59 protein-coding genes (1 of these 59 only partly in view) are annotated in these 57516 nt (G+C 43.5%); 20 read left to right on the top strand and 39 right to left on the bottom strand.

Annotated features, from left to right (window positions below):
- From WG904_RS14525 to WG904_RS14470, 12 genes are all read right to left on the bottom strand, one after another.
- A protein-coding gene (locus tag WG904_RS14525) for a RagB/SusD family nutrient uptake outer membrane protein (RefSeq protein WP_339580057.1) crosses the window boundary here: on the bottom strand, nucleotides 1-174 show its 5' end (the start). It extends 1353 nt beyond the left edge of the window; the window shows 174 of its 1527 coding nt (coding positions 1-174); the start codon lies at nucleotides 172-174; the stop codon falls past the left edge of the window.
- Between the two features lie 8 nt (nucleotides 175-182).
- Nucleotides 183-3413, bottom strand: a complete 3231-nt coding sequence (locus WG904_RS14520) for a SusC/RagA family TonB-linked outer membrane protein (RefSeq protein WP_339580056.1) — start codon at nucleotides 3411-3413, stop codon at nucleotides 183-185.
- 27 nt (nucleotides 3414-3440) lie between these two features.
- Nucleotides 3441-5372, bottom strand: a complete 1932-nt coding sequence (locus tag WG904_RS14515; protein ID WP_339580055.1) for a fasciclin domain-containing protein — start codon at nucleotides 5370-5372, stop codon at nucleotides 3441-3443.
- A 347-nt stretch (nucleotides 5373-5719) separates the two neighbouring features.
- The gene (locus tag WG904_RS14510; RefSeq protein WP_339580054.1) at nucleotides 5720-6682 is read right to left on the bottom strand and encodes an NHL repeat-containing protein; all 963 of its coding nucleotides are present in this window, start codon (nucleotides 6680-6682) and stop codon (nucleotides 5720-5722) included.
- On the bottom strand, nucleotides 6675-7907 hold the full coding sequence (locus tag WG904_RS14505) for an MFS transporter (protein ID WP_339580053.1): 1233 nt from the start codon (nucleotides 7905-7907) through the stop codon (nucleotides 6675-6677). Before WG904_RS14505 ends, WG904_RS14510 begins: the two co-directional genes overlap by 8 nt.
- Before the next feature lie 22 nt (nucleotides 7908-7929).
- Nucleotides 7930-9051: a Kelch repeat-containing protein gene (locus WG904_RS14500; RefSeq protein WP_339580052.1), complete on the bottom strand. Its 1122-nt coding sequence runs from the start codon at nucleotides 9049-9051 to the stop codon at nucleotides 7930-7932.
- An 80-nt stretch (nucleotides 9052-9131) separates the two neighbouring features.
- A complete protein-coding gene (locus WG904_RS14495) occupies nucleotides 9132-10064 on the bottom strand; it encodes a dihydrodipicolinate synthase family protein (protein ID WP_339580051.1) in 933 nt (310 codons plus the stop codon).
- Nucleotides 10065-10070: 6 nt separating this feature from the next.
- The gene (locus WG904_RS14490) at nucleotides 10071-10850 is read right to left on the bottom strand and encodes a phytanoyl-CoA dioxygenase family protein (RefSeq protein WP_339580050.1); all 780 of its coding nucleotides are present in this window, start codon (nucleotides 10848-10850) and stop codon (nucleotides 10071-10073) included.
- 153 nt (nucleotides 10851-11003) lie between these two features.
- A complete protein-coding gene (locus tag WG904_RS14485; RefSeq protein ID WP_339580049.1) occupies nucleotides 11004-11720 on the bottom strand; it encodes a FadR/GntR family transcriptional regulator in 717 nt (238 codons plus the stop codon).
- 127 nt (nucleotides 11721-11847) lie between these two features.
- A complete protein-coding gene (locus WG904_RS14480) occupies nucleotides 11848-13293 on the bottom strand; it encodes a sulfatase (protein ID WP_339580048.1) in 1446 nt (481 codons plus the stop codon).
- Between the two features lie 40 nt (nucleotides 13294-13333).
- Nucleotides 13334-14491: a sialidase family protein gene (locus WG904_RS14475; protein WP_339580047.1), complete on the bottom strand. Its 1158-nt coding sequence runs from the start codon at nucleotides 14489-14491 to the stop codon at nucleotides 13334-13336.
- Between the two features lie 118 nt (nucleotides 14492-14609).
- The gene (locus WG904_RS14470; protein WP_339580046.1) at nucleotides 14610-15791 is read right to left on the bottom strand and encodes a sialidase family protein; all 1182 of its coding nucleotides are present in this window, start codon (nucleotides 15789-15791) and stop codon (nucleotides 14610-14612) included.
- Between the two features lie 104 nt (nucleotides 15792-15895).
- Between WG904_RS14470 and WG904_RS14465 the strand changes: the two genes are divergently transcribed.
- Together WG904_RS14465 and WG904_RS14460 are read left to right on the top strand one after the other, a co-directional pair.
- Entirely contained in the window at nucleotides 15896-17167 is a 1272-nt protein-coding gene (locus WG904_RS14465) for a sialidase family protein (protein ID WP_339580045.1), read from the top strand.
- 39 nt (nucleotides 17168-17206) lie between these two features.
- Nucleotides 17207-18844: an exo-alpha-sialidase gene (locus WG904_RS14460; protein ID WP_339580044.1), complete on the top strand. Its 1638-nt coding sequence runs from the start codon at nucleotides 17207-17209 to the stop codon at nucleotides 18842-18844.
- Nucleotides 18845-18901: 57 nt separating this feature from the next.
- Here the strand turns inward: WG904_RS14460 and WG904_RS14455 are convergent, their stop codons facing one another.
- Nucleotides 18902-19846, bottom strand: coding sequence for a dihydrodipicolinate synthase family protein (locus tag WG904_RS14455; RefSeq protein ID WP_339580043.1), 945 nt, complete (start codon nucleotides 19844-19846; stop codon nucleotides 18902-18904).
- Between the two features lie 382 nt (nucleotides 19847-20228).
- On the opposite strand from WG904_RS14455, the gene WG904_RS14450 reads away from it, so the two are divergent.
- Entirely contained in the window at nucleotides 20229-21140 is a 912-nt protein-coding gene (locus tag WG904_RS14450) for an alpha/beta hydrolase (RefSeq protein ID WP_339580042.1), read from the top strand.
- A gap of 95 nt (nucleotides 21141-21235) precedes the next feature.
- Here WG904_RS14450 and WG904_RS14445 read toward each other — a convergent pair whose 3' ends face one another.
- The 6 genes from WG904_RS14445 to WG904_RS14420 form a co-directional block, all read right to left on the bottom strand.
- Nucleotides 21236-22630 (bottom strand): sialate O-acetylesterase, encoded by a 1395-nt coding sequence (locus WG904_RS14445; RefSeq protein ID WP_339580041.1) that lies wholly within the window; start codon nucleotides 22628-22630, stop codon nucleotides 21236-21238.
- Nucleotides 22631-22757: 127 nt separating this feature from the next.
- On the bottom strand, nucleotides 22758-23915 hold the full coding sequence (locus WG904_RS14440) for a sialidase family protein (protein ID WP_339580040.1): 1158 nt from the start codon (nucleotides 23913-23915) through the stop codon (nucleotides 22758-22760).
- Between the two features lie 484 nt (nucleotides 23916-24399).
- On the bottom strand, nucleotides 24400-24576 hold the full coding sequence (locus WG904_RS14435; protein ID WP_339580039.1) for a DUF3606 domain-containing protein: 177 nt from the start codon (nucleotides 24574-24576) through the stop codon (nucleotides 24400-24402).
- 72 nt (nucleotides 24577-24648) lie between these two features.
- Nucleotides 24649-25425 (bottom strand): DNA-formamidopyrimidine glycosylase family protein, encoded by a 777-nt coding sequence (locus WG904_RS14430; RefSeq protein WP_339580038.1) that lies wholly within the window; start codon nucleotides 25423-25425, stop codon nucleotides 24649-24651.
- 19 nt (nucleotides 25426-25444) lie between these two features.
- Nucleotides 25445-25792, bottom strand: a complete 348-nt coding sequence (locus WG904_RS14425; RefSeq protein ID WP_339580037.1) for a DUF3606 domain-containing protein — start codon at nucleotides 25790-25792, stop codon at nucleotides 25445-25447.
- Nucleotides 25793-25867: 75 nt separating this feature from the next.
- Nucleotides 25868-26326, bottom strand: coding sequence for a PA2169 family four-helix-bundle protein (locus WG904_RS14420; RefSeq protein WP_339580036.1), 459 nt, complete (start codon nucleotides 26324-26326; stop codon nucleotides 25868-25870).
- Between the two features lie 206 nt (nucleotides 26327-26532).
- On the opposite strand from WG904_RS14420, the gene WG904_RS14415 reads away from it, so the two are divergent.
- Both WG904_RS14415 and WG904_RS14410 read left to right on the top strand, forming a co-directional pair.
- The gene (locus WG904_RS14415) at nucleotides 26533-26982 is read left to right on the top strand and encodes a tetratricopeptide repeat protein (protein WP_339580035.1); all 450 of its coding nucleotides are present in this window, start codon (nucleotides 26533-26535) and stop codon (nucleotides 26980-26982) included.
- A gap of 32 nt (nucleotides 26983-27014) precedes the next feature.
- The gene (locus WG904_RS14410) at nucleotides 27015-27233 is read left to right on the top strand and encodes an SGNH/GDSL hydrolase family protein (protein WP_339580034.1); all 219 of its coding nucleotides are present in this window, start codon (nucleotides 27015-27017) and stop codon (nucleotides 27231-27233) included.
- 69 nt (nucleotides 27234-27302) lie between these two features.
- Here WG904_RS14410 and WG904_RS14405 read toward each other — a convergent pair whose 3' ends face one another.
- The 7 genes from WG904_RS14405 to WG904_RS14375 all read right to left on the bottom strand — a co-directional run bounded on the left by WG904_RS14405 (nucleotide 27303) and on the right by WG904_RS14375 (nucleotide 31462).
- Nucleotides 27303-28049, bottom strand: coding sequence for a hypothetical protein (locus WG904_RS14405; protein WP_339580033.1), 747 nt, complete (start codon nucleotides 28047-28049; stop codon nucleotides 27303-27305).
- A gap of 299 nt (nucleotides 28050-28348) precedes the next feature.
- On the bottom strand, nucleotides 28349-28804 hold the full coding sequence (locus WG904_RS14400; RefSeq protein WP_339580032.1) for an NUDIX hydrolase: 456 nt from the start codon (nucleotides 28802-28804) through the stop codon (nucleotides 28349-28351).
- A gap of 207 nt (nucleotides 28805-29011) precedes the next feature.
- Nucleotides 29012-29542, bottom strand: a complete 531-nt coding sequence (locus tag WG904_RS14395) for a cupin domain-containing protein (RefSeq protein ID WP_339580031.1) — start codon at nucleotides 29540-29542, stop codon at nucleotides 29012-29014.
- 21 nt (nucleotides 29543-29563) lie between these two features.
- Nucleotides 29564-29767, bottom strand: a complete 204-nt coding sequence (locus WG904_RS14390; protein WP_339580030.1) for a DUF2188 domain-containing protein — start codon at nucleotides 29765-29767, stop codon at nucleotides 29564-29566.
- A gap of 43 nt (nucleotides 29768-29810) precedes the next feature.
- The gene (locus WG904_RS14385) at nucleotides 29811-30512 is read right to left on the bottom strand and encodes a type 1 glutamine amidotransferase domain-containing protein (RefSeq protein ID WP_339580029.1); all 702 of its coding nucleotides are present in this window, start codon (nucleotides 30510-30512) and stop codon (nucleotides 29811-29813) included.
- 12 nt (nucleotides 30513-30524) lie between these two features.
- Complete coding sequence (locus tag WG904_RS14380; protein WP_339580028.1) at nucleotides 30525-30671, bottom strand: hypothetical protein; 147 nt, start codon at nucleotides 30669-30671, stop codon at nucleotides 30525-30527.
- A gap of 188 nt (nucleotides 30672-30859) precedes the next feature.
- A complete protein-coding gene (locus WG904_RS14375; RefSeq protein ID WP_339580027.1) occupies nucleotides 30860-31462 on the bottom strand; it encodes a CGNR zinc finger domain-containing protein in 603 nt (200 codons plus the stop codon).
- Between the two features lie 114 nt (nucleotides 31463-31576).
- Here WG904_RS14375 and WG904_RS14370 point away from each other — a divergent pair, with 114 nt between their 5' ends.
- A complete protein-coding gene (locus tag WG904_RS14370) occupies nucleotides 31577-32479 on the top strand; it encodes an EamA family transporter (RefSeq protein ID WP_339580026.1) in 903 nt (300 codons plus the stop codon).
- 21 nt (nucleotides 32480-32500) lie between these two features.
- Here WG904_RS14370 and WG904_RS14365 read toward each other — a convergent pair whose 3' ends face one another.
- Nucleotides 32501-32824, bottom strand: coding sequence for a cupin domain-containing protein (locus WG904_RS14365; RefSeq protein WP_339580025.1), 324 nt, complete (start codon nucleotides 32822-32824; stop codon nucleotides 32501-32503).
- 246 nt (nucleotides 32825-33070) lie between these two features.
- Between WG904_RS14365 and WG904_RS14360 the strand changes: the two genes are divergently transcribed.
- Together WG904_RS14360 and WG904_RS14355 are read left to right on the top strand one after the other, a co-directional pair.
- Complete coding sequence (locus tag WG904_RS14360; protein WP_339580024.1) at nucleotides 33071-34024, top strand: SDR family NAD(P)-dependent oxidoreductase; 954 nt, start codon at nucleotides 33071-33073, stop codon at nucleotides 34022-34024.
- Nucleotides 34025-34035: 11 nt separating this feature from the next.
- Complete coding sequence (locus WG904_RS14355; RefSeq protein ID WP_339580023.1) at nucleotides 34036-34833, top strand: helix-turn-helix domain-containing protein; 798 nt, start codon at nucleotides 34036-34038, stop codon at nucleotides 34831-34833.
- Between the two features lie 16 nt (nucleotides 34834-34849).
- Here WG904_RS14355 and WG904_RS14350 read toward each other — a convergent pair whose 3' ends face one another.
- Nucleotides 34850-36433 carry an ABC-F family ATP-binding cassette domain-containing protein gene (locus tag WG904_RS14350; RefSeq protein WP_339580022.1) on the bottom strand — a complete coding sequence of 528 codons (1584 nt, stop codon included), beginning with the start codon at nucleotides 36431-36433 and terminating at the stop codon, nucleotides 34850-34852.
- A gap of 18 nt (nucleotides 36434-36451) precedes the next feature.
- On the opposite strand from WG904_RS14350, the gene WG904_RS14345 reads away from it, so the two are divergent.
- The 7 genes from WG904_RS14345 to WG904_RS14320 all read left to right on the top strand — a co-directional run bounded on the left by WG904_RS14345 (nucleotide 36452) and on the right by WG904_RS14320 (nucleotide 43722).
- Complete coding sequence (locus WG904_RS14345) at nucleotides 36452-36619, top strand: hypothetical protein (protein ID WP_339580021.1); 168 nt, start codon at nucleotides 36452-36454, stop codon at nucleotides 36617-36619.
- Between the two features lie 324 nt (nucleotides 36620-36943).
- On the top strand, nucleotides 36944-37129 hold the full coding sequence (locus tag WG904_RS14340) for a YtxH domain-containing protein (RefSeq protein WP_339580020.1): 186 nt from the start codon (nucleotides 36944-36946) through the stop codon (nucleotides 37127-37129).
- A 61-nt stretch (nucleotides 37130-37190) separates the two neighbouring features.
- A complete protein-coding gene (locus WG904_RS14335; RefSeq protein ID WP_339580019.1) occupies nucleotides 37191-37649 on the top strand; it encodes a helix-turn-helix domain-containing protein in 459 nt (152 codons plus the stop codon).
- 14 nt (nucleotides 37650-37663) lie between these two features.
- Nucleotides 37664-38023 (top strand): DUF1810 family protein, encoded by a 360-nt coding sequence (locus WG904_RS19655; protein ID WP_431844434.1) that lies wholly within the window; start codon nucleotides 37664-37666, stop codon nucleotides 38021-38023.
- A 188-nt stretch (nucleotides 38024-38211) separates the two neighbouring features.
- Nucleotides 38212-38973 carry an ImuA family protein gene (locus WG904_RS14330; RefSeq protein WP_339580018.1) on the top strand — a complete coding sequence of 254 codons (762 nt, stop codon included), beginning with the start codon at nucleotides 38212-38214 and terminating at the stop codon, nucleotides 38971-38973.
- Nucleotides 38970-40466, top strand: coding sequence for a Y-family DNA polymerase (locus WG904_RS14325; RefSeq protein ID WP_339580017.1), 1497 nt, complete (start codon nucleotides 38970-38972; stop codon nucleotides 40464-40466). Before WG904_RS14330 ends, WG904_RS14325 begins: the two co-directional genes overlap by 4 nt.
- Nucleotide 40467: 1 nt before the next feature.
- Nucleotides 40468-43722, top strand: coding sequence for an error-prone DNA polymerase (locus WG904_RS14320; RefSeq protein WP_339580016.1), 3255 nt, complete (start codon nucleotides 40468-40470; stop codon nucleotides 43720-43722).
- 112 nt (nucleotides 43723-43834) lie between these two features.
- Here the strand turns inward: WG904_RS14320 and WG904_RS14315 are convergent, their stop codons facing one another.
- Together WG904_RS14315 and WG904_RS14310 are read right to left on the bottom strand one after the other, a co-directional pair.
- Nucleotides 43835-44416: a nucleotidyl transferase AbiEii/AbiGii toxin family protein gene (locus tag WG904_RS14315; RefSeq protein ID WP_339580509.1), complete on the bottom strand. Its 582-nt coding sequence runs from the start codon at nucleotides 44414-44416 to the stop codon at nucleotides 43835-43837.
- A 56-nt stretch (nucleotides 44417-44472) separates the two neighbouring features.
- The gene (locus WG904_RS14310; RefSeq protein ID WP_339580015.1) at nucleotides 44473-44973 is read right to left on the bottom strand and encodes a helix-turn-helix transcriptional regulator; all 501 of its coding nucleotides are present in this window, start codon (nucleotides 44971-44973) and stop codon (nucleotides 44473-44475) included.
- Between the two features lie 670 nt (nucleotides 44974-45643).
- Here WG904_RS14310 and WG904_RS14305 point away from each other — a divergent pair.
- Both WG904_RS14305 and WG904_RS14300 read left to right on the top strand, forming a co-directional pair.
- On the top strand, nucleotides 45644-45892 hold the full coding sequence (locus tag WG904_RS14305) for a DUF6088 family protein (protein ID WP_339580014.1): 249 nt from the start codon (nucleotides 45644-45646) through the stop codon (nucleotides 45890-45892).
- 20 nt (nucleotides 45893-45912) lie between these two features.
- Complete coding sequence (locus WG904_RS14300; RefSeq protein WP_339580013.1) at nucleotides 45913-46224, top strand: hypothetical protein; 312 nt, start codon at nucleotides 45913-45915, stop codon at nucleotides 46222-46224.
- Between the two features lie 61 nt (nucleotides 46225-46285).
- Here WG904_RS14300 and WG904_RS14295 read toward each other — a convergent pair whose 3' ends face one another.
- From WG904_RS14295 to WG904_RS14265, 7 genes are all read right to left on the bottom strand, one after another.
- On the bottom strand, nucleotides 46286-47245 hold the full coding sequence (locus WG904_RS14295) for an HNH endonuclease (protein WP_339580012.1): 960 nt from the start codon (nucleotides 47243-47245) through the stop codon (nucleotides 46286-46288).
- A gap of 288 nt (nucleotides 47246-47533) precedes the next feature.
- Nucleotides 47534-47866 (bottom strand): hypothetical protein, encoded by a 333-nt coding sequence (locus WG904_RS14290; RefSeq protein ID WP_339580011.1) that lies wholly within the window; start codon nucleotides 47864-47866, stop codon nucleotides 47534-47536.
- A gap of 10 nt (nucleotides 47867-47876) precedes the next feature.
- Complete coding sequence (locus tag WG904_RS14285; protein ID WP_339580010.1) at nucleotides 47877-48743, bottom strand: hypothetical protein; 867 nt, start codon at nucleotides 48741-48743, stop codon at nucleotides 47877-47879.
- Between the two features lie 24 nt (nucleotides 48744-48767).
- Entirely contained in the window at nucleotides 48768-48998 is a 231-nt protein-coding gene (locus WG904_RS14280; RefSeq protein ID WP_339580009.1) for a hypothetical protein, read from the bottom strand.
- 43 nt (nucleotides 48999-49041) lie between these two features.
- Complete coding sequence (locus WG904_RS14275) at nucleotides 49042-50106, bottom strand: DUF932 domain-containing protein (protein WP_339580008.1); 1065 nt, start codon at nucleotides 50104-50106, stop codon at nucleotides 49042-49044.
- A gap of 35 nt (nucleotides 50107-50141) precedes the next feature.
- Nucleotides 50142-50504 carry a single-stranded DNA-binding protein gene (locus tag WG904_RS14270; protein ID WP_339580007.1) on the bottom strand — a complete coding sequence of 121 codons (363 nt, stop codon included), beginning with the start codon at nucleotides 50502-50504 and terminating at the stop codon, nucleotides 50142-50144.
- A 337-nt stretch (nucleotides 50505-50841) separates the two neighbouring features.
- Nucleotides 50842-51252: a UPF0758 domain-containing protein gene (locus WG904_RS14265; RefSeq protein ID WP_339580006.1), complete on the bottom strand. Its 411-nt coding sequence runs from the start codon at nucleotides 51250-51252 to the stop codon at nucleotides 50842-50844.
- Between the two features lie 291 nt (nucleotides 51253-51543).
- Here WG904_RS14265 and WG904_RS14260 point away from each other — a divergent pair, with 291 nt between their 5' ends.
- Nucleotides 51544-51972: a hypothetical protein gene (locus WG904_RS14260; RefSeq protein WP_339580005.1), complete on the top strand. Its 429-nt coding sequence runs from the start codon at nucleotides 51544-51546 to the stop codon at nucleotides 51970-51972.
- Between the two features lie 258 nt (nucleotides 51973-52230).
- On the opposite strand, the gene WG904_RS14255 is transcribed toward WG904_RS14260, so the two are convergent.
- A complete protein-coding gene (locus WG904_RS14255; protein ID WP_339580004.1) occupies nucleotides 52231-53109 on the bottom strand; it encodes an LLM class flavin-dependent oxidoreductase in 879 nt (292 codons plus the stop codon).
- 485 nt (nucleotides 53110-53594) lie between these two features.
- Here WG904_RS14255 and WG904_RS14250 point away from each other — a divergent pair, with 485 nt between their 5' ends.
- Together WG904_RS14250 and uvrA are read left to right on the top strand one after the other, a co-directional pair.
- The gene (locus tag WG904_RS14250; RefSeq protein WP_339580003.1) at nucleotides 53595-53888 is read left to right on the top strand and encodes a putative quinol monooxygenase; all 294 of its coding nucleotides are present in this window, start codon (nucleotides 53595-53597) and stop codon (nucleotides 53886-53888) included.
- Nucleotides 53889-54010: 122 nt separating this feature from the next.
- Nucleotides 54011-56548: an excinuclease ABC subunit UvrA gene (gene uvrA, locus WG904_RS14245; protein ID WP_339580002.1), complete on the top strand. Its 2538-nt coding sequence runs from the start codon at nucleotides 54011-54013 to the stop codon at nucleotides 56546-56548.
- A 52-nt stretch (nucleotides 56549-56600) separates the two neighbouring features.
- Here the strand turns inward: uvrA and xth are convergent, their stop codons facing one another.
- Nucleotides 56601-57371 (bottom strand): exodeoxyribonuclease III, encoded by a 771-nt coding sequence (xth, locus tag WG904_RS14240; protein ID WP_339580001.1) that lies wholly within the window; start codon nucleotides 57369-57371, stop codon nucleotides 56601-56603.
- Nucleotides 57372-57516: the final 145 nt, after the last annotated feature.

Below are 57516 nucleotides of genomic sequence, written 5' to 3'. Positions count from 1 at the left end.
ATTTAGCGATGTATACAACCCAATTAACGAAGAATGTACCTGTTCCCTATTCTGCCAAAATTGATCCTTGACTAAATTATCTGGTGCTTGCACATCCAAAAACTTACTACAGCCCGATGCAATCAGCAACAGACCTATAGATGCATACTTTATTTTATTAAATATCTTCATCATCAATCAAATTAAAGTGCTACTCGTAATCCGAGTGTGTATTGTCTTGTTGGTGCTGTAGTATTGTTATCGATACCAAACATATTTACCGTGCCTGTAATTGGCACCTCAGGGTCAACGCCGAGGTACTTTGTCCACGTATATAGATTGTATCCAGTAATGAAAGCACTCATATTTCTTACATGTATTCTGCTGGTCAATTTTTTACCGAAATTATAGGAAAGCGATACGGTTTTTAGGCGAACGTAAGACGCATCTTCAACCCATCTTGTTGAGGCATCGTAGTTCCATTCTGCAAGACGTTGTGCTCTTGGAATTTCACTAATATCACCCTGTTTGCGCCAACGGCTAGTTATGGATTGTGCTTGATTTCTAGAATCCGACATTTTTTCAACATTCTTGCGACTGAGATTAATCACATCATTTCCAAATTGATATTGTAAATTAACCTGAAGTTCAAAATTTCTAAAACCGAAACTATTGTTCAATCCGCCGAAGGCTACGGGATTGGCGTCACCAATCTGAGCTTTATCCAGCTCATTGATAATACCATCACCGTTTAAATCTGCGTAAATCATATCACCTCCACGAAATTGATGCCCAGTGTTCGATCCATAACGCATGTATTTAGGTGTCAGTCCATCAGCCTCATAAATGATACTGCCTTTTTCATCTTTCAATATGGCATCACCATCAGTTGGATATACTCCTAATGCTTTAAATCCGTAAAATCCGCCAATAACATCTCCAGCCTGAAGTTTTGACGAAAAACCTTCCCTTGTAGATACAAATGAATTTTCATCTAAATTGTCGGGTAGCGATAATAATTTATTTTTATTAGTTGCAATATTAAAAAATGACTTCCAACGCAACGCTCTTTCACTGCCTTTTAAAATAGTACCAGTTATACCGAACTCAAATCCGCTATTACGCACAGCACCAAAATTGAGGTATTGTGTTTGGAAACCCGAAGTAGACGATAGTGCTTCTTTTAACAAAAGATCGGTAGTTGTTCTTGTATAATAATCAACCTGTCCCGATAACCTAAAATCAAACAAGCTCCAGTCCATTCCGAAATTATATTCAGCTGTGCTTTCCTGCTTGATGTTATCGTAGGCAAATTTAGAAGGATAGGTGTAAGTATCCCCTAAATAACCTGTACCAGTAGAGTAGGCAACATCGTAAAGATTTGTAATGTTTGGTAAGTTTCCAGTTACCCCGTATGCAAAACGTGGTTTAACGCTATTAATCCATTTCACGTTGGTAAGGAAACTTTCTTTCGACATTTCCCATGCAGCACCTATTGCCGGAAATACCTTATAGAGATTATCTCTTCCGTATCTTGAATCTCCCTCCATTTTCCCGGTTACCGTTAGAAAATACCTGTCTTTTATGGCATAATGCGCTTGCAGGAAAGTTCCGAAATTTCTGCGGTCACCAAACCCTCCTGACGCGCTCGCTATTACTGCCGAAGCATCTGAAGAACGAAGCTTTGGAGAAGCGCCGTTGTTGTAGCTCATTATAGTCGAATTATCCGAATCGCTAGTAATATTTAAAACACCAGTTAACGTTAACCTATGGTTAGTTTTATTTAAGGCAGACCATATTAGCCTATTGTTATTATTAATCATCAGCTGGTAACCTTCAGCCTGCAAGCCAGCGTTGTATAAAACTTCACCAGGCAGAGCTGCAGTAGCATATCCTGGTAGAAAATATTCATCGCTCGATTCCCTGAAATCTACCCCTATCTGCGAACGGAAGTCAAGATTTTTTAGAATATTATAACTCAAAACTGTTGATGCCATAAAACGGTTTGACTTGGTGAGATAAGTAGAATAATCGATTACAGCAAGCGGATTATACCTGGCTGTATAAGACACAGGGTCGCTACGATCTACAAAATAATTTAGTCCATTTTGTGAGTAGACAGGATAGTAAGAACTAATTTCCCTAGCGTATAAAATTGGTGAAATTTCATTATCGTTGAAATCTATGGCGCCACTTTGATTAATTGGATGTTCTTGCCCTCTTTTATCGGTAACCGAATTGATATAAGATAAATCTGCAGATACTTTCAATTTATCTGAAACCTTATAATCCAAATTAAATCTATTGTTGAACCTATCATAGCCCGTACCTTTGGTGGTTCCATATTGGGTGGTATAACCTACTCCCCAATAATAAACAATACGTTCCCCACCGCCGCTAAGGGCAGTATTATATTGTTGATAATACCCGTCTCTGGTAATTACATCCATCCAATTAGTATTATTGTTATATTGCCAAGCATCGTTACGGGTAAGATCGCCGCGCAACTGAGGTAAATAGCTTCCATCGTCTGAACCAGCGCCATAACTTTCTATAGAAAATATGCGATTTTCATTGCCCGACATCATGGGAATAGTTTTAGGAACCTCAGTCACAGTAAGCTTAGAGGTAAAAGAAAATTCTGGTTTTCCTCGTTTCCCTCTTTTCGTGCGCACAACAATAACCCCATTCGCCCCTTTCGATCCATAAAGGGCAGTTGCTGATGCATCTTTTAAAATATCAATCGATTCGATATCTGATGGATCAATGTCACCAATAGGACTAAAACCAAAATCTGTTATACTTGATACTTTATAATCATTTCCGATCACTTCAGTACCATCTACAACCCAAAGCGGATCATTGATACCAGAGATACTTGATATACCTCGAATACGTACAGATGCTGCGGCGCCTGGGTTCCCGCTAGCAGCAACAATTTGCAATCCAGGAGCAGCACCCTGGATTAACTGTTCAACTGAGGTAACGGGCATATTTTTTAATTCAGCAAGATTTACTGATGTGATTGCACTGCTGCTTTCCTTTTTGTCAATGGTAATAAATCCCATATCGGCCTTCGCAACACGTTGACCAACAATTTTCACTTCTTCCATCTCCGCATATCCACTTTCGAGTACAACCTCAAAGGTAGTCTTTGTTCCAAGCTCAAACTCTTGCTTTTTATAGCCTACGTAAGAGAAAACAATTTTTTGTGCATCTGGCGTTTTCTTCAAACGAAATTTACCGGCTCCATCGGTAGTAACACCATTGAGTACTAAATTATTACGGTTAACGAGCATAACCGTTACGCCTTGAAAAACGGTCTTTTTAGATTCATCGTAAACCACCCCGCTTATAATACCGGTTTCTTGTGAATAGGCATGAAGGCCCAAACCACAGAACAAACCGGCGAGAAAAAAAATATTTCGTAGCATTTTATGCATAAGTAAATTGGTATAACTCTAAAAAACTTGATTAATTTTGTGCACTACTCCGTTTGATCCTTGTAGATTAGCGGCCGTTGGTCTTACCGATTTTCCTGCAGTATTGGTAATGGTAAAGTTTTCCCACGAACCTGTTATCTTAAGAAAATTTCCTGCTTTGTCTGGCACATCCCCCTGAAAAACACCATCTGTAAACACATACCGATTTGGAATAATATATTTACTCACAAAAGTCTTGGCCTCATCAGCAGTCATACCAGGCACAGAAATATTCGCAGCCTGAATGGCTGTATTGGTTGGCGCAAAAAGCGTATACGTGAAAAAGCCAGTTAAATTCAGCTCTCCAGTAAGTCCTGATTTAACCAGTGCATCTTTAAATAGCGAGAACTGTGAATCTTTTGTTACTAAGGCATAAACAGTTCTATCCAAATCAAGTTTATTCATTGGAGTGAGGAAACCATCAATTTCAAATATTGCTCCGTTGGCACGCTCCCAAGTGGGTTGTGTTTTTAACAGCGATACGGATTTGCCTGTATAATCCGTAAACTTTCCATTTTCGAAGAGTATATATCCGAACTCAGTCGGATAATACCTTCTTCTAAGACCACCGTCTTTTCTAACATCTATATTAAGGATTCCAGTGCGGCATTGTTGCATTCTCAACAAAAGAGCATCTGCGTCCATATCTTCTACTAAAGGAAATCCCCAAGATGCATCTGGTTGCAATAATATAGTTTTATCACTATGCTGATAGAGCAATCCATCACTCAATCCATCTTCCAATGCCGTTTTTTCAAACATTACATTCCACTGTCCATAGTACCGCTTTTTCATGTAAACGCCTCCCTCTACACTGTTAAGCTTAGGCGGTTCAATAAACTTGTTCACCTTATAAATTATCCCATTACTTGCTGGCACTGAGCCGACTATAATTGGTCCAATCTTCGTAATTATCTGCGGATAGGTTGTAGTGCGCAGTTCAGGATTATTTCGAACGATGTCGCTTTTATACCAGGTGTCTGCAAGGAGGGTGGCCCTAAGAATTTCTGTTTTTATATTTTTAGGCAGCGAGTCAATTGTATTATACAAATCCGGCAAATAAGGTTCGAAGTACTTCATAACCGCTTCATTTGTGGGCGCAAAAAAAGTAGACAAAACACCTTCATTGGCAACATTTCGGCTTAATGAATAGGATTTATAGAGTGTAGTATCTACCCTGCCAAATTCATCTTTCGGCCCCAGCACATAGGTTTCGAGAGACTTCAGCCAAGAATTAAAAATAGAAATTTCGGGATCGGCGGCAATAGCCAAATCCATTCGTGGCCGGATCGGTAGTTGGGATTCAAGTACGTGAATTACGCCGTTACTAGCATCAATATCATATTTCGTGTCAGAAATTTTAGCGGTTTCAACCATAAAACCTCCACCGGTTTGATTAAAAAGAGTCTTAAAGTCGTCTTGTTGCGAGGCAAAAAAAGATGGGGTAAATATTCGTATAGATTTAGCGGGTATCGAATTCTCAGCTCGAGTGGTATAATAGGTTGCCTTTGTTGGATTAAGACCACTTATTGCATCTTTATACCTTTTTTCTATATCGTATTTATAATACATCCCATTTATGAAATGACTATTTAAATACTCGCGAAGTACGGGTTCCGGAACTACATCAATCGAAGCATATCCCTTATTTTTGAAAAACTCAATTACCTGATCGTTCTTTTGCACTAAACACGTGTAGATTGCACCTTCGCCCAACGTCTTCCGCAGCCCAAGCTTATCAATGAGTTTTACAAACTCTTTAAATTCTGGATCTTCATCTAAGACTTGGACGATGTTCTTATCAATACGATTTGATGGATTATAATGTTCGTCAAAATCCTTTGAACACGACATACTTAATAAAGTCATCAAGACATATAGTGCTACGACATAGCGATTGCTTTTTTTCATCCCGTTTATAACTTTGCTGGAACAATCACAGAACTTTCTAAATTGAAAGAAAACAAGACGTTCATGCAGCATTAATTAAATAATGTTTACAGTTTATTTTGGTTTTGTAATATCATCCTTATGTAGAACATATTCACATAATCAAATATATAGGATGTTATATAATAATCCAAATTATATTTAAATTAAATATCGATTATCTAATGTTAATCAAAAATGAATTTTATAAAAAGCTGGCTAGATAGGTATAGAAAATGCTAAAACTTCTTTTATCTGTATGTTAGAAGTTTTCGCTCCCTGCAACTTAAATACAATTGGCTGTGAGAATAATTAGTAGAAATGTCTATTTAAATTCTAGTAAGTTTAACAGGATAGCTATGGTTTGAATTCCATTGGGGAACATACATATTATCGTCTTCATCTAAACATATATCATGAGGATGAACAAAAACATTGGGCAATTGTTGCTGTTTTTTAAGTGAACCATTTATATAGGTAGGATGAGTGGCACCTGGCGAAGACACCACGCAGTTATTTTCATCCAAAATTGTGATAAATCCCGATGCGTTGTTTTGATTATCCCCAGATCTGAAAACTGCGGCATAAATATTTTGCTTATGAACAACCGGTCTGCACACAAATGAGCCAGGTATGTTTATGGTTTCCAAATAGTTTCCGTCTAATGAAAATCGTTTAAAAGCGCATTCATTTCTCGAAGTAACCAGTAGTGTATTCTGAGTTACTTTTCTGTTATCTAAAGCTATTCCATGGGCACAATCAAGATTAGCGAGCGCAGTGCCGCGCCCTCCAAAATGCCGAATATACTCTCCTTTTGAGTTATATTGGATAACAAATTGATGTCCATAACCGTCAGTAACATAAATATCGCCATTTGGCATAACCAAAGTTTCTGTCGGTTTAAATTCGGCAGCATTTGAATAGTTTTCTATGTTGGTTGGATAGCCAATCTCCATAACCACAACACCATTGAGTGTAGTTTTAAAAACCGAATTCCTAACGGTATCTGTAATGTAAAGAAATTCTTCTCCATTCTCATCGTGTAGAGTGAGTCCGTGCCCTCCTGGGTATTCATTTCCCCAACACCCTGTAATATGGCCATCCTTATTAAAAATAATTATATTATTTTCGGTTTCATTGCCCAACATGTAGATAAGACCAGCTGAACTTAGTACCATTTCATGACAATCCTTCAGCCTAAGTTTTCGATCTCCTGCTTTAACCCAATTTTTGTCGAGCTGATAGCGATATTCGCCACATCCAATAACCATGTCTTCTGCACGGTTAGGCATCTTTTTTGATTTTTATAGCGAATAACGATAAAGTTGCAATCAGCATTAACAATGCAGAAACTTGATATACGATAGAGAGATCAACTTTTGCATCTTTGAGGGCCCCGCCAACATAAACCATTGCTCCACCAATAATTGTACTGATAAAATTAAGGAAACCATAACCCGTTGCGATGTACCTATTATCTGCAATCTGACGTAAAACCGGCATCAAATTGGCATCGTTTATTCCCCTTGCTATTCCGAAAATGAACATTGCTAAAATTGCCAATGCAAATACGGTTGTTGACGACATTAGAAAGAGGAATGGGGCGCCTACGCTAAAGCCAATTATGATCATATAAATTCTGCTTTTTTTGTTTTTTGCAAACCAGCGATCGGCGAATATTCCTCCGATAATTACCCCTACAAACGAGCCAATTTGGATATATCCTGTGGCAGAAATACCAGCTTCGCCAAGATCGAGATGGAAGTGTTCTTTTAGGAAAGTGGGCAACCATCCGTAAATAAGCCAGTTGGCCATTCCCAACACACTGAAATAAAACAGGAGCACTAAGAAAGATCGTTCTTTGAAAAGCATTTTCATAGATCCTAAAAGTGATAAAGATGGTGTTTGATCAACATTTATTTCATCTTCTCCAATCTCTCTTTTCACATCTTTTAAGTAGTAGACCAGTAAAAACGAATAAATGATACCAAATATCCCGAATACGTGGAAACCAGATCTCCAACCATAAAATTCGGCGATGTATCCGCCTAAGCCACCCATTGCCAAACCGGCGTAGAGACCACTCATATGTAAACCAGTAGCTAAGGATCTCGTTTTCCCCTTATGGTAATCGGTAATTAAGGCCAATGCCGCTGGAATATAACAGGCCTCACTAATTCCCATAAAAAAACGAGAATAAAGCATTTCTTCAAATGAAGTGGTAAAACCTGTCCATAACGTAACTGCCGACCACACCATTACGCTAAACACAATTACTTTTTTTCGACTAATTTTATCTGCTAGATAGCCTCCAAACGGACTTAACAATCCATAAGACCATAAAAAAACCGAGGTTAGAAGTCCAAACTGAGCATCGGTAAGACTAAATTCTGACACAATAGGATCACGCATAGAGGTGATCATAATGCGATCAAAATAATTAAGAAAGGCCACCACCCAAAGTAGTGCTACAAGACCCCAAGCATAATATGATTTAGAAGACGTTGTTTTAATCATAACTATAAGTTATTTAATAAGATTAGTTTTTAATTGGTGTAGCAACAGTTACCCTAGGTGTTCTAATTGCAGGCCTTACTTCTCCTGAGGGAAAAATAAGACTGCCATTCCAAATCACCAGTGTGGAGGTAACTGCTGGCCAAGTACTCGCATTTGGATTTGCCCCGGCATCAGCTTTAATATTAATATGAATCTTCCCAGCCACAGACCATTCGTTCTTTAATACATCAAAAGCTAAAATCTGATCTGAGAAACCAGGATGTTTTTCTTTTAAATCTGCTGCCACTTTAGCTAACTTACCATCGTCACCTCCAAAAATATAAAGCTTATTTTTTGAGGTGTATGCAGGACCAGGTGCGGCTACGACCGGGGTTGGGAGATCTTTTAATTTTTTCCATCCTTTGTCAGGATCATACATAAAAGCATCTTTAAGATAAATTCGCTCTAGTGCTCCATCTTTATTTTTAATTAAGTTGGTTCCGCTAAACAGATAAAAAGATTCGGCATTGTTTCCTGCAACCGCCAACATTCTCGGAGGTCCCGGCCAAGTGTTTAGCGCTTTCCATTCGGCTTGGTTTCCACCCTTTAGATCTAAGGTCCAAAAACAGTTGGATGTTTCTTGAGAATCTGCCTTGGCTAATCCGCCTGCAATATAAATTTTATCCTTAATCAATGTTCCAGAAGCGTTTGCTAAAGAATGGGGCAGTGATTTCATTTCTTCCATTTCAATTTTTCCATTTTTATATTCGATAGCAAATACCTTGGCAACATGGCCCAGCTCGTTGCTTCCACCGATACAAATCAGCTTTCCGTTATAAGTAATCGAAACGCCATAACCCAGTGGTTCAGGTAATGTCCCGGCGAGTTTCCATGCGCCAACTGCTTTATCAAATACAAAGATTTTGTCGCTCCAAACTTTTTTTGACCCTGTCCAAGGAGCCCCGCCATCTGGGAAATTTGCTCCGCCACCAACAATTAAGGCATCACCAGAAACGCCACCAAATGAGCCTGCAAATCCAAACTTATCTGGAAGAGAGGGAAGTTCGCTCCATTTAAAAAGTTTATTTTGTGTTGACGTTTGTGCATTAGTAAGCGAAGTTATAGACGTAAGCATAATCAGAAGTAAAATTTTTAAATATTGCATTTGTTTTATTTTCATTGCGTTAAATGGACTAAAATACCAAACTGTCCCAGCGAATATCGCATTCTTTTTTTGGTATCGAATTATTGCATAAAAAAGCTAGGTATAAGTTCTTTCGCTCTTTTTCTAGCCTCTAAAACTTCTGCTTCCGGAATCCATTTATAGGGCCATCTTAATCTAGTGGGAAGTTCACACCACCCACCAACAGCAGCTAAAAATTTATCTAAAGCAGGATTTGAATAGCCTAATCGTTGATATGGAGCTATGCATTGCTTAAAAAATTCAAGTATATTATTTTCTATTCTTATGGCCTCCTCTATGTCGGTGTGCATCATATTCCATAAACGCTGAGCCTCACCTGGGTTGATACAAGCTATGTTAGAATACGCTCCGGCCGCAATGCCAGCCTTTACACCTTTAGCCAAAAAATGTCCTGGTACAAATACAGATAAATGCGCTGCAAATTCTTTCATTTTTTCCACCCACAGGTCATTTTTGCTTAACACTTTTATGCCAATAAGACTAGGCACTTCTGTTTTAAATTTTTGGTAATCTTCGGGCTCGAGTTCCAATTTTGCATGTGGCGGATTATACAATACCAATGGAATTCCCTTGGCATTAGCTTCAATTCGCTGTAAAAAAGAGAGTTGTTCTTCCTCCTGTGGTACCACCCAGTCTGGCAAAATAACCTGAAACGCATCTGGATTTAAATGTACAGCACGTTGTATCCTTTCCAGCGAAATAATGGGAGAAGGATGGCTACATCCAATTTGGAAACGCATGGATACTTTCGAACATTTTTCGGCTAATAATTCATTAATCTGGTCGAATTCCGCTTCAGTTTGGTTATGGAATTCTCCAGCCGTTCCATTAGAATAAATTCCATCTACTTCAAAAGCAATCAGTTTATCAATTTCATCTCCCAATAAATCAAAATCAATCGATTCGTCCTTTTTTATTGGCAATAATAAAGTTGCCCAGTTTCCTTTTAAATTTTTGGCGGTAAGTTTTTCCATAAATTACTAGAGGTCAGATTCAAATGCTTCTACTTCAGAAAATTTAGTTTTACCTTTTACTAGCTTTCCTAGCCGTGGTTTACGACCATTGTAAACTTCAACAGCATCGGCATCGGCATACCTTAAGAACAGAATTCTTCGATCTCTATTGGTAGAATAATTACCATCAGATTTATGTAACATCCAACAATTGAATATTAACACATCTCCTGCATTCATTTCCATAGGTACAGCTAAACTATCATCAGCTTCAACTATAATTTCAGCGCCACTTCCTTTTTGGACCTCATTTTGCTCCACACGAATTTGTCCGTTTTTTTGACTTTCGGGAATCAACCACAAACAACCATTACCCTTATCTGTATCATCTAAGGCAGTTAAGGTAGTTAACGCATTATAAGGTTCCAGTTCGCCGTATCCATTATCTTGATGCCAGCCAAATGGCTTTGTATTACCGCTCATCTTAAAAGTAAGCTGTGATGTTGCACCTTTAATATTTGGGCCAATAAGTTGTGAAGCAATATCTACCAATGGACCATTGAAATAATAGCTTTTAATTGTCGGCGCCTTGTGATGAATATTAACCAACAATGAATTTTGAAGCCAGCTTTTATTGGGATCGAAAGTTTCTTTCTCCTTTCTCCATGCTTCCATCGACTCTGATTGCAAGTGCGCCAAGCCATTTGGGCTTAGAATGGCTCTTATTACTAGATAGCCATTCTCTTGAAAAAAAAGAATTTCGCTATCGGTTAGCCTCTTGTAATTAAAAAGGGTTTCCAAGTTCATATCATTTATATTTGTGTTGCCTATCTTAAATGTGCCTTAACTATTTAGGCAATTATTAAAACCATCCTTATCGGCTGCTAACAAATATAAATAAATAGTTATGTACTACATAAAAAAAATTAACTTTTTTTAAAGAATTACCTGTAATATGGCTTAAATATTATTTTTAATATGCTCAAGACGTTCGAAATGCGGCTTCAGGTGCTCGTACATTCCTTTTTTAAACTCTTCCTTATTACCAGATTTTAATATATTAACCAAATCCTGGTGTGTAACGCTTCCTGAGATAAATTCGTTTTCCTTTTCGTTCTGCAGTACATAGCCAAAAACTGGAAGTAGTATATTTTGGAAACGCTTCAAGGTATCGTTACCTGCCATTTCATACAATTTTCCGTGAAAAGCAACCTCGTTCACGATCCTGAATATTTCCTTGTTGTTCTTTTTTTCGTGTGCTACGATTTTTTCTAATTCAAGAATGCTTTTTTCGTTCAGGTTCAAGAAAAGCACCTCTGCAAGGCCCATCTCTAAAATAAGCCTAAGTTCAAAAAGATCTTGTAGCGCATCTGGACTAATGATTAACGGATCCATAACACGTTCAAAACCGCCAAGCACATCAGGACTAGATAAGATCATTCCCCGTTTCTTTTTGGTTTCGATAATACCGAGCATGCGCAATCTGCTTAATGCTTCTCGTAATACGTTTCGGCTTACCCCTAATGCCTCGGCCAACTCCTGTTCTTTTGGTAAGGCGTCTCCAGGAACAAATGATTTTCTTTTGAAATAATCCCTAAGCTTCATTTCAACAATGTCAGCCATTGTGTCGGACGGGATTTTTGAGATATGCAGACTTAAATCATCGGTTATTGCCATATTACGTATTTTTGTATATCAAATATAGTAGTTTATGTACTACAAGTTTATTTTAAAAAAACCTTTTTTAAAAAAAATGAAATAAGATGAATCAATTGACTATTGTTTATATTCTATAAGGGTTGAATTATTCTCTATATTTTTTTATTTGTTCACTTAAAATGGAAATTTGTTTTTGGTAAACGGGATTCTCCACAACATTCTTATTCTCTGAAAGATCTTGCCGATAATCATAGAATTCTCGAGCTACAACTTCATTTGTAGTCAAGCGAATCCATTCCGTATATCCAAATTCCCTTGTATGAACTGCATACCCCATGATGGCTGGGCGATCTTTAAATTTCATATCATCTGGGAATTGGCTAAAGGCAAAACCATCGTTAGTGAAGGGTAGGCCTTTGATCACATTGGCAAAACTTTGTCCATCGGTCTCAGGTTTTGCAAGATTACACAGTTCACTTAAGGTTGCATAAAGATCTACCAGTTGCACCACCACATCAGACCTTTTCGCTACGCGCGAATTTTTAGGAGTGTGAACAATGAGTGGCACTCTAGTGTCTAATCTTGAATTGGTGGTCTTACCCCAAAGGCCATGTTCTCCTAGATGGAAGCCGTGGTCGCTCAACAGTACGATAATGGTATTTTTATCGAGACCAGATTTTTTCAGTTCTGCCAACACCTTTCCCACTTGATCATCCATAAAGGCGATTGAAGTATAATATCCTTTAATAAGTTTTGTGGCCTTTTCTTTGTCAATTGGACCAAAATCAGGAATATCTGTGTATCCCCTTAGCTCAACCGAATTATGTTTAGAAAAACCTGGCACGTTAGCTACGGCTGCTGTATCTGGTGATAGTCGAAATACCTTATCCGCATTCCTATCCCAATACCCAATTGGGGCAGTAAATGGCAAATGAGGCCTGCGGAAACCTATTGCAAGAAAAAATGGTTTATTGCCCATATTTCTTATTTCTCTAACCGCTGCATCAGCGACCATCCCATCTATGTAAGCACTATCGGGAACCGCTGCAGATTCGGTAGCGGCCGACTTAGGTGCTTTTGCTAAATTGGATGCTAATGCATATTTGCCTTTGTTAGTTGTTACCCCAAACAATTCATCGGCACTCCAAGATATTGAATCTTGTGCTGCACTCGGATCATGATAAATCTTACCTATTTGCCTCGCGTAATAGCCATTATTCTTGAAATACTGAGGCAATGTGACCACATTCGGCAATGCTTTACGGAAATGGGTAGCCAAGTTCCAAACTTTAGTATGATCGGGTTTTCTCCCTGTCATAAAAGATGCCCTTGAAGGTGCACATACTGCTTGTTGAGCGAAAGCATTTGTAAACAAAGTTCCACTCGCTGCCAATTTATCTATGTTGGGTGATGAAGCTAAAGGATCATCATAACAACCTAATGCCGGACGAAGGTCGTCTATTACGATAAATAACACATTAGTTTTTTGCTGCGAAAACGCAGAGGTTACCCATAATGAAAGCAGCCATAGCAGCCTAAAGCCCCTATACAGAAACCTCAATTTAAAAATGGATTTAAAACTAGTAGACATTCTATATAAAAGTCAATTGTCTATTCTTGATTTTAGGTCTCTATGGATTTGCAATTGATTTGAGTTTAATCAATTGGAATGCAATCCCTTCATATGGCTTTGCTATTCCCGATTCATATACTATGCCCAAATCCTTATTTTTATAAACGGCAATATCTGAATAAGCCGATGGCCCTCCATAAATTACCTTTGAGTTAGCCCAAGAAGCGCCATCGTCAAAACTCGCTCTTAAGGTTAAATTCATCCTCTTGGTTTTATGTGCAGGATTGATAAAAAATAGTACAGGTCTTTTGCCAACAAAACCATTTAGCAAACTTCCCTGACAAATTGGTTCGATTAATGTGCTGTCATTTTTAACATCCGCCCAAGTTTGTCCGCCGTCGGCACTAATGCTTGTATGGCGAGTTTTCACCGAACGATCTCCATTCCTCATATTGAGCATCAATCTACCACCACTAATTTCAGCAACAGTAGTTTCATTCATTTTAGCTTGCGGAGTATTTTCACCCAGGTTCCACGTAGCACCATGATCATCAGAATAAATGATGTTTGCAAAATTCTGCTTCGAAGGAGATTCGATATGGTTTACCGGCACCACTAAGCGACCTTTAAAGTTCCCTTCCTGTATTTGCAATCCGTGGCATGGCCCTGTTGCATACCAAGTCCAGTTTTCTTTTTTTACAGAAGGCGTTATCTCTTTGGCCCCAGTCCAGGTTTTTCCATCATCATCAGAGGAAAGCATATATACATGTCTGCCTTTTTTACTGCTTAAGTTAGTAATTTCTTTTTCATGATCTGTGCCGAAATTCCAGGTGCTGAGCAGGATGATACGACCATTGCTCTGATCAAGAATTGGCACTGGATTTCCGCAGGTATTCGTAGAATCGCTCCAAACCAATTGCATTTCACTCCAGGTTTTACCTCCATCTTTAGACCGTCGAACCACTAAGTCGATATCACCAGAATCACCACAATTTACTTTCCGAGCTTCGGCAAAGGCCAAGAGCACATTTTTGGAGGTAGTTAGCAACGCAGGAATTCGGAAACAGGCATATCCACCATCTCCTGCCTTATAAATATGATTAAGTTCGGTATCTTTTGCTACTTGCGCTAAAACAGTTCTACCATTCAAGAAAGCGAGAGCTGATAAAAAAATTAATGCTTTGTAAGCAGCAAAGTGCCCGAAGATTGATTTCATACTAATTTAAATTTGGTTTTACCTGCCCTTTCTATAGCAAGCAGTACAAATATAAAAATAATAAATTATTATGTACTACATATATTAAAATATTTTTCACTTCAATCAGGCTGCTATTTTAATTACGAATAAGATCTTTAAGCGGGATAATTTTTAAGACTATTCTATAATTTCTACTTATGGTTTCATTCGATTCGTAAAGACAATAGACTACATTTTTACCAATAGCCAGGTCTGAATAGCCCACAAAACCAGAATCAAGTGTTTTACTTATGGTCCAATTTTGTCCATCATCCAAACTTATTTTCCCGGTTAAGTTCTTACGCGGAATTTTGGGATTATCTTGCGTATCTGGATTAACAAACAACAATGGGGTTTTCCCTTCCTTACCCTCAATTGGTAATTTAACCAAACTTGCCATGCAAATAGGCTCATAAAGCGCTTCATCAAAATTTGGCTTACTCCAATTTGTGGCTCCATCTGTACTGTAACTTACCGCTCTTCTATGCTTGGCCGTTTCATTTCTAATGTTAAGCATCACCCTACCATCAGTTAACTGTACGGCAACAGTTTCACTTGGATTTTTAAAGTCCGGATTATTAGTCGCCACAATATCTCCACGTTTCCACGTTCTACCATAGTCATCACTATAAATAGTTGCAATACACGATGGGCGGTGGCTTTTATGCGGCAAGAGTTTATCGGAATCGGCCAACCAAATGGGTACAACTAATCTCCCATTTTCTAGTTGTATGGCGTGGCCCGGACCAGGAGCTAGTACTTTCCAATTATAAACTGATTTAAATTCATTAAAGACATACGTAACATCAACAGGTTCGGTCCATGTTTTCCCGTCGTCCTCAGATTTAATATAAAAAGCCTGGGCATAACCACGTTGGTACAAAAGATGGATGGTGCCGTTTTTGTCAACTATCGGAGTAGCATTACTGGTGGGCTCTGCTCCTCTTCTTGGCGCAATAATCTGCTCAGCATCCCAAGTTTTGCCACCATCGAAACTTCTTTTTAACAACATATCCATTTCTGCCCAATCGCTGGCACTACTTATGCGCCCTTCGCAAAAAGCCAATAATGTTCCTTTTTTTGATACCACCAAAGCTGGGATTCTCATAGAGGCATAAGCGCTTCCTTTGGGTTCAAAAACGGTTACCGTTGGCGATTGATCAATAGGTAAACGTACTTTGCACGCTTCAAAATAAATAAGGACTACTATTAAAATTGCTAAATAGCGAATACTGATTTGATTTTTTCCGCTATGCGATAAAATGGGAGTATACTTCATGTTAAAACTAAATTAATTGTAACTATTCGAAAGCAATTTACAAAAATTTTATGTACTACATAACTATTTATTACATTTGTCATGAATCAACTCCAGCATTTGCTATGAAATTCAATACCGTTTGGCAAAAAAAACTTTGGACTGTTTATCTTTTGCAGCTTTCGGCAATAAGCTGCTCTTTGTGTTTGAGCTGTAGCTCGTCTAAAAAAATAGACCATGAAAACAAACCATTTATTACACAGGTGCGGGTTTTTCCTTTTTCAGCAGAAAATAAACCAAACTATCGAATTCCTGCTATGGTTAGTACACCAAATGGCGATTTGCTCATTTTTGCTGAAAAGAGAAGAAAAAGCGTTGCTGATGTAGGATATACGGATATTATTATGACCCGTAGTAGCGATAAAGGAAAAACTTGGGCCTCCGAGCGCATTTTATTTGGAGGCAACAACGAATCTAATGCAGACCCAACAACCTTGGTCGACACCGTAGATAAAAAAATATACTTGTTTTTTCTTAGGGATAAGAAACAATTCTATATGATGTTTACAACCGACAATGGTAAAAGTTGGAGCACTCCAAAATCAATACATCATGAAATTATAAAACCAGAATGGGATGGGTATAAAGGCTCTATCAATACCGTTAATTCGCCCGCAGATTCAATTAACAAATCAACCGATTGGAAAAAGAATTGGCAACAAAGTTATGGCATCGGCCCAGGCAACGCTGGAATTCGTTTATCGAAGGTTAAACCGGGCAGACTCTTAATTCCAATTAGGCGTAAAGACGCAACCCATGTGGTGTATAGTGACGACGATGGACATTCCTGGCATACAGGGCCTGTTGTTGCAGAAAGAGCATCAGAAGCCCAATTAATCGAGCTAGAAAATGGGAATGTAATGGTAAATTGCCGAAATGGAGATCATTCCGACAGTACAAACATCAAGCGGATTGTCAATATTAGTGCAGATGGAGGTGAAACTTGGGGCAAAAGTTACATCGACCCTAATTTAGAAGAAACCAGTTGTAATGCCTCAATTATCAGGTTATCATCAGTACAAGGCGCAGTAAAAAATCGCATACTTTTTTCCAACCCTAAAAACAAGGTAAGAACTGTCAAACATCCTTACGGCCGTATAAATATGTCGGTACGACTAAGCTATGACGAAGGAAAAAGCTGGCCGATTAGCAAAACCATTTATCCATACGCTTCCTCATATTCTTCCCTGGCTGTATTAAATGACCAAACCATTGGAATTGTTTACGAACGTGGAAAGGATGCTACTACTCCTTATTATTGGGATGAATTATGGTTTGCCCGATTTAATTTGGAGTGGTTAACCGAAGGCAAGGACTCTATCAAGAAAAATAAATAACCTTAGTGAGAATTATATTGCAAATTTGAATATTTAATTATGGACAAAATAAAATTAATCTTCGTTACTATTTTTTTACAGCTTCTCGTAGCTCCCTCTTTTGCGCAGCGAAAAATTACACAGCAAAAATATCAACTTCCTTTATTGATAGGTAAAGAACATAATCCGGTTTTAAAGCTTACCATAATAGGTACTGACGAAGAACTATTAGATAAATTGTCGATTGGTATTCCATCGAATGGAGAAGACATTTCGCACTTAAACATATTCAGTACAGGAACAGATTCTACACAGCTTACCGATGCCAAATTGCAAAAAGCCACGGGTATAGCTACGGCGAAAGAAATAAAATCAGGAGAATTACAACTCAAAACAAATTATAAACTCAAATCTGGCAAGAATTATTTTTGGCTTACGCTGGCATTAAAACCTAACGCTAATCTTAATCATAAGTTAAACATTACAGTCAACTCCATTACCCTAAACGCAAAAACCGTAAAGGTTGATCAATCAACCACTCGAATTAATCAAGCCGTAGCCGTTGCGTTACGCCAGCATTTACAAGAAAACGTTAACACCCATCGAATTCCTGGCATTGCTACGGCGAAAGACGGAAGTCTGCTTGCCATTTACGATGCCAGACGAAATAGTGCTCGCGATTTGCAAGGAGATATCGATATTGGTTTATCGAGAAGTACAGACAAAGGAAAAACCTGGTTACCCATGCAAGTTATACTGGATATGGGCGAATGGGGCGGATTACCACAAAAATTTAATGGAGTATCAGATCCTTGTATTTTGGTAGACAGACGAACTGGAACCATTTATGTGGCAGGCCTATGGATGCATGGAGTATTAGATGAAAATGGAAAATGGATTGAAGGGTTGAATGAACAAAGCGAAGATTGGAATCACCAGTGGAAAGCCAAAGGTTCGCAGCCTGGGTTTGACCCTAAACAAACCGCTCAATTTTTAATTACTAAAAGTATTGATAACGGAAAAACATGGAGTAAGCCAGTTAATATTACCAAGATGTGCAAAAAAGAAGAATGGTGGCTATTTGCACCGGCACCTGGAGCAGGCATAACCCTAAAAGACGGCACATTGGTTTTCCCTACGCAGGGCAGAACAGCAAAAGGTGCTTTTTCTAACATTACCTACAGTAAAGACAATGGCAAAACATGGGAAACCAGCAAACCAGCTGCCTCAGAATCTACTACCGAAAATATGGCGGTTGAGCTTTCTGATGGGCGCATCATGCTTAACATGAGAACTGGAAAAAATAATGGTGATACCTCAGCAACAAATGGGAGGGTTATCGCTACCACAAATAATTTGGGCAAAACTTGGACAACTCATCCTACTTCTCACGGTGCGTTACCAGAGCCTGGTTGCATGGCTAGCATTATTCGTTATGATTATACAAAAAATGGCATTACAAAATCTATGCTCATCTTTTGCAACCCAGATTCAAAAACTGCTAGAAATAAAATAACATTGAAAATTAGCCATGATGATGGCAACACCTGGCAAAAGAAATTAGTATTAGATGAATGGAAGGGACGAGGATATTCTTGCCTAACTAACATAGACAAAAATACTATCGGGGTAATCTACGAAAGTAGCCAAGCAAATTTGGTGTTCCAATCCGTAAAAATAGAAGAATTGTTAAAGTAAAGGGCAAGATTTAGGTGTCGATCTTGCCCTTTTATTTATTTTAAGACGGGTTAGGCATTAAGCTTCTCTTTTTTCAAGCTCTGCAAAGGATGAATTTGCAATGCCAAGTAAATTAAAAAACCCGATTGACTCTAATTCATGTTGAAGTGAGTGGTAATCGTGTTCAGATAGCGGAACCAATGGTAAACGTGCATCACCCAGATCAAATCCAAGCATTTTCATAATTGCTCGTTGTGCTGCAATTGATGGATATTTGGCAAAACATCTGATAAAATCAACGGCCTTAAGCTGTAATTCACGGGCTTTAGTAAGTTCATTTGCTTTAAATAACCTGATAATTTCTAAGTAAACTGGAGCTGCAAATGTATAGGTGCTCCCAATCGCTCCCACGGCTCCGATAGCAAGGGCACTTAATAAAAGCTCATCAAACCCAGACAATACTTCAAATTTCCCTTCATTAAAATTAAGGCAAGCCTGAAGTTCATGAAGCGAAGATGCTGTATATTTAATTCCAGCAAGATTAGGAATAAGTTCTTCACCTAATCTCAAAAAATCAACCATATCCATACCAACACCTGTTAATGTAGGCATATGGTAATAGTAAAATGGCAGGCTTGGTGCAGCAGAAGCAATTTCTGCCATGCAGTGTACCAAGTTTGAAACCGAAGATGGCTTAAAATAAAACGCAGCTACAGAAGAAAATGCATCTGCACCAATTTCTTCTGCGTGAATTGCCAATTTTTTGCATTCAGCTATTGAGGTATGCCCTACATGCACAAGTATTAGAATTCGTTTATTTGCTGCTTTAACATAGGCTTCAGCAACAGCCATTCGCTCCTCAACTGTCATATTCGGACCCTCCCCATTTGTACCACATATATAGATTCCAGAAATTCCGTCTGAAATTAATTTTTCTACCAACGATGGAATAATGGAAAGATTTATTGATCCGTCTCTTTGATATGCAGCGAATGTTGCAGCTACTACACCTGTAATTTTCATGTTTTATCTTTTTATAATTTCTGATTGTTAAAAAAGTTCTCTCTCTTACTAAATTATTGCTTAAGTAGTTAAGCCCAATAGTGATTATTCGTTATTGAGCAATAAAAAGCATTCTTACACATTGATTTATAATCACTTGCCCAAAATATTAACGAGACCGGGTATTAAAAAAATGTAGAAAAATTTAAGCCTCTCCTAATAAATTGTAAAATTCGTTATTCAAACATATAACTTTTATGTGGTACATAAAAACATTTTAATCATTTTTTTTAATAATTTTAAAATCTAATTTAGCGCAAAATTATTTGCAAAAACAGTTTAGAATAATTCATTTATATGTTGGACATAATTACAAATTAATTACTTTAGTAAAAAAAGAACTATGAGAAATCTAAGATTTACAACTTTGGCCCTATTAATGTGCTTTACATCTGGCTCAGTCTGTGCTCAAACTATCCTGAACCTATATCAGAAAATTCCCAATTCCATTAAAAATGATGTAAAAGAAAAGTTGGATACCGTAAAAAAAGTAAGGATTAGCGGGGTAACCATTCCAACACTTAGTGTTTACTTACCTGATCCTAAAATTGCAAATGGAACTGCAGTGTTAATTTGCCCAGGCGGAGGCTACAGTTACCTTGTAGTTAATCTTGAAGGACGAGACATTGCTTTAGAACTAAATAAAAAAGGCATTGCCGCATTTGTATTGAAATACAGATTACCAGACACAAAAACAATGATTAATACAGAAATAGGACCATTGCAGGATGCACAACAGGGTCTTAAACTGATTAGGGAAAATGCAAAAAAATGGAAGCTAGACACCAATAGAGTTGGAATTATGGGATTCTCTGCAGGTGGACATTTAGCAGCTACCACCTCTGTTATGTTCGATCGCAAGTTGATTGAAAACAAGTTAAACACTAATCTGCGTCCAGATTTTTCAATTCTGGTTTACCCAGTGATCAGTTTCACCGACAGTTTAGCGCATGTGGGCTCTAGAACCAAACTAATTGGCGAATATCCTTCAACAGAAAAAATCAAAGCTTATTCAGCAGAACTTCAGATAAAAGCAAACTGCCCTCCCGCTTTTTTAGTGCACAGTAGTAACGATAAGGTCGTTCCAGTTGCTAACAGCATCGAATACTATCAGGCACTTCAAAAAAATGGGGTAAAAGCAGAATTGCACATTTACCAAGCAGGTGGCCACGGATATGGATTAAATAACAACACCACAAAAGATAAGTGGATAGAAAGCTGCTATAACTGGATGTTAACTAACAAATGGTTATAAAATTTCAGCATGCGTTCTATAAGTTCTATAAGGTGTGAGCTGCCAATATCGACTCCCAATACTGCTTTAGTTAATTAATTGTTTTTAATTGAAAACTACCAGGTGTCAGTTCTAAAAGGTGCTAGGGGCAACCCCTCAACATTATAAAGATTACCTGCGCTACTGTCTTTGAAAGCATACCTTACAGCTAATGGCTCTTTAACCTTTGTGCTTGTTACCGCAATGGTCCGACCCACCACAACGGCATCAGCTGGATAAAAAACCTTGTCTTCTCCAGCAATTTCAAACGAGATAATCTTTTGATCATAGCTGGTCAGTCCCAAAGCCACGTAATCAAAACTAACCACTGCCTTATCGCCAGTGATTTTGAGTGTTTTGTAAATTGGACCCCTATAGGCAATCCCCTCCTTTGCATATTGCTTTGCTAATGCCCAATACAGCAATCTTTTGCTAATAATGGTTTTATTTGGCGGGTGGATCGTGGTGTTGCTGCCCGCATCAACACTTACTACCATCCCCGAGTTAGGAATAAGCTTTGATGCCTTTGCTTGTGCTTCGTATAAAAGTGGGATGTTCTCTTTAACGTCTTTATAAATGTTTGGTGCAATTTGAACATAGTAAAATGGCCAATCTCCAATGTTCCATAGTTTGCGCCATTCGGCTACCATTGCAGCCATTTTCCTATCGTAGGTTAAGGGATTAAATCGATTATTTTCGCCTTGATACCACAATACACCTTTAAGTTGAAAACCTATGATAGGATTAATCATGGCGTTGAACAACACCGCAGGATCATTTTTTATAATTTTTGCTGTATCAGGAGGGTTTTTAAAATCTGAGAATCCATCTAGGCTTTTTTTCGTCATCCAGGCTTCAATGTCTGTTCCCCCATAGGCCGATTGGATAATGCCAACAGGTACATTTAGTTTTTGCTGCAATAGCCGAGCAAATTGATAACCGATCGCACTGAATTCTTTCACACTTGCAGCATTAGCATGTTGCCACTTCACAGCTAATTCTGTTAAAGGGGTTCTGCTCGTATTCTTTTCAATTCTGAACAATCTTACTCCCGGTTCATCAGCATCCATTAAGATATCATTCGAGTTTAATACGGGTTGATTCCCATATCCTTTAATGGGCATTTCCATATTAGATTGCCCAGAACAAAGCCAAACCTCTCCTATCAAAATGTCTTTGACGACTAATTTTGCTCCATCATTTAAAGATATTTCATAAGGTCCTCCAGCTTTTGGTGTTTGTATTTTTGTGTTCCAGTTTCCAGTGGCATCAGCTCTAGTGTGATAACTTACCTTATCCCATGAGGTGATTATACTGACCATCGAATTGGGGGTGGCCTTTCCCCAGACTTTAACTTTTTCCTTTTGCTGTAGTACCATTCCATTACCGAATATGGCAGGGAGTACAACATTTGCCTTTAACACCTGTATGCCGCTAAGCAACAGTAATACGAATGCGAATGTTTTTTTCATTGAATTCTTCTTTTATGTGATTGATAATGATAAGTTACGCTGTTTTTACCTTCAATTTTTGTAGATTTTTAATAATGGTATTCTATTTGGGTACTGCTTTAAGTGTGTGGCCTTTTGTACTTTGAGCTTATTTCGAACTTTGCAACAACCATTTTAAATTAAACCTCGCTAATGATACCAGTTGAGGCATATGCCCATCCCCTCCGTGGCCATATAAACAAACTATGGTTTTATCTGGAAGCACGGTCAGATCAGAATAAGTAGCTTCACCCTGTTCCAGCAACCGACTTATTGGCCATGTTTTTCCTTCGTCATTACTCATTCTAATGGTCAAATCCTTTCTGTAGTTAGGATTTGTTGGTTGAGAGATTAAATAAATCTTTGATGAATAGTTAGTTAAACCTATGTCGCACACTCTTCCTGTTAATGCAGCATCATATTTCAAATCTTGGCTCCAAGTTTCTCCTGAGTCTTTGCTATAAACCTTTGCTTGATAAGAACCTTCACTTGGAGTTAAGGCTCTACCAATTAACATCAAATCTCCATTTTGTTGTTCTACAAGTTGCGACTCATTCAATTCGCCGATTGGCGTATCAGCGCCAACCTTCCATGTTTGCCCATGATCATCGCTATAGATACAGTTAACTCCATAATTGCGTTGTTTTGGAGGAAAAGTTATCGATTTCCTATGCCAAACAGGGATGATCAACCTATTATTTTTTAGTTGAATGCCATGTCCTGGTCCAGGCAAATGGAATGTCCAGCCATTTTTGTTTCCGTAGAATAAAGAAGAAACCGATCTCGCAGCCGACCAACTTAATCCATCATCTTTACTAGTTTTGTAAAAAACTACAGTACTTTGGTTTTGGTGATTTAAAGCATAAAAAAGAAATATTTCATTGGTTTTTTGATCTTGTAATACTGTCGGATTTGCCCACGAATTCCCATCATTACTTTTTACGACCACTATAGATTTTGAAAAGCTCCTTCCTTGGTCAATACTTCTTTTCATGACAATGTGGTGTGCACCATCATCACTACCTGTGTTTATTCGTGCTTCAGCAAAGGCAAGAATAGCTCCTTTGGTAGTTACCGTAAGTCCGTATACAAAGTGAGCAAACATCCCGTCTTCTTTCTCTTTCCATAAGGTTGTTTTCTGTAAGAACGGTTTTTTATCAGCAATGTCCAACTTAAACGATGTTAAGAACAGAAGAATTACTACCAGCGATAAAACGTTAAACTTTGTTATACTAGAGAGAGTCCTTCTTGAATCCGCCGTTTTCATGCATCAAAAGATTTGATATTTAGCCAACCTACATAGAAAATAAGTAATTATGTAGGTCATATATAGCAAATAAAAAAAATATTCTTAACTAATCCTAATTTTCAGCTGTTTAAATTATGTTTCATTTGCGATGAAGCTGCCATGAACTTATCATTCCACTGTGTGATTTTGAAAATCATGGCGGTTTCATACTTTTTTTTGCAAAAAATCAAGCATATTTTTTTGAATGTATCCGAAAAGCGCTATATGATACATAAAAGTAAGATAACTCAATGAGTCAGTCCGAATAAAAAACCCCCAAACTAAGGGCAAACAAAATTATACATAGAATTAATAAATCAGATAGTTATACTTAATTTTTTAAGCTACTTGTTTAAGATGGCAAGAACAGGAGATCAGATTTTTGAAGTAACCAAATTGCTTTTTCTCCCGACTTTATGCTGCTATAACATGGCAAAGGAATGCCTTCAGGATTTTTAAAAAACTATTTCCTTTTGCCTGCAATATAACTCTCGATAACTGCACGGTCGTTCGATCCAGTTGCCCGCTTTGCCCCAACCACCTGCTGGATACTAACTTTCATCTTCGTTGCTACATGAGACAATTCATAGTCTTGCGATGAATTTACCTTTTTTCTGTCCTTTGGTCCTGACTTTGCCATGATATGTTTTTTATAGGTAGATGTAAATATTGTTTTTCGTTCCTTTAACAAGACAAAAACGCTATTGTTTTGCTAAATATATAATTTCTGTTCACCAGTGTAATAGGCAGTACGTCCGCCGATCTTTTCGGATTTCACCTCGGCGCCCGTCGGAGATTTTTTGATCTTCGCCCCGTGCACCTTCATAAAGTCTCGCAATTCTCCTCGCAACTCATCGCCATTTTCTTTCTCGATTGCCGAAATCGCTTCGTTCAGAACCGAAACCATCGAACCATAGAGTTTTTTCACTGCGGCTGGCGGGATGGCAGAAGCAACAGACATGGGCGAAACCCTTGCATCCCACAAGATCTCATCGGCATAGGAATTACCTATGCCACGTAATGCCTTTTGGTCCATCAGTACCTCCTTGACCCTCTTTTTCCGCTTGGATAACAGCAGCGCAAAGTCTTTCTCTGAAATATCCAGTGCATCTGGCGCCTTCACGGCTGGCGGATCAAGGGTTGGCGTTGCTTGCTTTAAGATATCAACGACAGCAAATCCCACACCTCCGGTAAAATGGAAAGCAAACACGGTATGCCTGGGCAGTTCTCCTCCCTTTTCCAACGCATCAAGTTCACCTCTAAGCATTAGATGAAGGCTCAAAACATGGTTTCCTGAAAAATGAAGCTGCAGAGTCTTTCCCGACCGTTCCGCACAGACCAGTTTCTTTCCCTCGATCGCAGCTTTTACTTCTTTTGAAGACGGTTTGAATTTCTTGGCTACGTTGACGTCAACTTCTTTTAGCGTTTTTCCAGAAAACCTTCTAGAAAGTGTGCCTGCAAATACAGTAAGATCTGGTAGTTCAGCCATAACATTATTAAATTTAAAATTAAACAGAAAGGTATTTCTTGATCGAACGGACGGAGGTACCGTTCAGCACTATGGCCGCCTTCAGGTCGTCCTCGCTCACCTGGAACTCGTTTGCCCAATGGGTTAAGTCGAAGGGATCGTCGGCATTGATCACCCTGTCTTCTGAGGCATCATCAAAAGGTTCGAGCGTATCAGAATCGTCGTTAATCGGAAACCGCTGCTTAATCTGCTGGGAATCTGGTATATGTTCCGAAAATCCAAAATTATCCTTATTCTCTTCCATAAAAGCAAAACAGCCAAGGAAAAAAAATGTTCTGCCAAGGGCAAAAAAAGAAAGCGGAAAATATCCGAAGATAATCCCGCTCATCTAAATTAACGCTCTCCGATATATTAAAGCAAGATAGTGCTCAATGTTTCTCGGCGAAGCAAAAAATTAAAAGGACTATACGTCTTTGTATTTTTGCTCCAAAATTTCAATTTCCTTCAGCGCTTCGGCAATCCCGTTACGCTGGGAGGTCAGAATATTCAAATGATCAGCGTGCAGCTCATTGTCCTTGATCGCCATATCATATTTTTCCAGTGCGGCCTTTTCGCCAGTCACCACGGCACCAAGCAGAGCGGTCTCGCTTTTATCGGTCAGCGCTTCCTTGATATCGATCCAAGTGCGATGTATCGCCCCAAGGATACCACCCTCATCGTTTTCTGAGATGGTGCCATGCTTGGCCAGGTGCGCCTTCAGTTCTGTCTCATAAAGCTTACGCTCAGCTACATACTTCAAGAATACCGCCTTGAGCTCCACATTGTCCGTCGAGTCCGCAGCCGACAGATACCCTTCTTTTCCATCATTGATGATGGAGATCAGACCTTTAAGGTCTGAAACTATTTCTTGATTATTTTCCATTTTTTTTATGTTTTTCTCTACGGCAAAACCCCAAAACAAACCAAAGGTTTGCCAATTAGCGGAATATGATACAACGACCTTATTCCGATAGGTTGTGGAGGTAGAAAAAATCGCTATACAAAAAACGGCTGAACCTGGCGACCATACCTGAAAGCTTATAAAGCATTACCCAAAACCTTTCATTAATCCAGATTGTTAAATACCGTATGTCTAAACGAAAATCTGCACAGGCCACCGCTAAGCTTAAAGCAGCATTACTGCTCGAAAAGCAGCACGATTACAAGGGCGCCATTGCACTTTATGAGAAAGCAGTCGCGGCCGATCCTGCAAACCCACAGGGCTGGAACCGCCTAATGATTGCTTACCGCAGGATTAAATCACAGGCACAGGAAGCAAAGATCATTAAGACAGCGATAGCGAACTACCAAAAAGCCATCGAAGATTCCCAAGTAGATTGGATCGAAAAAAATAGGGAAAAAGTTGAGGGAAGTCGTGAACTGGCTAAGGCTCTTGGCATGCTTGACGAAAAGGGACTTCCCCAGCGCCAAGACCAGACCCTGAGTAAATGGCAGGCCAGGTTATATCTGGTCGAATACCGGATACGTGCAAAAAAGAAAAAGGCGGGCAAAGCAAAGACCAAAGTAAGATCCGTCTGAACGACCACCTCACAAACATCATCCTATTGGGGATGGAGCTTCCCGCATGGATCGCCCACCAGCACATATCGGCATACCAGAACATCTATAAAAGTTTGGCGAAAAAATATGATCTCCTGTTCCTTCCTTTCCTGCTGGAGGGCGTGATCGGTAACCGCAAGCTTAATCTCCCAGACCTTGTGCATCCCAATACAGCCGGCTACAGAATCATTGCTGACAGCATTTGGCCTTTGCTCAGGCCCCTGATCTGAGCAGTCCAAAAGGGGAATACCTGATTGGATAGTTGTTTGGAACCAATGTGGAAATGGCCAATGCGATTATCAGAGTTTTTGCTCCTTTAGCAACCTGAGCTTGGCAAGCGTATCCAAACAAAGTTGCCATGAACTATTATCCAAGATCGATACGTCGATGAGCTCAAGATTCTGGATTGCCAGGTTAATCGCATCTGTGCTACTAGAGGTGAATTCTAGCAATCTACGAGCTGAATCGATAGCAATTAACGCAGAATCAAATTCGCTCTCAGCGATAAATATATCCATTGCGCTGCGCCGTTGCACCTCTGGAAGGTTCGACATTTCCAAGACTGGGATGAACGGGAAGACAGCATTAGATCTTGTACGGCCACTGTGGTCGAAATAATGCACAGTTATTGTCCAGCCGTCGTTTTCTTCCCCGATATCAACACCAGTTACGGTAATCCTTGGCTCATGGTATTCGATACACTTTACCAAAAGATCCTTTGTCAGTTTGGTATTCGAGCCATCAAAGTACTGGAGGAAAAACCAAATTGGACTTAGGGACACCTGTGGGCGCTGTGCAGTGAAGAGTCGTAACAGGTTTTCATTGACCGACAGCTCCCGCGCACTATCAGCTTTCCAAGCCCTGCCTGCAATCGAAACTGAAATTTCCGCTCCGAAGACTTTTAGCATCTGCTCAATCTTAAAGGGCGCATTTAGCTCGGCCAAAAGTTGGCCGAGATCCTCAGCTCTAAGACCAGACTTTTTAGCAAGTTCAACGGTCGTCATCCCGCATGCCTCCATACGGGATTCAATAAATTCTTTTATCATACAGCGAAGAAACAAAAAAACGCAATCATGAACAACTGGGTGGTTCCTATTATACACTTCGCCGCTAAAGAAATCAGCAATACCCTCGAGAACCCTTCCAAATAAAGTCAGATATAACTATTGTTGCCAATTTTGTCGGAACCGAAAGCAACCCAGCTCAATTTCAGGCTGATTTCAACACCCTCAGACCAGATCAAGGGAGATTACTTTAAGTTCAGCGAACAGGGGCATCAATGATAAAAAATCCCTGCCAGTGGCAACTAATGGAAGTATCCTATCTAATGTTATGATCGAAGACCCTACTTCAATTTTGCCATCAGCCGATCGATCAGCTCTGCTTGGCGGGAATTGATCTTGCTCTTTGCCATTTCAAGATCGAACCATTCGCCCCGGTCCGCTTCGGGAAAACTAGCTATCCTGCCAGAACCTCTGGGCCACTCGATCTCAAAGGTATTGCTCTTTACCAAGTCAGAGTCTAGATCAAATTCCACCGCAAAACCGTGCACCCGCTTTCCGCCCTTTTGTACAATAAAGCCAAGGGAAATGAAATCGCCCGAAACCTCCAGCCCCGTCTCCTCCAAAAACTCACGACGCGCAGCATTAAGTAGGTCTTCACCATCATCTACCAGCCCTTTGGGAATGGTCCAATAACCCCGGTCCTTGCGCAAAAAGAACGGTCCGCCCGGATGGAGCAGAAAAACTTCCAAATTTCCCGAAACAAATCGGTAGGCTAACACGCCCGAACTTTCCAGCATCTGATGTTTACATTTATCTTAATGATCAAACAGCACAACCCCAGAATAGTTTACTCGGGATACCCTTATATGTTTTACTGTGGCGCACCTGTCGTCAAACTTTCGAAATTACAGAAACAGAATTAGGTGAGTGTGATCGAAATCACAAAATAAAACAGCGTAGCCGAGGATTTTGTACTAATTTCTTCATCAAGCAAGGTTACAAATTTACTTCTTATCTTCCCTATATCCGGTCCAGATGCTTACCATGCCTTGGGGCTCTTGGCCAAATAAAGGGTCTTTCTGGGGAACCGGAACCTTGTCTACTTTATCACGTACCCCATCGGGCCGCTGGTCCCCCAGTTTGATCAGATCTGGTTCTATCCCTCTAGGATACGCACCTACAACTGCAAAATCATCACTATGGCTTAATGAAATGTGTCCCGTTCCCGCTGGAATCATGATCACGTCCCCGGGCCTTACCTGCATCTTTTCTCCTTCAGGACCGCCAAGCTGTAGGAGAGCATTACCCGCGTACACGCCTAAGACTTCATGTGTATTGGTATGGTAATGGTGATAATCATATACCCTCCAGCGAAAAGAATTGCTCCAGCCGTTTTGCGCGAACCTTTTCTCCAGGAAATTAGCGGCAAAATCACCTTCCGTCGCAAAGACCGTATGGTAAATAATCACAGGGTACTTGCTATTGGGAATAGTTCCATCATCGAAAAGGTTAACAATTTCAAACGTACCTTCCATTTTGTTCCTTAATAATTATTACTATTCCTTTTTTCCTTTTACGCCCTTCTTTTCCTCCGGGTGGTTTTCAAAATATTCCCTTGCCTTTTTCAATCCAGTGGCAATAGCAATCCCTTCATCGCCACCCTCCTTTAGAATTTCATTGGCAATCTCGGTTGCCTTTTCCCGAAGGTATTTGGGCTGGTTTTTATAAGATGGTGGGTAGTCTCCGTTGTACCATGGCATGGTCCCTCCTTTTTTTATTGAACAAACTCAGTTAAATTACGGCTTACACTTGCGGTTCCGTCAGCGATTCGAGCACCTCGATCAGCGCTTTCGCAGTCGGCCCAGCCGACAGGGGATTTTGGCCCGTCACCAAGATACTGTCCCTTTCCACATGGGAGGCGAAAGGGATTAAGGCAGTTTTTACTTCAGCACCCAGTTCTTCCAGTTTGCTTTGTAACTGATAGGGCACGTTACCGCTACGGCCGGTCAATACCTCCTCAGCATTGCTAAAGGCCGACACCACTTTACCTCGCAAAAATCCCGTACGAAGTTCAGCTGCTGCAATCAGCGCCGCTGGGCCATGGCAAACTGCGCCTACAGGTTTTCCCTTATCCAAGAAATCCAAGATTAGCTGCCCGCTAACTTTGCTCCTGGCCAAATCCCAGATCGGACCATGGCCGCCAGGATAAAACAAGGCATCAAATTCCCCGGCATTCACATCGTTTAAGCTTTGCGTATGGTTAAAGGCATGTTGCGCCGCTTGGTCATCCTTAAAACGGCGGTTCGAGCCCGTAATGTTCTCGGTCAGTTCGCTCATCGGATCTATTGGCGGCCTCCCTCCCATAGGGCTTGCTAGTGTTACCTGGTAGCCTGTGTCGATAAATTCATAATAGGGATCCGTAAATTCCCCCAGCCAGACGCCCGTCTTGCTGTCGGTATCCTCCATCGCACTGTGCGAGGTAAGAATCATCAATATTTTTTTCATAGGTAGATAAATTTATTTAATGTCTTCTGGATCTAGTTCATTGCCTTCCTCATCGATACGATGGTTTTCTTCCCAGTTGGTCCCATCTCCCCGTGTCGGTTCTTTAATCTTTTTTTCTTCGTCCTGCTGCTGTTGAGGTTTCTCTTTAGGATCTGTCATTGCTCATATATTTGTTGATATCATAAACAACACTACCGTAATAAAGTTCATTTAAATTTAAAGCATTCCGAGATGATCATCGGTAATTCATCCACCTGCATATCCGGGCGTCTAATCCTCGCCAGGTTGGAAATTACTCCTTAGATGACCTTTGACAACAAGTAATTCTACGACGAGACAGTTTTCATTCAGCCATTTTCGCTTGCCGCTTTTTTCTTCAGCAGGTAACGGGCCATCTTGTCCTTGGTACCGCATTCCACTGCACTGCACCACTTGCGGCCCCTGTTCTTGGTCTGGTCCAGAAAAACCCAACCGCAGGCCGGGCATTCCTTGATGCGCCTAGCATCCACGTCCAACAGCATAGCCTTGAGGGATTGGAGTACCGGCCAGAGTGGCGCCTGAAGGTCCGATGGATCTTTTACCAACACTTCGCGAAATTCTCCTTCGTCATACACGATAGAAAACTTCGACGCCGCCCGAACTAGCAGTGGCTTTCCCTTGGACAGTAAGCGAGCGATCTCCACATCATTGTGGGCCGCAATCGCAGAAACAAGATGATAAAGCATCTCGCGTACTTTTTTGATATTTTTCAGGGCCGCTTCGGCAGTGTCAGGATGTTCTTCGGCATATCGGCCGAGCGCTGAGCACATTTCCGAACTTAAGACCTTCAATCTCTCGCACCACTGTATCAAGTCGTCATAGGATTTCAGGTATTCGTTCAAGTTCTTTCCCCGCCATGCGTACACCGTATTGATAAAGTTATGGCAGAGCAGGCTGCTTTCGATGGTCAACGTTGCGATCGTCCTAGTTTGTTGCATGAACAAATATATTCATTTACCACCAAACAATATTTAACTGGTAGCGTTATTGAATTAATTACTACCAAAACAACTTTAGCTAGTATAATGAAAAAAGCACCACAATCCAAGGTAATCTTGGGCTTCGCCGCGGTCTACGTGATCTGGGGAACCACTTACCTTGCCATCAAGTTCGGTATTTCGGAAATCCCACCCTTCCTGATGGCCTCGCTCAGGTATTCCATCGCGGCCACTGTGCTGACCGCCATTTCTGTGATCTTAAAAAAGGAACTAACAAAAGTTCCCATCCTAAGGAACATGCTGCTCGGGGGATTTATGCTCAGTCTTGGCCAGGGCATTCTGTTCTGGGCCGAGCTGCACCTTTCTTCGGGGCTAACAGCGGTGCTTGTCTCTACGCTGCCCATTTGCTACATCATCGTGGACCGCACCAATTGGAAAAATTATTTTCATAGCAAGGTCACCCTGCTGGGCATCGTGTTAGGTCTAGCAGGAGTGGCTTTACTCTTCAGCGAACAGCTCGGTTCTAACAGCGAAGGCGAAAAAATGACCCTGATCGCTTCTTTGGCAGTGATCGGATCGTGCCTCTGCTGGGCATGGGGGTCGATCTACTATAAAAATCACACCTGCGGACCACTGATGCCGGAAGTGAGCTGGCAGCTAGTTGGAGGCGCCATAGCGTGTCTAGTGGTTAGTGCCTCTACCGAACCGCTGACCTCAGTAGACATTTTCTCATTCTCCCTGCGCGCCTGGGGATCGGTAGTCTATCTAGCCATAGCCGGCTCGGTGATTGCATTCACGGCCTCGTACTATCTGCTCTCGGTCAGGCCTCCGGCTGTAGTTGGGACCTATGCTTATGTCAATCCGATCATTGCGGTGTTGCTGGGGGTGCTCATTGCGGGCGAACACGTATCAACCATCCAAGGCATTGGTATAGCGGTCATCCTCATTGCCGCCTATCTCTCCAACCGAGCAAAGTTCAAGGCAAAATGACCTGAAATCGATAAGATGGGATCAGAAAATCTTAACAGTCTGAATGTCCCTTCGTTCAATGGTGATGTTCACTGACCTGCCCCCTTCGGGCCTAGTACAATGATGTTGTCCAGCCAGAACGGTAAAGAGCTGGCCTGGCTGAAGGCGAACCATCTTGTTGGGCATATCGATCAGCAGTACGCCCTCCAGGCAAATGAACGTTTCATCGGAACCTGGATGATAATGCCAAAAGTACGCTTCGGTCATCACAGACACTCTTACCACATGGTCGTTGACTTCGGAAGCCATCACATTGCGATAGCCATCGGCGCCTAAAGAAAAATCTATTGTATCAAATACTTCCATACGATTATATATTGCAGTTTTGCAGCGGCGTCAGTCCATAGACAAGATATTCCTCGATCGATGGAAAATCTAAAATGATACACATAAAATAGCTTTTTCTTACAAACACTAGCATACCTCAGAAGGTTTTACCAAATCCCACAACCCATCAAAATAGCCAAAAGGCAAAACACCCGGCCAACATTCCATTTCAAGTTGCCCCTGAACCAAATTCATAGGTTAGAATGAGCTTTCTAGCAAAGCAGATTGAGCTTCAAAACAAAGCTTAACACCAATCGCCTGCCTTATCTTTGTGTATTATTAAAATACAAAAACATGGAAAAAGTATGGTTCATTACCGGCAGCTCGAGAGGACTTGGGCGCAGCTTAACAGAGGCAGTTCTGGCAACTGGCGACAAGGTCGCAGCAACTGCAAGGGATATTACTTCGCTCAACGACCTCAAAGAAAAATATCCAGCTCAACTCTATCCCATTCGGCTTAACGTAGACCATTCGGGAGAGATTTCCTCAGCGGTAAGCACGACCATTTCGCACTTTGGAAGGATAGACATATTGGTTAACAATGCTGGCTTCGGCATTACCGGAGCCATTGAAGGCTATACCGAGCATCAGGTGCAAAGTCAGCTGCAGACCAATCTCTATGCACCCATCGCACTTACCCGGGCAGTGCTTCCCCATATGCGAGCAGCGAAATCTGGTCATATCCTGCAGGTCAGTTCGATCGGCGGCAGGGTCGGAAGTGGAGGCGTGAGCATCTACCAGGCTGCAAAATTTGGCCTCAGCGGTTTCAGCGAAGGCCTTGCCATCGAAGTCGCACCACTTGGGATCAAGGTAACCTGCGTAGAACCCGGCGGTTTTAGAACCGACTGGGCGAGCGGGTCGATGAGCTATGCCCCGCACGTTGAAGGGTATGAGACAACGGTCGATACCCGTGTAAATGCCTTCCAGAGCGGAAACATCAAACCCATGGGCGATCCGGACAAGGCGGCTCAGGTAATGATCGCGATCACCAACCACCCCCAGCCCCCGCTCCACCTGCTACTGGGAAGCGAATCTGTTGCCATCGTCAAATACTCAGAGGCAGCCAAGCTCAAGGAACTTGAAAACTGGGAACACCTGAGCATCTCCACTGACGCCGATGACGCGGAAAATTTTCTGGAGACTGAACACGGCAAAAAATATCTAGATTTGAAAAAGTAACACAAATTGATATGCCATCCCTGTCCGAAAAACCAAAGATCTCCCATTCCTGCTATTATGAAAAGAGCAGAGAGGGCGAGCAGTTTGTCAGCGACCACGTGTTCAGCTACCAGGTCTCCGGCTCGCTCACCCTTATCGACGGCGCTGGCAAACAGGTGTTCACCCCCGGGGATTTCAGGCTGATTAGGCGCAACCAGCTGGTGAAGTTCTTAAAGGAGCCGCCAGCTGGCGGAGCGTTCCGCTCTTTTTCGGTTTACCTTGACCAGCAGACCCTGCGCACATTGAGCATTGAGCATACCCTATCAGCAGCCCTGCCCTCCGCACTGGGCAACCTCATCAAGCTCGCCCCAAAGCCCCTACTGAAAAGCTATATCGATTCGCTTGCCCCGTATAGCCAACAAGGCATTGAAATCGACCCGAAGCTCATCGAAGTTAAGCTCCGCGAGGGAATCTTGATCCTGCTGCAGAGCGACCCCAGGCTAAAGGATATTCTGTTCGATTTCAGCGACCCGGTCAAAACCGACTTGCAGGGATTTATGGAAAAGAACTTCCACTTCAATGTGCCCATGGAACGTTTCGCCTATCTGACAGGGCGGAGCCTGGCCACCTTTAAAAGGGATTTTGACAAGTTCTTTCAAAGCAGTCCCGGTAGATGGCTCCAGCAGCGCAGGTTACAGGAAGCCCATTACCAAATCAGCGAAAAGGGGCGGTCGGCATCTGAGGTCTATCTTGAAGTGGGATTTGAGGATCTATCCCATTTTTCCTTCGCCTTCAAGAAAAGATATGGGGTATCGCCGTCAAGGGTCTGATGGGTGGCTGCCAGGGTTAGAGCACAATCTCCCTTTCACAGCCGATGTCTTTTAAAAACAGTTCATCGTGGGAAACGACCAGCAGTGTCCCGGTATATGCCCTTATTGCCACGGTAAGTACCGCTAGGCTCTGTAGATCTAGGTTATTGGTCGGCTCATCAAGTACAATCAGTTCTGGAGCGTTCCTTTGATTGCTCAAGCAGCAGAGCATCAGCCTCATCTTTTCCCCTCCGCTCAACATCCCGCAGTGCCTGTCCCAACTGTCCCTCCCAAAAAGGAACCAGTCGAGACGGCTCTTGAGCTCATGCTCGCTCAGCAGGGAATGAAAGCTGCTCAGCTGCTGGAAAACAGTGATGCTGTTATCGATCAGTGAATACTCTTGATCGATATAGACTGAATTTGCAAAATTGCGGTATATCTTTCCGGCATCAGCGGCCTGCCTTCCAAGAACGATCCGCAGGAGCGTGGTTTTCCCCGACCCGTTGGCGCCTTTTAGCGCAATACGCTCCCCGCTCAACAGCTGCAGATCGAGCCTGTCCTTGAAAAGGGGAAAGCCATTAAAACTATGTGCCAATCCCTCGACCCTGAAAAGCACCTTTCCATGATGGAGCACATTTTGCGAAAACCCGAACCTAAGTTCAACGTTTCCAGCCAGTGCATACCGCAGGGCCTGTAGCTCCCCTACGATACCTGCGATCTTATCCGTGTGCACGCTACCGGATTTAGCGGTGCTGTTCTCGGCCTTATTGCGCAAGGTGTTCATCATGATCCTGGCCGTCCCTGACTTTTGTTGCTTTTTCTTTCCCCTGGCATCGAGTTTTTGCTGGCGCTTGCTGGTCTCCCGCTCTTCCAACCTTGCCTTGAGTAGCGCGTTCTCGTAATGTGCTACGCTATCGGTTAAGGCCTGTTCCTCGATCTGTTTCTGGGTGACATAAAAATCGTAATTTCCGCCATAGGTTCTGACCCCTTTCCTGCTGAGCTCATGGGTCTGATCGAGCAGGTTCAACAGGCTACGGTCATGGCTGGCGACGAGCAAAGCCGACCTTGTATTTTCGATCATGGCATACAACTGCTTGCGCCCCTGGATATCCAAATGGTTGGTCGGTTCATCGAGCAAGATAAGACCGGGCAGGTGGATAGCCATTCCCGCCAAAAACACCTTAGTCTTCTCTCCGCCGCTCAGCTGGGAAAACGGACTGGCAAGATCAATTCCTTCCAGCCCCCATTCCGAGAGGGCCACTTGGCACCGCTCCTCGATAGACCAGTCGTCCCCAAGGGCTGTAAAGTTTTCCTCGCTGGCCTGGCCTTCGAGTATTGAAAATAATGCGCTGAGCTTGCCCTCCAACCTGAGCGCCTGTGCAATACTCTGGTGGTTATACTGCCCAAAATGTTGGGGGACAAGGTAGGGTTTTGCGCTCACTGCGAGCGTTCCAGAGGCAGGTTTTAATTCGCCGGCAATGATTTTCATCAACGTAGATTTGCCGCTGCCGTTAGTTCCCACAAGAGCGCTCTTTTGGTTTGATTGCACAGTGAAGTTGAGCTGGTCGAACAGCACATCTCCGTCCAGATGTGAATATGAAATATGGTGTAAAGTAAACATGAAATCCTTTCGCTAAAGATGAATGATTCGGCCGGAATGGCCATGGGTTCTTTATGGAATATGAAAGGAAATCCTACATGTGTATCGTTTTTGTTGAGCGGCAAAGATAAAGATTATACCACAAACTCCAAAACCTGCGTTAAAATACTGTCTTCGGTAAACCCTTGGGAAAAAAATGAGCTTTAGAATTTTGGCACTGGTACTTTCGGCCGCACTGTTGCATCCGTTTTGGAACCTGCTTTCCAAAAAGGCTCACGGCGGAACATCCTTTATCGGATAAGGCAAATCGCAAGTACCCTCCCGTACCTGCCCCTTTGGATCTATACCATGTGTTAGGGCCACCCAAAGCAAAGACCGACTGCAAATGTATTTGTCTTGGGCGGCATCATTGCCCTAATCCTGAATTGAACCGAACTACCAGCAAATACCCATGGTATAGTCGTATTAAGAATACATTCGGGTAAACAAATGAATTCCCAACATTGTTATTCCAAAAAAATAATAACAACAATGGGACTATTGAAAACAGCCTTGATCGGTGCCGCAGTATACGGCGCAGTCAAATACCTCACGAAAAAAGATGCTTTGGGACAAACCAAGCTCGATGAAATCAAACAGCAACTGCCGCAATGGATAGAAAAAGCGAAAGCTGACCTCAACGGACTTGGGACCAGTAACCTCCCACAGGCGCAATGACGAACAAATGGCTGTTCAAAAGAATGGCCATTTTCAAAATGAACCAAGCTAATCGATAACCATGAAAAGTATTCCAGGCATTGAAAAACTAAACGACCTATTGACCCAGGTAGAACTCGAAAAACTGCTCAAAGCAGCGGGTCGCCAAGCTCAGACTTCCAACATGAGCTTTACGATCCTTTCGGTAACCGGAAACGAAATCCAGATCGAGGTTGCCCAAGGAGAAACCAAGTCTGGTAAATACGCCACAGAAGCGACCTTGACTAGTCGAACGAAAGAACTCTTTAACAAATTCATACCAAAACTACCGTTGAACATTAGCCCCGTACCTTTCGCCCCTTCACCAGCAAGTACGGTCAATCCTGAATGGCTGGAAAGTAAAATGCAGCAAAAAGGCCTGCGCATCAAGCAGATCGCCTTTGACACGGGGGTAAATCGGGAAAGCATATCGGACTGGGTCACCGGCAAACGCACCATGAGCCAGATCGTCAAAGCCATGTTCTACTTTTACTTCAAATAACCCGTAAAAAATGAATACCACTCCAGCGAACCTCGACCGATTCCTATCCGCGCAGCAGCACACTTATCAGACCGTTCATCTTTCCACAGCTTCAGGGGCTCGGCAGTAGTGAAATGGCCGTCCGTTACGGCATCGCTAACCTGCAAGAAGCACAAAGCTATTACGACCATCCCATTCTCGGACAGCGGCTGATCAAAATCTCAAGTGCCATCTTAAAAGCGAACACAGCGAACCCCACCAAGCTCATGGGTAGTCCCGATGATCTCAAGCTACACTCGTGCATGACCTTATTCAACGAGCTCGACCTCGCCCATTCTATCTTTCAAAACGCACAGGACAAATTTTCAAGGGAGAAAAAGACCAGAAGACCTTAACGCTACTGGGCAAATCAAATTAAGCCAGCGAATCAACCGCTTCAGCAGTTCGGCTTGGGCAGGATTGATGATTAGATTAAAAAGAGAGAAAAGCAAACTGTTGGTAATTTTACTAAAAATGTTAGTAATTACTAACATTTTTAGTATTAGATTTGTTGTTACTAAAATCATGTGTAAATCATTCGCACATGAAAACAACAATGATAAAGGAAAAACAGGAAATATTAACTCGATTAAGGCAACAGATTTCAGCAGCGCAGGGATTTAAATCTGCCCCTACAGCTAATGGCGAGGGCTTTGGACTTGGAGCAATCGAAGCCTGTTTCCCTAACCAGATTTTTCCCACTGGTACCATCCACGAATTCTTGGCCGAGCACCCAGAAGACACCGCAGCAAGCGAAGGTTTTATCGCAGGCCTGCTCGCCAAGCTCATGGAAAACGGAAACTCCTGCCTATGGATCAGCAGAAATAGAAAACTTTTCCCGCCCTCACTGGAAACTTTCGGTGTCAACCCCCAGCAGATCATATTCCTGGACCTCTATTATACAAAGGAAATCTTATGGGTGATGGAAGAAGCCCTGAAATGTAAAGGTCTTGCCTGCGTGATTGCCGAACTATCGGATATTGACTTTGCCCAGAGCCGCAGGCTGCAACTGGCAACCGAAAAAAGCCATGTGACTGGAATCCTGTTAAGAAAAGATCCCAAGCGAAGCCTTTCTGCAACAGCTTGCTCTGCAAGATGGCAAATCAAGCCACAGCCCACAGCAATCAATCACAACATCCCAGGCGTAGGCAATCCGCGGTGGGAAGTTAACCTCATCAAAGTCAAAAACGGAGAAGGCGGCAAATTCCTGATCGAATGGGCAGAGGACCGGTTTGCGCCGCTGGAAAGCAAAGCCAATGCCCAGCCCCAAACTATTGATTTTCCAGAAAGGGGACAGATCGCATGAGCAGGTTCCTAAGTATCTATTTCACCAACCTATTGACCGATTACCTGGCCATCAAAAAACCAGAACTAAAAGACACCGTCTATGTGTTCACCATGTCCCAGAAAAATAGGATCATGGTCACTGCCGCCTCCTGTGAAGCTGAAAAACAGGGCATATTTGCCAGCATGGCCCTAGCTGATGCCAAGGCCATTGTCCCGGACATCCTAGCCTTTGATGACAAGATCGATTTCAACAAAAAACTGCTCATCCGCATTGCTAAATGGGCGATCCGATATTCACCGGTAGTTGCCATCGATCTGCACGACGGGATCATTCTCGACTCCAGCGGCTGCTCGCACCTGCTCGGCGGAGAGGAAAATTACCTGGAAACCATCATCGGCAAGCTCAAGGAATCCGGCTATAATTGCCGCGGAGCCATCTCGGACACCATCGGCACTTCCTGGGCAATAGCAAGACTGGGCAAAAAATCTCCGATCATTGCATCAGGACAGCAGTACAACGCATTGCTAAATTTACCTCCAATGGCGCTTCGCCTTGAACAGCCCATTATTGAACGGCTGCACAAGCTCGGCTTTGACAAGATCGGAAAGTTCATCCAGCTGCCAGCTTCCATGTTAAGGCGCAGGTTTGGTAATGAAATGCTACTCCGCTTGGGCCAGGCCCTTGGAACTGAAGAAGAGCACATCAAACCCATTATCGTAACCCCTCCCTATGAGGAACGCCTATATTGCCTAGAGCCAATAAGAACCAAACCCGCCATCGAAATTGCCATCGAAAAACTATTGCACGAACTGTGCGCCCGACTTCAAAAAGAAGGGCTTGGCATAAGATCGGCGGAGCTGAAGGGCTACCGTTTAGATGGAAGGATCACCGAAACCAAGATCGGCACCAACCAACCTACCCACAAGGTTCCGCACCTGGCCAAACTGTTCGAGATGAAGATCAATAAGATCGAGCCTGCCCTAGGCATTGAGCTTTTCATATTGACCGCCACCAAGACCGAACCCGTCCTTATGCATCAGGAAAAGCTCTGGAGCGGAAAATCTGGCCTTGCAGACCAGAACCTTGCGCAGCTGCTTGACAGGCTCGCCGGAAAGATCGGACCACAGGCCATCCGAAGATATATCCCCCAGGCACACTACTGGCCCGAGCGTTCACTCCGCCCTGCCATATCATTGGACGAAAAGACTGATATTAAATGGCAGAAGAGTAATCCGCGTCCGATGGAAATGCTCCATAAGCCAGCTGCCATACAGGTCACTGCGCCCATCCCCGACTACCCGCCGATGAACTTCCGCTACAAGGACGAACTTCATCAGGTTGCAAAAGCCGATGGCCCAGAGCGCATCGAGCAGGAATGGTGGATGGCAAACGGCGAGCACCGCGATTATTATATCTTGGAGGATGACAAGGGACGAAGATACTGGGTCTTCCGCTCGGGCCACTATAACGAGGAAGGGTCCGCATGGTTCCTGCATGGATTTTTTGCATAAAATGAAAACGATAGGAGAAACAATTATGGGCTACTGCGAACTACAGGTCACTTCGAACTTCAGCTTTCTAAGGGGCGCCTCGCATCCGGAGGAACTCATCGAGCAGGCTGCCGCTTTTGGTTATCCCAAAATCGCCATTACCGACGTGAACACGATGGCAGGGATCGTCCGAGCGCATTCAGCCGCAAGAAAACATAACATTGAAATCATTCCTGCTTGTAGGCTGGATCTTTTGGACGGACCGAGCCTTCTCGCCTATCCCACTAACCGAGAAGCCTATGGCAGATTATCAGCCATGCTCAGTGAGGGCAACTTCCGCGCCGAAAAGGGCAAATGTTTCCTTTATAAAAATGATGTTTACCAAAACCAAAAGGATATCCTTTTTATCGCCGTTCCGCCAGATACACTTTCAAAGGGCTTTGATTTTGAACTCAGCTTCCCCCAAGCTCTAAAAGAGTACAAGGAAAATTTAGGAAGCTCGCTTTTCCTTGCCGCCAACCGGAACTATCAGGGACAGGACCAGAAAAGGATGTTCAGGTTGGATGAGCTCAGCAAAAAGCTTGGCGTACCAATGGTAGCTACCAATGACGTCTATTACCATTGCCTTTCACGAAGGGAACTTCAGGACATCCTCACCTGCGTGCGGGAGAAATGTACCATCCATAATGCGGGATTTCGCCTGATGATGAATGCCGAGCGGCATTTAAAACCCGTGGAGGAAATGCAGCGTTTGTTCCGTCAATATCCAGATGCAATCGATAGGACTTTGGAGATCGCCGAAAAATGCAAGTTCAGTTTGGAATCATTGGAATACGTTTATCCCGAAGAGATTTTATCGGGCAAACGGGCACCGCAGGAAGAGTTGGAATACCTGACCTGGAAAGGAGCGGAGGAAATGTTCGGCCTGCCCCTCCCCCAAAAAGTATTGGACAACATCAACCACGAGATGAAGTTCGTCAAGGAAATGAACTATGCTTCTTATTTCCTCACCGTTTATGATATCGTAAGGTTTGCAAGGGAACAAAAGATTCTATGCCAGGGGCGTGGCTCTGCTGCAAACTCTACCATCTGCTATTGTTTGGGCATTACCTCGGTCGATCCGACCAAGTTCGACCTGCTTTTTGAGCGCTTTATTTCATCCGCTAGGAACGAACCGCCGGATATCGACGTGGATTTTGAACACGAGCGTCGTGAAGAAGTTATCCAGTACATCTACAACAAATATGGCCGTGACCGGGCTGCAATAGTTGCGACGGTAACGCAGCTACACCAAAAGGGGGCACTCAGGGATGTGGCCAAGGCCATGGGACTATCCACCGATACCATCGATAGGCTATCGGCCTCGATCTGGGAATTTACAGATGAGTGGTTTGAAAGCAATAGGGTTTCCGAGCAGGGCCTTAATCCACGGGATCCGCTATTGGTAAAAGTTTTAGACCTCACCCGTCAGATGATGGGCTTTCCACGTCAGCTAGGCCAGCATACCGGCGGCTTTGTGATCACCCGTGGCAAACTGACCGACCTCTGCCCCATTTTCCACGCCCGAATGGAAGACCGTACCAATATCGAGTGGAACAAGGATGATATCGATGCGCTTGGGTTTCTGAAGATCGACGTACTGGCGCTCGGCATGCTCACCTGTATCCGAAAGGGATTTGACCTGGCCAAAAAGCATTACGACCTTGACCTTACTTTGGCCTCGATCAATAAGGAAGATGACCCGAAGGTGTATGAAATGATCAGTGCTGCCGATACCATCGGAGTGTTCCAGATTGAAAGCCGGGCCCAGCAGCAGATGCTACCTCGCCTTCGTCCAAACTGTTTCTACGATCTGGTTATCGAAGTAGCGATCGTTCGTCCAGGTCCAATTCAGGGCGATATGGTGCATCCCTATTTGAGGCGAAGAAACGGCGAAGAGCCAGTTGAATATCCGTCCAAAGAGCTCGAAGAAATTTTGGGCAAAACTTTGGGCGTACCTTTATTCCAGGAACAGGCGATGAAGATTGCTATCGTAGCCGCCGGCTTTACCCCTGCCGAAGCCGATGAACTGCGCCGGAGCATGGCCACCTTTAAGATGCACGGCATGGTGACCAAGTTCGAAAAACAGCTCGTGGATGGAATGACCGCAAGAGGCTATAGTGAAGAATTTGCAAGACGGGTCTTTAAGCAGCTCGAAGGATTTGGAAGCTATGGGTTTCCAGAAAGCCATGCGGTCAGCTTTGCCTTGCTCGTTTACGTCTCATGCTGGCTGAAATGCTATTACCCCGATGTCTTTGCCTGCGCCATTTTGAACTCCCTTCCGATGGGCTTTTACCAGCCTGCGCAACTGGTAATCGATGCAAGGAACCATGGCGTAGAGGTTCGGCAGATCGATGTGAACATTTCGGGATGGAACAATAAGCTGGAAGAAAAATCGGGAAAATATTGTGCACTGAGATTGGGCTTTAGGCAGATATCGGGAATTCGTGAAGATGATATGGAGGCCTTGGTGCTGGGCAGGGGCTCCGGCTATAAAAATCTCCACTCACTGTTGGATGTTGGGGTTTCCGTGGGCGCCATGGAACGCCTCGCCGATGCGGATGCCTTTCGCTCCCTGGGTCTTGACCGCAGGCAGGCTCTTTGGGAAGTTTCCGCACTAAAGGATAGACCTGTAGCGTTATTTGAAGGACAGCCATCCGAGTCGGACAAAGAGCAGCAGATTGCTTTGCCGCTGATGAGCAAGGGCGAACATGTGGTACAGGACTATGCCTCTACCGCACTTTCATTAAAGGCCCACCCGGTTAGTTTGGTGCGAGAAAAGCTGAAGCTGTTCAACGTAAAATCCTCACAGGAAATCCGCGATACCGAAAACGGCCGTATCGCAAAGGTGGCGGGACTGGTCATCGTACGCCAGCGCCCGGGAACAGCCGGCGGGGTCTGTTTTATCTCCATAGAAGATGAGACCGGGTTTTCAAATCTAGTAGTTTTCGAAAAGCTCTTTGAGACCTATAGAAAGGAGATATTGCATTCAAGGCTATTGATGGTGGAAGGCAAAGTGCAAAAGGAAAGCGGCGTAGTGAATGTAATCGTATCCAAATGTTTTGATTTCACCAAGCTGCTCAAGGGCCTGACGGCAAAGGACGATGACCAGCTGCCGATATTAACGCTCTCCAGAGCGGATGAAAAATCACCGCCCTACCCAGCTGAAAACAAACGCTCACAGGTCCGTCAGGCTACGCCCCAAGAAATATTCGATGGGGGCAGGAATTTTAAATAGGAAAGAAAAGATTGTGTTATTTTGCCTGTTTACTTTCCAATACAGAAAGTAAAGAGACATTGATTAACAGTTAGTTATGTTTGTTAAGATACAAATTCGGTACAAATATTATTTAAATAGCCAATTCTGACATATCAAGCTTTATCAATTCCCAGTGCTTTCCTCTCAAACATTCCGGATCGATTTCCCTATCAGCCTTTGTAAAATTAGTCAGATTTTTACGTATTAATTGTTTATCATGTCCATAAGGATATCTCTCTTGATGTAGCACTATCATTTTCTCAACTGGACAATAGTCTAGTACTTCATGAATATCCCAAAAATCTTTCTTCCTACCTTCATGTTGAACAATCTCCATTTTCATAGCCATTATTTCTTCAACTGAGGCTAACCTCACCCCATCTACGAATAAAGGTTCTCTTATAAATGGATCTGTATAGTTGATATCGAGCTTAACATTATCTAAATTACTTTTACCTACAGCATAGGACCTTCCATTTGCTACCAGCATACCAAATGAACCATCAACGTAAGTAAAATTTTCTTTCAAAAATTCTTCAATTTTTTCGAAATCAATAGACCTATATGGTGCGTCAGTAAATAGATCAATATCAATAGACATTCTATGACCCAACTGTAAGCTAAGGGATGTTCCTCCAACTAGCCTAAACTGATCAAAAATTGGAGATTGCATTAGTAGCAATAATGCATCTTTTAAGGTATCATTTACGGTATTCCAATAAAGCATACCTAATTGTTTTTAACCTTTTTTGTCTTAATGTAATTATCAACAGGTAGTTTTGAAAGGATAGCTAAGATGGTTTCCTTACCGTAAAATCTTTGTATTTCTTTTTGCTCATTTTCATTTCCCCTTTCAAAAACTCTTGAAATAATAAATTCTTTATGTTGATCCCAATTAATTTTTTCAAGCTTAACATCCCAAAATAATATTGGACGAATTAAATCAAGGTTCGGGATATTATTATTGTTGTTTTTTTCCTTCTCTATTTTAATATCATAAAACATTTGAAGCATCATTAAAAAACCTTCTTCTAGTCCAAGAGCTTTTTCTGCCTTTAAAGACAAAGAAGTATTCATATCCCTTTTGCCTTTGGTAATTGTACCAATAGTTTGTGGATGTTCGGCCAAAGAAATAGCGAATTGTCGCTTAGACAACTTTTTTTTCTTGAGTTCATGTTCCAAGAAAAATCCTGGGTGAATACCTTTTAATATGGATAGTTTTTCAAACATATACAAATGTAAACAATTTTGTTTACATTATGTTTTATGAACTTATTAAGCATACCAAATTATTCTCCGCAAATTTTGGGCAGAATAGGAAACTAATCTCCGCATTTCTTCGAATAAACCTTTAGAACTACTAATTTTAAAGATTTATTTCATTTATCACACACATCCAACACTCATGGTAAGGTCAATAAGAAAAAATAAAATTTTTCCTCTTACCGTAAAAAGAAATACTATGAAAAACTTATTGAACCCTTACTTTCCGATACATAAAGTGAAGCTAACTCACTGACAGTCAGTCCTAAAAGAAAAGGACCAATCTAGAGACATAACAAAACATACCTAAAACGCTGATAATCAGATAATTATACTTTATTTTTCCGACAAAGTGTTTTATAATGTTAAAGAACTGATAATGAGCTATTTACTAGAATTAATTTCTATCTAAACCCCCATATCGCCTTAACAAATATAAGAATTCGCGGATGAAACGCACAAATAAAAATGATTTTTTCTTTCCAAAATCAAAGTTCTTCTCCGTGCTGTTTCTATTAAACCTTGTTGTGCTAATTCTATTAAACCTTGTTAAGTGAAATCTAATCCCCAAAATAAATTTTAAGATCTTCTTTGTAGTTATCTTTTCGTTATCGTGCTTTGCATACCAACCAACAAGATGTCACAGTTAAGGGAGATAAAAAAACACCTGAAAAAGGGAAAGCTATACCGGAGAGCAGACTTCAAAAAATGGACTGGATCGGTAGACCGTATACTTGCTGCCCTTGTCCAAGAGGGAACGCTACAGAAACTTTCTACAGGGATCTATCACTATCCTAGACATTCGGTATTTGGAAAAGTTCCGCCTGACGAAAAGGAACTGATACGTACCTTCCTCAGGGACGACAGGTTCTGGTCAGCTCGCTAAACAACTATAACTCCCTTGGCGTGGGCACTACACAGCTCTACAATAGAAAGATCGTATATAACCACAAACGTCATGGGGTTTACAGGCTGGCCAACATACAGTTTGACTTCCGCATTCGCCAGCACTTCCCTATCAAACCTACCCTGGAATTCTTGGTGGTGGATCTTGTAAACAACCTTAACAGGCTTGCCGAGGACATTCCCGATATCTTGGAAAGACTGCAACACAAGATAGGAAGAATGGATCAGAACTCATTAATCAAGTCATTTCAAGCCTTCGGTAATCCTAAGACTAAACGAATTCTAATGCAGTTGCTGGACAAAAAAAAATAATCACCGCAAATTTGCGGCGATTAAAAAAGTATTCACCGCAAATGATCTGCTGATCAAGATATCATCCTTTGAACAGGTTTTCCCTGTGCCAACCGATATATTCCTGGGCAGGATGCTGAGAAACCTCATGGGGCAACGTGATCGGTTTGCCGTGCAGCCTTCGAATCCCATAACTATGCTCAATGTCCTCAAGGACATGCCCAGATATAATAATGCGATAATTTTCATCAATACTGACCAGTCCCCTGTCAAAAGCTCGGTGCAGGTTTGGGCAGAGCGCAATTCCGTTGGTCACGCTATCATTGTGGGTGAGCGAAAATGGTACAATATGGCACGCATCTACAAACAAATGTCCAAAAGTACTTGAAAGCTGCATACCGGTAAAACTGCAGCGGTTGCCATAAATCTTGGGCACCATCTTTTTGAACAGTCCATTACGTACAAATACATCCTCCTCGGTATGGATACTTACGTGGCGCTTTTTTGCTTCTGGCTCATTCAGAATATCTGAGATCTGGTCATGAAGATAGCCATCGCCCGTTCCCTTGGCATTATAAAAAATCTGTTTTTGAAGTTTGAAATAGGTATCCAGGAGCGCATCCTTAAGCACTGAGCTACTTGATGGATCAGTTAGCAGCAAGAAAAGTTCGGGAGCAAAATATCCGTAGGCGCAGACTTCACTGAGCCTTGATACGGATTTGATATGGGAGTTTATCTGGCAACCGGGATTTGGTTTCAACGTCCAGAGAGGTTCGCCCGTCACCCTCTCGCTCTGCAGATAAAAATAGGGCTGGGTAAAATCAGGCTGGTGTAAGGTTGGTACGAGCAGTTGCCAGTTTTCCTTGAAGGTTCCCACAAGGTCCGCCGAAACTGCAAATTCATTGAGCCGAACAATCCCTCTTTCCACCAGTTCGATCAGGGAAATCAATAATACCGGTTTATGGGGAGCCAGTCCATACCGTGTTCCACCACGTTTTAAACGTGAAAAAGCATTGACGTATTTTAGGAGCGTTTGTTCCAAGATAAGCGGACAGATTTACCAGTTACAATCTTAGCCATAAAAACCGAATGTTTCAAATAGGCAGCAATTGATCTAAACGTGGACGCTCGATGGAGGCAGCTTTTCGGCTGCCTTTATTCAGAGGTTGTTAGCTTCACAAAATTGCTTCACCACCCTTTCAAGGCCATCATTGATCTCCTTGATCTTTCTTTTAAAAAAGCTTACGGTATGTTTCATGTGGATCTTATTTAGTTTCAACTGGAATGCTCGGCTAAACGTGGAGTCGCCCCGATTTCTCGGGGCAACTCCCTAGCAGGTGGCATCCATGATTTCGTTCAGGCAACGTTGGTACAGATCGCTTCGATAGTCCACTATGGAATCCAGCACACATTTCCTCACTCCCTTGTGGTTTTTCCAGACCAGACCGTTGAAGTCCATTTCATCTCCTTCAGGGTAGCCTGTCAGCTTGCCGCCCCGCCATCTCCTGCTGCCCATTTCCCAAAAGGCAGAATAGGTAACCGCATAATGCTGCAACTCTTCAATCGAGTCCGAGACAACTGTAATTCTTGGCGCACCGAGCCCAGCCAGTACGACCGCAATTTTTCCCTTGGCAAGTTCCTCGCCCATTCTTAAAATCTCCATAATACAATATTTAGTTATAGATTAGATCGAATAGTTCCTTATTTGATAACTTGAGTTCTTCCTCGGTTGCGTAGTATGCAATGAGTTCATCTTTCAGGGTAGCCTCGGGCGTTCCGTTACCATTAGCGTCAAGGTTCATCGCCTCTGAAAGGCTGATGGGCGCAACGGTCAGCGAAAAATCTTTGTCGTTCAGATCTGGGATCTCCCTACCCAGATATTCCTTTCCCTGAAACATGATCGGCACCCACACGATCCCGTCATCCTCTAGCGAATCGGGAACGATATAACTCAAATAATTGTCGATCACGTCCCAAGTTATCCCGATATTGCAATCGTGCTTATCCTTGAGCATATCCAGCACCTTCTGCGCTTCGCCCTCTTTAAGCAGATACCCATTATCTTTTGCCCTTTCTTCCACATCCTGCAATCCCCACACAATCGAGATTGTCCCCTGCTGGCTGCGCTGGTAGCCTACGATCGCGCGCTCGTACACATATTTGGTAGACTGGTCGAAGGCAGCCGTTGCCAGCTCAATATTTCCTTCAAATTCTCTATCAAACATGATTTCGGCATCTCCGTTAAGTTCACCGTTTACGATCTTGCAAAGGTCATCGTTGCGCATGATCTCGTTGCAGGAATAATATTTCGGATAGTATTTTTCTACGAAGTCCCAAACCCCTTCGCCCCGCTCTGGATTTGGAGCGTAGATTTCTGCCTCTTCCTGTATCTTGTTGATCTTGTATCCGTTCAGTGAAAAAGCCTTGGTGTTGATGACATTGATCATCAGATCATTTACAAAGTTTTCCATATCGGTCTTCGATTGTTGTATATCTCCCTCGAGTGTCAAAGTGAGATTAACCTTTATTTCCTGTGTCATTTTCTTGAATTTTAATTTATCATCCTATTTACCTGTCCAATCTGGCGCCTTCAGGAGCCTGATCCCAAATAGCCAATGGTATTTTGCCCTGTAGCCACTGTACTCAATGATCCCCATGAGCAGCCCCTTGGCGAGCTGCACCTCGAAGGCATCATTTTTGGAAAGTTCCATTTCTTCAAGGCTCTGCAAGAGCCTGAGCGCTTGGGCGATCTTTTTCAGTTTGCGGCGCTCATTCCTGTTTTTGCTTTTCATCATCTTGCTGGGTTTAAAGTGGGGCGGTTTCCCGCCCCTGTTTTGATTAACTGAATGGAAGCGATCCCTTACTGGCAAAATCTGCGCAGAGTTCAAAGGCAACCTGTGCCCTTTGCTTTGCTGTCCCCTCCGTGATGGACTTAAATTTTGCCTCGCCATCCCTGAATTTGCGCACGTTTTGGAAGTAGCCCGTTACCGCATTGTAGGCACCAAAGACAGTTCCCGCCGTGGTCTCCATCTGCTGGGTCTGGTTGCCCATTGCATAGCTGTAAACCTCATCGACAATGTTTCTGTAAACCACAGAATTTTCATCGTCGGCTCGCTGCTGCAGTTTCTGCAATACTTCTTTATTGGGCGCCATAGCAACCTGCACCAGTTTTTTAACTTCTGCGTCAGTAATGCGCACCTTTGCCCAGTGGTTGAAAATCTCTTCCAACTCCCCTGCAAGGCTGCCAGAAATACCCATTAAGATGTGCGCCTGTTTTAATCTGTCGCCAGCTCCCGAGCTGTGACGGATTCGGATTGCGTTTTTATGGTTGCGCATTGCAGCATTCAATGTATTGTTGCATACAATCCTAACCGGAGTAAATGCAGCGGTGATGCTACCGCCCCCATCGTGCGAGGTAGTAAGAAAAAGATACTGCTCTATCAAGTCATCATTGCCCACACGGATATAAGACGGAAGTTTTGCGGTGATAAAAATTCGCTCCCCCTTACCCAGAGCGCCAGCGGTCTCGTACTGGATCCCCTCGCCACCGCCTACGATGCTATCGAAAAAAGAAAATGCGTCTATATTTTGTACAACGCTATAATCCTTGCCCACTACCCCGAGCACCTGCTCGGTATCGGTGCGCATGGTCGCAAAGAAATTAGGGACTGCAATCTCCGCAGATGATGGGACGATCTTGTCATCTTTGAACTCGTTGTTAAAATTGTCCATCGTAAAAAGCGGACGTTTTACAACCGTGTAATCCAGCCCCGCGAACTTCAGCGCCTCGGCTGAAGTGGGGTAACTGTCCACGATCGTGCCCAGCCCGTGCCAAGCTTTTTCCTTCACCGAAAAGAAAGCGTGTTTTTGTGTGTCGTTATTGAAATTTAGGTTATGTGCCATGACTATACTATTAAATGCTTGAATAAATTGATTGCTTAAAATGGTAGGTCGCCCGTTTCCTTTACAGGTTCGTTAGTATTAACCGACTTCGCGCCAGCACTAAAAAGCTTGATCTCCGAAACCCTGAAGGTCAGCGCCGCCGCTGCTTCGGCGTCCTTCGTCACATAAGCCCTACAGCCCACATGTCCGAAGACCTGCACAACATCCCCCTTTTTCAGAAATTCGGCTATTCCCGCATTCCTCCAATAACTACATTCAAAAAATCTCGCAATCTCTCTTCGCTGCTCCCCGCTCATATAGCTGTAGTTTACCGCTATGGTAAAGCCTACTACTTTGGTACTCTCTGATAACTCCCTGACTTCCGCGTCTGCGGTCAGCCTTCCTGTGATAATTTCCATCTTCGTGGTTTTTTAAATAAAAAATTGAACCGTTGTTTTTGTCCTTTCAGCCCAATCCCCCATATATTTTTTGGAGTTAGGGGACAAAAACTTGCGAGGAAAAGCAGGAGCTCGTTAGCGCAGCAGAGAACTAGAAATTACGGGACGGAACCGCAACGCGGTAATTTCGCCGTTCGTCGCCAGCGGAGCTCCATAGCTTTGCCGAGTTTTTGTCCCCACGATCAAAAAATTACCAGAAAACGGCATATTAACGACCATGGAGACATTAATCTAGGCTGACATGGAAATCAGTAAGGCGGTATTTATTTACACCATGCAGGGTAGCACACAATGCAGGCTAGGAAGTCCCAACAGCATTGAGGCGCTTAGCTATCTCAACTACAGCAAGGATAGCGCTGGAACGAATATTTCCGATTTCGGGAACACTTTTTAGCTTCTTAGCCCTAGCCTTCCCCACTCCCTTTAATCCTCCGCACTCCTTCAAGATACTTCGCGCAAGTGATATTGATTGCTCATCGGTAAGGCCTGCGCTAAAAAGCAAAGAGACAAGTTCCTCATCTGCAAGCGAGCCTGCTCCAGTTTTTTTCATGCGTTCTATTGGACTTATGTTCGGATCGGGCAATGGAGTGGGATATAGCTTTAAGGTCTGCCCCTCAGGATGATCTCCTGTTCCACCTTTAGGACTTGCCAATTTCAGGTAACTGGCATGGTGGCATATGGAAGTGAGCGCTTCTATTACGTCGGGCATATGTTCCAGGAAAATGACGATCCTGTTCCTTATATGAGAACCGTCCGACTGCCTTTCACTACAGCTTATCTGAAGAAAACTGTTTCCACTATGACCTTGTTTGAGGTCGAAAAAATAATGTCTCATGGGACTTGAGGCAAAAGCCTCGCTATACATCATCGTTACCATAACTAATTGATCTTGGTGAACTGCAAAGTTTGCTACACCCAAAAAAAATAGTCGGTTGCAAAACCAGTTAACCGTTTCAAACGTTTAGCTACCGGATATCTAACTGAAAATCAGATAAAAGCTATGCCTACGCTGAAATACGAGACCGAACACCGTTGCGGCTACTGCGAAAAAGAACTCTTTGGACGTAGCGATAAAAAGTACTGCAACGATACCTGTCGCAATAAGGCCAATTCCAACAAGCGCAAACATGCGAAATGGGACGAGCCCAAGCACGTCTACCAGATATCGCGTGACCTGCTCAGAAACCGAAGGATCATGGCCGATACCGGCGCTTGGGAAGGCGAGCCGAAATTCCTTACACGTGGGGAAATGCTGGACAAGGGGTTCAATTTCAATTTCTACACCAATATACTGGAGACCAAAAAAGGGAGATACTATTACTGCTATGAATATGGCTATAAGGAAGTTGAAAACGGACGGATCATGATCGTGATGACCGAGAAATATTTCGAGTTCACCATCAAGGTGAAAGACTATGATAGGGATTAAAACAAGAAAGCGGGAAAAACCAAAGGCTCTTCCCGCTCATCTAAATTAACGCTCTCGGAATATTAAACGCATACGCTGCCAATATGTTTTGTCCGACTTAAAGAAATTCAAAATATTATCTCCAGCCAAGTCCTGGAGCCACATGTTCCAAAATAGAAGAAAGAACATGGACATTGTAATCCACGCCCAGAGTATTGGGAATAGTTAGTAAGACTGTATCGGCTTCCTGAATCGCCTCGTCTGCTGCCAGTTCCCTGATCAGTTGATCTGGTTCTGCGGCATAACCCCTGCCGACACCGCCCTTTGGGTAGGCTCGATATAGCCAAAGCTATCTGATCCTTTGCCATGTCCGCCAAAATACATCCTGTCCTGGTCGTTCATCAGCGCAAAGATTGACCTGCTTACCGAAACCCTTGGCTCACGGGAATGCCCCGCTTTCTTCCAGGCATCTTTATACAGCCTGATCTGCTCGGCCTGTTGGATATGGAAAGGTTTTCCGTTTTCATCAAATTTCAATGTTGAACTCTGCAAATGCATCCCATTTTCTGCCGCCCAGACTGCTGTCGCGTTGGAAGCAGCTCCCCACCAGATCCGCTCGCGCAGTCCATCGGAATGTGGTTCTAGACGAAGCAGCCCAGGGGGATTGGGAAACATCGGATTTGGATTAGGCTGGGCAAACCCTTTGCCTTTCAAACGCTCCAAAAATTCCAAAGCCTTTTCCCTACCCATATCGGCATCATTACGGCCTTCCTCAGGTGCATAACCAAAATGGCGCCAGCCTTCGATCACCTGCTCGGGCGAACCACGGCTAATGCCCAATTGCAAACGTCCACCTGAAATCAGATCTGCCGCACCAGCGTCTTCGACCATATATAAGGGGTTTTCATAACGCATATCTATCACGCCCGTCCCAATCTCGATCTTCGAGGTCTTAGCACCAATGGCTGAAAGCAATGGAAAGGGCGAGGCGAGCTGCCTTGCAAAATGGTGAACGCGAAAGTAGGCACCATCAACGCCAATCTCTTCGGCTGCAACAGCCAAATCGATAGACTGCAATAAGGTATCGCTAGCGGTACGCGCCTGGTATGAGGGATGATCGGCCCAATGGCCGAAGGAAAGGAATCCTATTTTTTTCATATAATGAAGATAAAATCCAAATGTAAGCATATCGCATCCTAGCTTAGGTCACTTATCGGTCAAAACCATAATATGCTCTCATTTCTTGTTACCTCTTATAGCTAGAACTTCAGAAGCACATTTCCAAGAGTGATATGAACAATTAAACGTATGTGGCTATCAATCCAGGACCAGACATACTCTACAATTCCAATCCTTAATCCAACCCCGGAAGCAACCTTTCAAGCTGAGAATGTCCACCTTGGAGCGGAACATATGGCCCAATTTGGGATCATCCCAGCCGCCCCACGACCAACAGTTTAATATCCTATTTTCTTTCCATTACGTTATTAGACCCTTTCAGGCACCGGTTATGGCACTTTATCATTTCCAGCCTTAATTATCTGAATTTTTTGGAAGTTAAAAGCAAATCGTGGCACCATTCGTGAGGCATTAATGGTGGCGGTAATTTTTACCGTCGACAATCCCACTTAAATATAAACAAAATGGAAAATTTAGCATTACTGGCCCGCCTTGAGGCCAAACCCGGTAAAGAGCAGCAAGTTGCCGACTTTCTTAAAAGTGCCCTGCCATTGGCCCAGGCCGAGCCAGGAACCATCCGCTGGTACGCGCTGCAGCTCGGACCTTCAACCTTCGGCATCTTCGATACGTTCGAAGATGAAGCTGGGCGAGATGCACATTTGGGCGGAGAGATCCCCAAGGCATTAATGGCCCATGCAGATGAACTGCTCGCTGCGCCGCCGGTAATCGAAAAGGTAACCTTGCTTGCGGTCAAATAAGTCCGACATACACAAAGTCAGATCCCCGGCAGATTAGGCCGGGGAACTTGACACCATTAGAACGCCGTCTTCGCCTAGCTAATTCAAAAAAACTAGGATGCCATTTGGTTTGTTCGATAACTATGCCATCATACAGAAATTCACCGCACATCATTATCAAGGGCGCCAGGGAACACAACCTGAAGAACATTGACCTGGAGATCCCAAGGGACCAGTTGGTAGTCTTTACCGGAGTGTCAGGATCCGGAAAATCATCGCTCGCCTTCGGCACGTTGTACGCAGAAGCGCAGCGCAGGTACCTGGAATCCGTATCTCCCTATGCAAGGCGGCTCTTCAACCAGATGTCCATCCCCGAGGTGGACAGCATTTCCGGACTTCCGCCAGCGGTAGCCCTGCAACAGCAGCGCGGCGGGGCATCAACGCGCTCTACCGTGGGCAGCGTCACGACCCTTTCCAACCTGCTGCGCATGCTGTACTCTAGGGCCGGCGATTACCCAAAGGGACAAGACATCATCTACGCGGAAGGCTTTTCGCCAAATACGCCCGAGGGCGCCTGCGAAAACTGCCATGGACTTGGAAAGGTTTATGAGGTGACCGAAAAGAGCATGGTACCCGATGACACCAAGACCATCCGCGAGCGCGCGGTCGCCAGCTGGCCAACGGCCTGGCAGGGACAGAACCAGCGGGACATTTTGACCACCATGGGCATCGACGTCGACATCCCATGGAAGCAGCTTTCCAAAAAGGACCGAGATTTCATCCTGTATACCGAAGAATCGCCCTCGGTGCCCGTTTATCCCGGTTATAGCAGAGAGGAGGTGCAACGGGCCATCAGGACAAATAAACAGTTCGATTACATGGGCACCTTTATCGGAGCCAGAAAATATGTGCTGCAGACCTTTGCCAACAGCCAGAGCCAGCTGATGAAAAAGCGGGCACTTTCGTTCATGACCGGTAGCCAGTGCCCGGTCTGCGGGGGCAAACGGCTAAAAAAACAGGCACTTTCGGTAAAATTCGAAGGGATGGACATTGCCCAGATGAACAGGCAGCCCCTACTGGCCCTGCAACAGATGTTCACCCCCTATGCCAAACAGATCGCAAAGAAGGATAGCCCGAACAGCGACCACCTGGAAAAACAGATCGTTGCCCAGCGCATCGCAGCTGACCTATATGCAAGGATCGAAGTGATGCTCGAACTCGGACTGGGCTACCTCACCCTGGAACGCAGCACCCCGACACTGTCCCCGGGAGAACTGCAGCGGCTCAGGCTGGCCACCCAGGTCCACTCCAACCTGTTCGGCGTGGTCTATGTGCTGGACGAGCCATCGGCGGGACTGCATCCTGCGGATACCAGGGCGCTATTGAACATCCTCGACCGGTTGAAACAGGACGGCAACTCGATCTTTGTGGTCGAGCACGAGATCGAGGTCATCCGCCATGCCGACTGGATCGTGGACATCGGACCCGGCGCTGGGGAAAATGGCGGCCGGGTCATCCATAATGGTCCTGCGGCAGAGATCAAAAATTGCAGGCAGTCCATCACCGCCAAATATCTATATCCCGAAACACAATCTGGTAAAACGAACAGCAAACCCAAAAGGAAGCCAGAGCAATGGCTGGAACTGCAGGGCGTCTACAAGAACAACCTTAATGACCTCAGCGTTTCCATCCCGATCGGGCTGATGACCAGTGTAACCGGCATTTCAGGCTCCGGCAAGAGCAGCCTGATTTCCCAGGTACTGGTGGAGCTGGTTGGCGCAGCGCTTGGACAAAGGCGAGAAGCGGAAGAAGTGGAAAGCGGAACGGACCTGTTGGAACAGCAGACTCCCGAAACCGCAAGGGGCCAGCTGATCGGAGGACTAAAGGGGATCCGGCGCCTGGTCGTGGTCGACCAGAAGCCCATCGGCCGCACGCCACGGAGCAACCTTGCCACCTATACCGGGCTTTTCGATCCGGTGAGAAAACTATTTGCCGGTACGCCCGCAGCCAGGAAAAAGCGCTATGATGCAGGGCGGTTCTCCTTCAACGTGGCCAAGGGAAGGTGCGCCAACTGCCAGGGCGAAGGCCAGGTGATGGTAGAGCTCCTTTTCCTGCCCAGCGTGTACACCCCCTGCCCGGTCTGCTCGGGAACAAGGTACAATGCGGACACCCTTCAGGTCACCTATAAGGACAAGAACATTGCCGATGTGCTCAGGCTCACAGTGGACGAGGCCTGCGATTTCTTTGACGAAGAGCCCGCCATTTCAAGGGCCCTAGAAACGGTAAGGGAAGTAGGCCTTGGCTACCTCAGGCTAGGCCAATCGGCCACCGAACTTTCTGGAGGAGAGGCGCAGCGGATCAAACTGGCTACCGAGCTCCAGCGCGCGCAGAACGGAAGCACGCTGTACATCCTCGATGAGCCGACGACCGGACTTCACCCGAGCGACGTCGAGCGGCTGATGGCTCAGCTCGACCGTCTGGTCGACGCCGGCAATACGGTCGTACTGGTCGAGCACGATATGCACGTGGTTTCAGGGAGCGATCACATCATCGATATCGGACCTGGCGCGGGGTCCCAGGGAGGAAAAGTGGTGGCAAAGGGCACTCCTGCCGAAGTGAGCAGCCATGCCAAAAGTAGAACCGCTCCCTACCTGAAAGCCTTTCTGTCCGGGAAAATATAGCCGAAGAAAAGCCAGCCTTCTGAAGCTAGAACACAGCTAAGTTTGCACGCAGCTAATCGTTGAGCTCGATCCATACCGGGCAATGGTCGCTGGACTTTTCCCAGCCGCGCACGTGTCTGTCCACCCTACCATCGCTCAGGCGACCAGCCACAATATCGTTCAAAAGAAAATGGTCCAGCCGCAGCCCTGCATCGCGGCCATAGGCACCCCTCAGGTAATCATAAAAGGTATAGACCCGCTCATCCGGGTACAGGGTGCGGATCGCATCGGTCCACCCCTGCTTCAAGAGTTTCCTATAGGCCGACCTGCTCTCTGGAAAGAACAGCGCATTGGTCACATATTTCTCGGGCCTATAGGTATCAAGGTCGGTCGGGATCACGTTATAGTCCCCGACCAAAAGCACCGGAAGATCGAAGGAGAGCAGTTTCTTTGCATGCAGGTGAAGCCGCTTGAACCAGGCCAGCTTATAATCGAACTTCGGTCCTGGTGCCGGATTCCCGTTGGGAAGGTACAGGCAACCGATCACCATCCCATAGACAAAACCCTCGATGTACCGGGAATGTTCATCAGAGGGATCCCCGTCAAGTCCGCGCCTGGTTTCCCTGATCTCTTCCCTTGCCAATATCGCCACCCCGTTCCAGCTCTTCTGTCCGTGGAAGATCGAATGGTAACCAGCCTTCAATAGCTCCCTGGCCGGAAAATCTTTGTCTTGGCATTTCAGCTCCTGTAGGCATACCACATCTGGTCTGGCCTCCTTCAGCCATTTCAAAAGCACAGTAAGCCTGCCATTGATCCCGTTGATGTTATAGGTTGCGATCTTCATCAAACAGATAACCATTAAAACCCAGCATTGTTTAGCCAGCAGAGATTTCCACATTCCCATGTTGAAAAGTCGGATAACAAAATGCCTGCACCGTACGTTATCTTAGCATTCCCAAAAAACATAAACAGCCATGCAAGCCTTTGAC

The sequence above is a fragment of the Pedobacter anseongensis genome, assembly GCF_037482965.1.
Taxonomy (GTDB): domain Bacteria; phylum Bacteroidota; class Bacteroidia; order Sphingobacteriales; family Sphingobacteriaceae; genus Pedobacter; species Pedobacter anseongensis.
The sequence above is the reverse complement of the archived record's forward strand: the minus strand, read 5'-3'. Positions and strand labels throughout refer to the sequence as shown.

Excerpts from the sequence above, each read along its gene's own strand:
- WG904_RS14520 (WP_339580056.1), bottom strand. The coding sequence starts at position 3,413 with ATGCTACGAAATATTTTTTTTCTCGCCGGTTTGTTCTGTGGTTTGGGC.
- WG904_RS14515 (WP_339580055.1), bottom strand. The coding sequence starts at position 5,372 with ATGAAAAAAAGCAATCGCTATGTCGTAGCACTATATGTCTTGATGACT.
- WG904_RS14510 (WP_339580054.1), bottom strand. The coding sequence starts at position 6,682 with ATGCCTAACCGTGCAGAAGACATGGTTATTGGATGTGGCGAATATCGC.
- WG904_RS14505 (WP_339580053.1), bottom strand. The coding sequence starts at position 7,907 with ATGATTAAAACAACGTCTTCTAAATCATATTATGCTTGGGGTCTTGTA.
- WG904_RS14500 (WP_339580052.1), bottom strand. The coding sequence starts at position 9,051 with ATGCAATATTTAAAAATTTTACTTCTGATTATGCTTACGTCTATAACT.
- WG904_RS14495 (WP_339580051.1), bottom strand. The coding sequence starts at position 10,064 with ATGGAAAAACTTACCGCCAAAAATTTAAAAGGAAACTGGGCAACTTTA.
- WG904_RS14490 (WP_339580050.1), bottom strand. The coding sequence starts at position 10,850 with ATGAACTTGGAAACCCTTTTTAATTACAAGAGGCTAACCGATAGCGAA.
- WG904_RS14485 (WP_339580049.1), bottom strand. The coding sequence starts at position 11,720 with ATGGCAATAACCGATGATTTAAGTCTGCATATCTCAAAAATCCCGTCC.
- WG904_RS14480 (WP_339580048.1), bottom strand. The coding sequence starts at position 13,293 with ATGTCTACTAGTTTTAAATCCATTTTTAAATTGAGGTTTCTGTATAGG.
- WG904_RS14475 (WP_339580047.1), bottom strand. The coding sequence starts at position 14,491 with ATGAAATCAATCTTCGGGCACTTTGCTGCTTACAAAGCATTAATTTTT.
- WG904_RS14470 (WP_339580046.1), bottom strand. The coding sequence starts at position 15,791 with ATGAAGTATACTCCCATTTTATCGCATAGCGGAAAAAATCAAATCAGT.
- WG904_RS14465 (WP_339580045.1), top strand. The coding sequence starts at position 15,896 with ATGAAATTCAATACCGTTTGGCAAAAAAAACTTTGGACTGTTTATCTT.
- WG904_RS14460 (WP_339580044.1), top strand. The coding sequence starts at position 17,207 with ATGGACAAAATAAAATTAATCTTCGTTACTATTTTTTTACAGCTTCTC.
- WG904_RS14455 (WP_339580043.1), bottom strand. The coding sequence starts at position 19,846 with ATGAAAATTACAGGTGTAGTAGCTGCAACATTCGCTGCATATCAAAGA.
- WG904_RS14450 (WP_339580042.1), top strand. The coding sequence starts at position 20,229 with ATGAGAAATCTAAGATTTACAACTTTGGCCCTATTAATGTGCTTTACA.
- WG904_RS14445 (WP_339580041.1), bottom strand. The coding sequence starts at position 22,630 with ATGAAAAAAACATTCGCATTCGTATTACTGTTGCTTAGCGGCATACAG.
- WG904_RS14440 (WP_339580040.1), bottom strand. The coding sequence starts at position 23,915 with ATGAAAACGGCGGATTCAAGAAGGACTCTCTCTAGTATAACAAAGTTT.
- WG904_RS14435 (WP_339580039.1), bottom strand. The coding sequence starts at position 24,576 with ATGGCAAAGTCAGGACCAAAGGACAGAAAAAAGGTAAATTCATCGCAA.
- WG904_RS14430 (WP_339580038.1), bottom strand. The coding sequence starts at position 25,425 with ATGGCTGAACTACCAGATCTTACTGTATTTGCAGGCACACTTTCTAGA.
- WG904_RS14425 (WP_339580037.1), bottom strand. The coding sequence starts at position 25,792 with ATGAGCGGGATTATCTTCGGATATTTTCCGCTTTCTTTTTTTGCCCTT.
- WG904_RS14420 (WP_339580036.1), bottom strand. The coding sequence starts at position 26,326 with ATGGAAAATAATCAAGAAATAGTTTCAGACCTTAAAGGTCTGATCTCC.
- WG904_RS14415 (WP_339580035.1), top strand. The coding sequence starts at position 26,533 with ATGTCTAAACGAAAATCTGCACAGGCCACCGCTAAGCTTAAAGCAGCA.
- WG904_RS14410 (WP_339580034.1), top strand. The coding sequence starts at position 27,015 with ATGGAGCTTCCCGCATGGATCGCCCACCAGCACATATCGGCATACCAG.
- WG904_RS14405 (WP_339580033.1), bottom strand. The coding sequence starts at position 28,049 with ATGATAAAAGAATTTATTGAATCCCGTATGGAGGCATGCGGGATGACG.
- WG904_RS14400 (WP_339580032.1), bottom strand. The coding sequence starts at position 28,804 with ATGCTGGAAAGTTCGGGCGTGTTAGCCTACCGATTTGTTTCGGGAAAT.
- WG904_RS14395 (WP_339580031.1), bottom strand. The coding sequence starts at position 29,542 with ATGGAAGGTACGTTTGAAATTGTTAACCTTTTCGATGATGGAACTATT.
- WG904_RS14390 (WP_339580030.1), bottom strand. The coding sequence starts at position 29,767 with ATGCCATGGTACAACGGAGACTACCCACCATCTTATAAAAACCAGCCC.
- WG904_RS14385 (WP_339580029.1), bottom strand. The coding sequence starts at position 30,512 with ATGAAAAAAATATTGATGATTCTTACCTCGCACAGTGCGATGGAGGAT.
- WG904_RS14380 (WP_339580028.1), bottom strand. The coding sequence starts at position 30,671 with ATGACAGATCCTAAAGAGAAACCTCAACAGCAGCAGGACGAAGAAAAA.
- WG904_RS14370 (WP_339580026.1), top strand. The coding sequence starts at position 31,577 with ATGAAAAAAGCACCACAATCCAAGGTAATCTTGGGCTTCGCCGCGGTC.
- WG904_RS14365 (WP_339580025.1), bottom strand. The coding sequence starts at position 32,824 with ATGGAAGTATTTGATACAATAGATTTTTCTTTAGGCGCCGATGGCTAT.
- WG904_RS14355 (WP_339580023.1), top strand. The coding sequence starts at position 34,036 with ATGCCATCCCTGTCCGAAAAACCAAAGATCTCCCATTCCTGCTATTAT.
- WG904_RS14350 (WP_339580022.1), bottom strand. The coding sequence starts at position 36,433 with ATGTTTACTTTACACCATATTTCATATTCACATCTGGACGGAGATGTG.
- WG904_RS14345 (WP_339580021.1), top strand. The coding sequence starts at position 36,452 with ATGAATGATTCGGCCGGAATGGCCATGGGTTCTTTATGGAATATGAAA.
- WG904_RS14340 (WP_339580020.1), top strand. The coding sequence starts at position 36,944 with ATGGGACTATTGAAAACAGCCTTGATCGGTGCCGCAGTATACGGCGCA.
- WG904_RS14335 (WP_339580019.1), top strand. The coding sequence starts at position 37,191 with ATGAAAAGTATTCCAGGCATTGAAAAACTAAACGACCTATTGACCCAG.
- WG904_RS14330 (WP_339580018.1), top strand. The coding sequence starts at position 38,212 with ATGAAAACAACAATGATAAAGGAAAAACAGGAAATATTAACTCGATTA.
- WG904_RS14325 (WP_339580017.1), top strand. The coding sequence starts at position 38,970 with ATGAGCAGGTTCCTAAGTATCTATTTCACCAACCTATTGACCGATTAC.
- WG904_RS14320 (WP_339580016.1), top strand. The coding sequence starts at position 40,468 with ATGAAAACGATAGGAGAAACAATTATGGGCTACTGCGAACTACAGGTC.
- WG904_RS14315 (WP_339580509.1), bottom strand. The coding sequence starts at position 44,416 with ATGCAATCTCCAATTTTTGATCAGTTTAGGCTAGTTGGAGGAACATCC.
- WG904_RS14310 (WP_339580015.1), bottom strand. The coding sequence starts at position 44,973 with ATGTTTGAAAAACTATCCATATTAAAAGGTATTCACCCAGGATTTTTC.
- WG904_RS14305 (WP_339580014.1), top strand. The coding sequence starts at position 45,644 with ATGTCACAGTTAAGGGAGATAAAAAAACACCTGAAAAAGGGAAAGCTA.
- WG904_RS14290 (WP_339580011.1), bottom strand. The coding sequence starts at position 47,866 with ATGGAGATTTTAAGAATGGGCGAGGAACTTGCCAAGGGAAAAATTGCG.
- WG904_RS14285 (WP_339580010.1), bottom strand. The coding sequence starts at position 48,743 with ATGACACAGGAAATAAAGGTTAATCTCACTTTGACACTCGAGGGAGAT.
- WG904_RS14280 (WP_339580009.1), bottom strand. The coding sequence starts at position 48,998 with ATGATGAAAAGCAAAAACAGGAATGAGCGCCGCAAACTGAAAAAGATC.
- WG904_RS14275 (WP_339580008.1), bottom strand. The coding sequence starts at position 50,106 with ATGGCACATAACCTAAATTTCAATAACGACACACAAAAACACGCTTTC.
- WG904_RS14270 (WP_339580007.1), bottom strand. The coding sequence starts at position 50,504 with ATGGAAATTATCACAGGAAGGCTGACCGCAGACGCGGAAGTCAGGGAG.
- WG904_RS14265 (WP_339580006.1), bottom strand. The coding sequence starts at position 51,252 with ATGCCCGACGTAATAGAAGCGCTCACTTCCATATGCCACCATGCCAGT.
- WG904_RS14260 (WP_339580005.1), top strand. The coding sequence starts at position 51,544 with ATGCCTACGCTGAAATACGAGACCGAACACCGTTGCGGCTACTGCGAA.
- WG904_RS14255 (WP_339580004.1), bottom strand. The coding sequence starts at position 53,109 with ATGAAAAAAATAGGATTCCTTTCCTTCGGCCATTGGGCCGATCATCCC.
- WG904_RS14250 (WP_339580003.1), top strand. The coding sequence starts at position 53,595 with ATGGAAAATTTAGCATTACTGGCCCGCCTTGAGGCCAAACCCGGTAAA.
- uvrA (WP_339580002.1), top strand. The coding sequence starts at position 54,011 with ATGCCATCATACAGAAATTCACCGCACATCATTATCAAGGGCGCCAGG.
- xth (WP_339580001.1), bottom strand. The coding sequence starts at position 57,371 with ATGAAGATCGCAACCTATAACATCAACGGGATCAATGGCAGGCTTACT.